The following is a 57,671-nucleotide window of genomic DNA, read 5'->3' on the forward strand; positions in this document are numbered from 1 at the left end:
ATCAGCTATAAAAAGGCGACATTTCGTTTAATATTGGAAAGAAGCGATAAAATAAAGAATACCTAAACTTCTCCCGCTACGCATTACGCAATTCTAAATACTAAGTACTACAATCTATTTTCACTACGCACTACGCAATACTCAATACTGAAGATTGCCGCGTCGTCGTTCCTCCTCCTCGCAATGACCCTGGCTCCTCTGTTAGACTTACTATCTCATTACCCACTACGCACTACGCACTACTCAATACTGAAGATTGCCACACCATCTTTCCTCTGCCCCGCAATGACAACAACTTTTATTCATCTTAATATCTCAATTCCCAATACTCACTACGCACTACTCAATAAAATAATTGTCAATATCTTTATACTGTTTAAAACGATCAAATCATGGAAAAAGGTAGAATGGAAAAAGAAGTATGGATGCGCGGCACAGTTGCAGGTGTTCCTGACCTGTTGCAACCTGTGGCACATGCGCTATTGCAAGTGCAGGAAGATGCGCAACAATATGTGGGTAATTTGCAAGAAGACGAATTATGGATCAAACCTGCAGGTGCAGCTTCGGTAGCATTCCATCTTCAACATATAGCGGGTGTTATCGATCGTATGTTTACCTATGCCCATAATAAATCATTAACGGAAACACAGCTGGCTTATTTAGGAGCCGAGGGTCGACAAGAGAACGGTATTACAAAATTGTCCTTAGTCCTTAGTTTGCATGCGTCTATCGACAATGCTGTCAACCAGCTAAAACATATATCGGTTGACGACCTTACTGCGGTGCGTTATCTAGGACGGCAACGTATCCCGACAACTCTAATCGGTCTACTTTTCCATGCTGCAGAGCATAGCCAACGCCATATCGGCCAAATGCTCGTTACTATTAAATGGATCACGAACAGTGACGATGTTAAAACTTGTTAAACTCAAGTATAGTTTATACCATTGCGGCAAGCCGAGCGTTTTAAATACAAAGAGTAAGAGAAATACTTCATAGGTTAGTTTATAATTAGTTAGTTTGAAGATCCTGCGATTCCCCGATCGCAGGATCTTTTTTTTCATATAAGCTAAGAGTAATTGCATGTCGGAGGTTGGGAAATAATGCATATATAAACTCCATTTTTTACTTTTCGACTACTTTCATATAGGAAAGATTTAAGCTCGGAATCATTATCTTTGCACTTCAAATTTAAGGCATTTTAAAAACGAGGATTGGTAATGAGAAATGTAAAAGTCGGTGTTGTACAGATGAGTTGTACAGCAAACAAACAAGAGAATCTGGATAAAGCAATTGTAAAAGTGCGCGATGCGGCCGCGAAAGGCGCTCAAATCGTGTGTTTACAGGAGCTATTCACGTCTTTGTATTTCTGTGATGTGGAAGATTATGATAATTTTGAATTGGCCGAAACTATACCTGGGCCTTCTACAGATGCACTATCGGAGGTTGCAAAAGAGCTGGGTGTAGTGATCATTGCTTCCTTGTTTGAAAAGCGCACGGAAGGACTATACCACAATACTACCGCTGTGCTTGATGCTGATGGAGCGTACCTTGGAAAATACCGTAAGATGCATATTCCGGATGATCCTGCGTTCTACGAAAAATTCTATTTCACACCGGGTGATTTGGGTTACAAAATATTTAAAACAAAATTTGGTAAAATTGGCGTGTTGATCTGTTGGGATCAGTGGTATCCAGAAGCATCACGTATTACCGCCCTGATGGGCGCAGAAATATTGTTCTATCCTACAGCAATAGGTTGGGCTACCGATCAGGATGAAGAGACGAATAGCGATCAATACAATGCGTGGCAGACCATTCAGCGCTCACACGCCGTAGCGAATGGCGTGCCTGTCGTATCCGTAAACCGTGTAGGTTTTGAACAAGATGGTGCGATGAAATTTTGGGGAGGTAGTTTTGTAACGAATGGGCAAGGTAAAATTTTATACCTCGCCTCACACGATAAGGAAGAGACGGAAGTCGTGGAACTGGACTTAAGCCAGGCCGATTACTTTCGCAAGCATTGGCCTTTCTTGCGAGATCGCCGCATTGAAACCTATGCCCCCATTACGAAAAGATTTATAGACGAAGATTAATCCTATTTATAATATTGACCGTTTTCATGTTTTAGTAATACAACATGAAAATGGTCTAACCTTTATTTATGTCACAACTTCCAGACTCTTCACACGACTTGTTTACAAATTCTCCAAAAAAACAAGGTTTTTATTTTCCTGCAGAATGGGCGACCCAAGAAGCTATGTGGCTTAGTTGGCCACATAAGGAAGCTTCATGGCCAGGCAAGCTCGATAGCATCTTTGGCCCCTACAGTGAATTTATAAAAGCAGTTGCTGATGGGCAGAAAGTGCGCGTCAATGTCGTTGACGAGGAAATGAAGCAATTTGCTTTAACACACCTGCAAAAGGTAGGTGCGAAACTTCAACATATAGAGTTTTATTTTAACCCGACCAACGATGCCTGGTGCCGTGACCATGGCCCTGCTTTTTTGCTAAAAACTGATGGCAACGAGAAGGCTATTGTCGATTGGGGATATAATGCCTGGGGTGGAAAGTACCCACCCTATGATCTTGATGATGTTGTCCCGACGCGCATCGCAAAAACCTTCGGATTACCTCTTTTTACGCCAGATATTGTTATGGAAGGCGGCTCAGTAGAATTTAATGGCGCCGGCACAGTATTGACCACAACCGCTTGCTTATTAAACGAAAATAGAAATCCGCACTTAACGAAGGAACAAATCGAAACTTACCTGAAAGAGTTTTACGGGCAAGAGCAGGTTCTTTGGTTGGGCGATGGTATCATCGGCGATGATACAGACGGGCACATCGACGACATCACCCGTTTTGTAAGCAAGGACACCGTAATCACCGCCGTAGAAGAAAATCCGGAGGATGAAAACTATGCTATCCTTCAGGAGAATTTGCAGCAGCTAAAGCGAATGAGACTTCTTGATGGCTCAGCGCTAAATATTGTCGAAATTCCTATGCCGGCAGCTGTTATCTATGATGAGACCCGTCTACCTGCTTCTTATGCTAATTTTTATATAGCCAATGAAGTAGTCGTTGTCCCTACATTTAATGATCCAAATGATCAACGCGCGCTAGATGTTATCCAATCGTGTTTTCCTACACGTAAAGTAATAGGTATAAATTCGGTTGATATTATATGGGGGCTAGGCAGTTTCCACTGTTTGAGTCAGCAAGAACCTGCATAAGGTAGGCTTTTATAGATTTTTTTTGCCGGGAGGGAATCGTAAAGATCCCTCCCGGCTTGTTTAAGCGGTATTTGTTTAGCTCCAGTATGGACAGCAGTCTTATATACAATAGAATCGAAATTGAACTTTTACTGCATAACGGGGTTTTATAGATATAAAAACTTTTTCATTATGCAGTTACAAGAAATACAGATAAACGACACAACCGTATCACAGGAAGACAGCACGCCCCGCGTTTCTTTTAATGTAGATATAACCCTTTTATGTTCGGGTGACCTGGAACAGTATAAGGTGAACGGGAACTTGGATACCACCTCGCTGAAAGATGCAGCGCTGAAATTACTCCAAAACAAGCTGAACGATATAGATGATGTAGCGAGATAGCCACAGTTTAGCGTTTGATTTTCGGGATTGGAATACAATTTGACAGGTTTAAACCATGAAGAAATTTTTAATTGTCCTCTTAATTATCGGACTTATAGGCGTTATCGGATGGATGGTGTTTACAAAATATAGCCAATCGCCGGCTAGGGAAACTACGCATCAAATTCTTGTAGAGCGCATTGAAGCCATGGGTAAGCTGGAGCTCGTGAAATATAGACTTAGTGATGTTATTGAGCACAAAGCCATAAGCACTTTCCTTCCAGATGCCAGTGTATTACTTATTGTTAAAGCCGATGCAGTAGGATGTGTTGATTTGACCAAGCTTGATCCAAACAAGATTGCCGTGCATGGAGACTCGGTTTCAATACAACTTCCAAAACCAGAAGTTTGCTATGTCAAGATCGACCATAAAGCGTCTCGTGTATACGACACAAAGATGGCTTTTTTCCGGGAAGCGACATTAGTAGACGAAGCTTTTAAAAGTGCTGAAAGCCAAGTCGCAAAGGAGGTCGCCAAATCGGATATCATTCAGCAAACAAAAACAAACGCAACGCACGTTTTCAAGCCTTTTTTAGAAGCTTTGGGGTTTAAAAAGATCTACTTGACATTTGATTAACGCCTGGTTTTAGCCCCTTTTATTATAAATTTTGAAGTGGTATCTTGCGCCCAAAATATTTTAAAATATACGGTGGGCTAAATATTCATGCAAAAACAACATTTCTTGGTACTGGATGGGCTGCGTGGCGTGGCAGCGATTCTTATTGTGGTATTTCATTTTATGGAATGGATTATCACCGACTTTGAAAAAAACTTTATTGGTCATGGCTTTTTAGCAGTAGATTTCTTCTTTTGCCTGTCGGGTTTTGTGCTGGGGTATGCATATGATCAGAAACTCAAAATCATTGGGCTGAAAAAATTTTTTGTAGCCCGACTTATCCGACTGCAACCCTTGGTGGTTATTGGATCTCTCCTTGGATTGATTGGCTTGCTATGGGCTCCATTTAGCAGCATAGATATTCCGCCAACAAGAGATATCATTTCCATTTTTCTATGTTCCATATTTCTTATTCCTTATCCGGTTTTGGCAGACAAAGCCTATAACCTCTTTAGCTTAAATGCTCCCTCCTGGTCCCTTTTCTGGGAATATGTCGCTAATATTTTTTATGCTACTATGTTAGCTAAGCTGAATAAGAAGTGGTTGATATTACTACTACTGGTTGCAGCGGCAGCACTTGCATATACCAGTTATTCTTACGGAAATCTTTCGGGGGGTTGGAGCAAAGACAACGTTGAGGTTGGCGGTATTCGATTGGCTTATTCCTTTTGCGCTGGCTTATGGGTTTTTAGAAACCGATATATCGTAAAAAACAACTTAGGGTTTGGTAGTATAGCAATATTGTTGGCGGCTGTACTTCTTATGCCCTTTACATCTTTAAACTGGCTAGTCGAAACACTTGTTGTGTTGTTTTACTTTCCTTTCATTATTTCGCTTGGAGCGGGAACCTCACTTAAACCTCCCCTTCAGACAACCTGCAAATTTCTAGGCGACATATCCTATCCGTTGTATATGACGCATTATGCCGCTATTTGGATTTTCGGAGACTATTTGCGAAGTACATTCTTTGTGGATAAGCATTTACCGTATATTGTGATTATTGGTACATTAGTATTGCTCCTTTTCGCATGGCTAATTATGAAATATATTGAGGTTCCTATCAGAAAATACCTCACGAACGCCTATTTAAAGATTTAACGTTGAAACTTAGAAAGAGCGCTTTTACAGCTATTTCATGCCTACCAACAGGGAAAAAACATCATCAATTATTCGCGTAGCTGATAAACGGCATTTTTCTTATAGCCCGATCCATACTAAATCTTTGGAGTACACGTTTTAATAGTATAAGATGAAATTTCATAATGAGTTAATATTTAGTTTGATAAATCCTGTAGTCCCAGCTACAGGATTTTTTTAGCTTTAAACAGAACTTTTCAAATCGCAAGACGTTAGTAGCATATGTAGATTACAAATTTATTGTAGCTCAAGATATAGGGCATAGTTTGTGATCAAATAAAAGCCCGACGCATATGTGCCGGGCTTTTGCATGTTTTAATGCACGTCTTGCAACAGGTCGGGAATAATCTAAATAGTGGCTAAATATGTTAAAAAATGTAAAGATAATAATAGGGATATACTATATAAATCGTATTCGCGTTATTGTAGTATAATTTCATAATTTAGGTTAATAATTGGTTTGGTAAAATCCTGAAGTTCCCCACTTCAGGATTTTTTATTTTGTTTTTTTGTGCATTTGTGTGTAAAAATCGTATGCCATATGGGCAATACGAGCGATAATCTCTTCATTCGTAGCCAAATCTTCTCTGGATTTACTTACCAAAACGGAGATAAAAATAGGATCGTTGTTCGGGAGATAGATGACGCCTATATCGTGTACAGCTTCAGTAATTCCATCTTTCGTTCCGGAATAACCTGTTTTGTGTGCTACAGCTGTATTTGCCGGCAAATTTCCTTTCAAGCGTTTCAAACCGGTCTCTGTTCCTTTCATCACAGTCCATAAAAATTGATGGCTTTCAGCGGATAGTTCTTTTTTATCATTATAAAAGTATGTCTTTAGCAGATCGGTACATTCCTCAGCTGTTGTCCAGTTTTTGAATTGTGCCTCCCAATTGCGCTGCATTGTTTTTTCATTAATTTTGATCGAAAGGTCTTTTACCCCTTTTTCTTTATAAAATTGATCAACGACCTCAGGGCCACCCAATAGCTTTAAAACGATGTCACACGCGACGTTATCGCTTTGGGAAACCATATAGGTTATGACGGTTGATAATGGCATTGTTGTACCTTGTGGATAGGCGTCGCGTAATGGGCTCCAAATATCTGGTGTCAAATCTTCTTTTTTTATAACGATAGGCTGCTGTAATTTAAAATTTCCTTTATCAATTTCAGTAAGCATAGCTACGGCAATATGAAATTTAAAGACGCTTTGCATCGGTAACTTTTCATCTGCGTGAACGTGGACAATATCCCCTTCACGTCCATTTTTAATAGCTACAGCAACTATAGCCTTTTTATCGTGAATGAACGTCTTAATATCATTTTCCAAACTTTTGGATTGGGCATGGCCAAACGACAAGGAAAGACTGCTTAAAAAGCATAAAATCAAAATTTTACAAAAGTTCATACGCCGGTATTTTTTCTAGGCTAATATACCATTTAAGTACTTAAAATATCCTATCTGAAATTTCGTCCCTTATGAAATACGCCCATGGTTTGGGATTCATCAGCCTCTTGGAGTTCTTGCAACCAATCGTTGAGATTATAGCATTGTTTCACGACAACATGGATCACTTTACCTTCTATTTGCACAACGCCACTTACTAATATCAATTTAGATTGTAAAATTTCGCGTCTATAGCGTTCAAATACCTTTCCCCATACGACGAGGTTTGCAAAGCCAACCTCGTCCTCAATAGTCACAAATAAAACCCCTTTCGCGGTGCCAGGTCGTTGCCTTACGGTAATTAATCCGCAGACCTTAACGGGCATCCCGTTTTTCACTTTAGAAAGTTTATCGGTAGGCACAACATGCTTTTTATCTAATCTATCCCTCAAGAAACTAACAGGATGTGCTTTCACGGACAATCCCGTCGTTGCATAATCCTGCACTACGTGTTCACTTGCTGTCATTAAGGGCAGCTCCATTTGCATCTCTAATGTACTGGTCGAGGGCTGCTCTTTAAAGAGCTGTATAGGCCTATCACCAAGTGCAGCTACCTGCCATAAAGCCTGTCTTCGATCTAAACCCAGCGAACGGAATGCATCGGCATCAGCAAGCCTTTCCAAGAGTGTTAGTGAAGCAACTTCGGCGACATCCTCCATTCGCTTATATGCAGTTTTCCGGTGGCTAATCAGTTCCTGTATTTCATTTTCACTTACGCCTTTGATCTGACGAAACCCTAACCGAAGTTTGTGCAGCTTTTCATTAAAGTTTCCTTCAAGCGTATTGTCCCATTGGGAATAATTAATATCCGTAGCGCCAACTTGCACCCCGTGCTTCTGCGCATCAATAACAATTTGTGCCGGATGATAAAAACCCATCGGTTGGCTATTGAGCAAGGCTGCTGCAAATACATCGGGATAATAGCATTTAATATAGCTTGACACATAAACCAACAATGCAAATGAAGCCGCATGACTCTCTGGAAACCCGTAACTTCCGAAACCTTCCAACTGTCGAAATACGCGCTGTGCAAAATCTTCTTTGTAACCTTTTTCGAGCATGCCCTTCACCATCTTTTCACGAAATAGGCTCACTTCTCCTTTTGATTTAAAAGTCGCCATGCTGCGCCTTAATCCGTCCGCTTCGGCCGGCGTAAAGCCAGCCGCCACAATAGCGATTTCCATAGCTTGCTCCTGAAATAAAGGAACTCCTTTCGTACGACGTAAAATATCACGAATTTCTTCCGAAGGATAATCTTCGGGTTCTTCCCCATTACGCCGCCGCAAATAAGGATGAACCATATCGCCTTGTATAGGGCCTGGTCTTACAATAGCGACCTCGATAACCAAATCGTAAAACTCTCTGGGTTTCAAGCGGGGCAACATGGACATTTGCGCTCTACTCTCAATTTGGAAAACACCCAAGGTATCTGCTTCACAGATCATGTCATACACCTGCTTATCGTCTTGAGGAATATTCGCCAATGTCAATTCCTCGCCATAATGCTTTTTAACCAGATCAAACGCTTTACGAATACAGGTCAACATACCAAGCCCCAAAACATCGACCTTTAAAAAGCCTAAAGCCTCCAGATCATCTTTATTCCATTCTATATTGGTTCGGTTTTCCATGCGGGCATTGATAATCGGACAAAGCTCATGCATATTGCCTTGGGTTATGACAAAGCCCCCTGTATGCTGTCCTAGCTGCCTGGGAAATCCAAGTAATTGCTCGCTAAGTTCAATAATCTTTCGAAAGTGCACATCTTCTGTACTAAAGCCATGCTCCGCGAAGCGTTCAGGATCTATCTCACTATCCCAGTGAGAACTAATTGTTTGCGACAACCTACTTAAAGCGTCCATCGACAATCCCATAGCTTTTCCTACATCCCGGAGTGCACCCTTCGGTCTCTCTTGTGTTACCGTCGCCACAATAGCTGCACGATCATGGCCATATTTTTCGTAAATGTATTGAATCACCTCCTCTCGCCGTTCATGTTCAAAATCGACATCAATATCAGGCGGTTCATCCCGTGCATCAGACATAAACCGCGCAAAAAGCAATTTGATCTTCGTTGGATCAACCGACGTGATACCTAAGCAATAGCAAACAATAGAATTGGCGGCGGAACCTCGCCCTTGACATAGTATGCCGCGGTCACGCGCAAATTTGACATAGTCATACACTGTTAAAAAATAAGAGGGATAGTTTTTGCGCTGAATAAAATCCAGCTCCATTTGAATCTGTTCCCGATATTTTACTAAATTTCCTGCATCAAATTTGTTTTCCGCACCTGCCCATACCAGCATTTCCAATTCTTCTTGGGGTGTACGTCCACCGCTTGTTAATTCCTCTGGGTACTGATAGGTGAGTTCGTCTAAAGAAAAACGACATTCATCCGCTAGCTTACTGCTATTTTCAAGAGCTTCAGGATAATTACGAAATAGGCGCTCCATTTCATCCGCAGGCTTGAGGTAACGCTCTGCATTGGCGTGCAATCTATAACCTGCGGTATGTATTGTACATTTCTCTCGGATGCATGTAAGCACATCACACAGTTCCCGTCTATCTGCATCGTGGTAATGCACATCGCCAAGTGCGATAAGCGGCAGGCTTAGTCTTATCGCTTGCTGATGCAAGCGATACAAACGCTTTTGATCGTCACCTGCATAAAGCTTTGAAACACCTATATAAACCTGATTTTCAATATTCTTAGAAAACCAATCTAAATCATCAATATAACCCGACTCTAGATCAAAACATCCTGTTAGCTGAGCTGGTGGAACGATAACAAATAACAAATCCTGTTTAAAGGCTTGGACATCTGCCTTGTAAAGGTGGCATTTTCCTTTTTCGGCACGCTGGTTTCCTAGAGACAGTAATGCACACAGTTGCGCATAGCCATTTTTATTTTTAGGGTAAGCCAGCAAACTTATACCGTCCACTAAATCCAAACGGCACCCCACAATCAATCGTATTGCATGCTTTTTTGCAGCAACATGAGCGCGTACAATCCCGGCGAGCGTATTTCTATCCGTTACTCCCACAGCCTTGTAATGCAATTCTTGCGCTTTCTTCATCAGCTCATCCGGATGTGAAGCACCGCGTAAGAAGCTAAAATTAGTTGTTACATTCAGTTCAACATATCCCATATTATGCTAAGCAAAAAAACCATGCAAATACCATTCTGATGTACGATCACCGCGGTAGTGGCCGAGTCTGAACAACCAATACCTGTTTCCACTTTCATCTTCTACATAATAATAATCGCGGTGTTCTCCATTTTCCAACCACCATTCGCGTTCTATACGTTCAGGTCCATCCGCCTTTTTAATGTGGTGCACCTCATTGGCATATCGAAAAAGCATCGGAGGATAATCGGGTATAGGCGCTGTTACCTCTATTCGCTGCGGAGGATGCAACAGACGTGTGGGGCGCGGTCTATCTAAAGGCCATTCCATACTAGGTTTTTCCGCGAATGATGTTGCACTCTTTATAGAGCGTTCGGGCCAATGGTGCTGATCGGGCACATAGCGGTTAATAAGACAACTACGATCGCGGCCTTTAATTCGATCCAACAATTCGATAATAGCTGTATTGGAGACCCCAAGGCCTTCTCTCCATAGTGTTTCCTGCGATGAAGCTGCTTCATCCACGACAAGAGCTTCAAGCAAAAATAATTCTATACCTAAAGCTGGTTCTATCTGGGCAATTTTCTGGCTAAATAATCCACTTAAATGCGGAACGTGAGCAGATGCTCGATTGGTACCTATTTCTACAAACACTTTTTTCCCGTCAACACGGTAACAGCTCAGTCTAGCTTTACGCAAACCTTTACCTTCATTAGTCAACCGTTTACATAACATTTCCAATAACTTAAGAATAGCCACTTCTATGCCTTTATCTGTACGGATCGGCTCCAGGCAGGGTAACCGTTCGGCATATGGAGCTATGCCTTCAAGCGGCTCTATGTGCTCTTCTCTCTTTCCTAAAAATTGTTCTAGACGATGTAAAAGCCCAGCGGAAAATCTTCTTTTTAATAGTGCTGATGACACCGTAGCAACGCTGCCAACTGTCCGGAAACCCAATTTATACAATCTTAGGATATCGTCTTCATCTAAACGAAGTGCTTCCACAGGAAGGGAAGCAAGCATGGCCAGCTGATTCTGATCCGGCACTATTATTTTATCCGGACCATAGCGTGAGGCTGCCCATGCAGCGCCAATAGTATCAGCACAGCTTAAACGTGTTTGGTATCCTTTCTGGTGTAATTGTACTGATATAGTTTCTATATAGTTTATTTCTCCTCCCCATAGATGAGAGCATCCACTCATATCCAATAATAGTCCACCTCGTGCATCCATAGCTACAGTAGGAGTAAATTTAAGGCACCATATCCCAATAGCTTTCAATAATTTATAACTTCGTAAAACCTTATCATTAACTACATGTAATTCTGGCAAAGCAGCCTTAGCATCAGCCAAAACCATAGGTGGAGCTATACCCATTTTTTCTGCTATTGAATTCACCGCCGTAATAACCATTCTTCCTTTCTCCGGGAGAACAAATGCAATAGGTTGATTGGCCACGTTTTTATTTTTCCTGATATACCAATCTGCCAGCAGATAAGGAAGCCAAATTGCAGCATAACGCTTATGCATAGTTACCCTACTTTTAAATCAATTATCCTTTGTTTCTCATTTGGTACCTGCTTAGAGATTATTGTAAATCGGTTACTTTGCCAAGCTACCTCCCAATATCCTGGATTACCATTGCGTACCTTCAGTAAATGGATAGCCCACAAGGGAAAGCCTACCCCTGGCAGTCCATCTACGACCATGCTTGGTAATGGACGCACGTGCCAGCGTGCAGCACAGGCCGTGGTCATTTGCTGGCGAATAGCGGTACGCAAAATCAAACCTGTAACCTTGCTTTTTTCCACGGCCAATTGTAATCGCCGGGATTGGATAAAATCCAAATCTTTGATCTCTGCCACTACAACCTGAATCTCAACGCACTTTAGCGTTTCTTCAAGTGCCCACAATATATCCTTCTCACGCTTCATGCAAATAAAAATGACTTGGTCAGGATGGACTCCAAAAGCCTTTAGCGCCGGAGCAAATAATTGCTGCGTACTACCGATCCAAATACATACACCTCCCTTGTTTAATAGAGTAGCCAGGAGTCCTCCTATAAACCCACTTGTTGCCGCTTCATCTTCATACTTATCCGCTATAAACTCGTGAATGCAGCTTAGCGGAAAAGTTTGCCCCGGAAATGCATGCTCCAATGCACCAAGCCCAAGCGATTGGGATGATTCGTCTTTATCTTTATAACCTTGCCAAGCCAAAATTTGTCGCTGAAGATTGGCGACCTTAGCCTGTTTGATTGTATCGAGTTGCATAATAGTTCCTCCTTTCACATCACAAATGTAATACTAAATTTTTTAGTAAATAGTTTTAAAAATTTTTTATTACTTTTAAGTGTTTAAACCTCTCGCTATGCGCTATATACGCTTTTTTTACCTCACTGCTATTCTAGCCCTCGGGCTATCTTTGTGTGCTAAGGCACAGCATAAAAAATCTAAACCGAATATCGTGTACATCATGAGTGATGACCATGCTTATCAAGCTATTAGCGCATACGGCCATGGCTTAAACCATACTCCAAATATCGATCGGCTAGCTAAAGAGGGTGTAATGTTTACTCGCGCCAGCGCGACTAATTCACTTTGCGCGCCAAGCCGAGCTGTGTTGCTCACAGGCAAACATAGTTTTGTGAATGGAAAGATTGATAATATGGCAAAATTTGATTGGAGTCAGGATAATTTCGCCAAGATGCTTCAAAAGCATGGATATCAAACTGCATTAATAGGCAAAATTCATATGGATGGATTACCGGATGGGTTTAACCATTCTGCCGTGCTGATTGATCAAGGAGAGTATTACAATCCAAATTTTGTAATCAATGGCCATAAACAACAGCTTTCAGGCTACGTAACAGATTTAACAACAGACATGGTTATCGACTGGATCGATCATCGAGATGCCGACAAGCCATTCTGCGTTTTGTACCATCAGAAAGCTCCGCATAGGGAATGGCTTCCTGCACTTAGGCATATCGAATCGTATACCGCAATTACCTATCCGGAACCTAAAACATTATTTGACAATTTTGAAGGTCGCGGCACGGCAGCAAAGACTGCTGAAATGAATATTTTGAAACATATGAACTGGGCAGGAGACAATAAGGTCCCTCCTGCCCTTATGGATGAATTGGGACTGAAAGAATACATGAATTGGGACAAGGCTGCTTATACAAATAATCTAGGGAGAATGACGGCGCAGGAACGTAGGGAGTGGGATGCTGTTTATGATCCCATTATGCAAACATTCAAAGCTCAATACCCTAACATGTCTAGTAGGGAGCTTCTGCAATGGCGCTATCAACGCTATATGCAAGATTACATGGGTACGGTCGCTGCTGTAGACGATGGCGTAGGTAAACTACTGGATTACTTAAAGGCTAATGGACTGGAAGAAAACACTATAGTTATCTATACATCCGATCAAGGCTTTTATCTAGGCGAACATGGATGGTTTGATAAGCGATTTATGTATGAAGAGTCTCTACGCACTCCGCTGTTAATTCGTTATCCAAAAGAGATCCCGCCAGGAAAAATAGCAGACGATCTCGTGCAGAATCTTGATTTTGCCCCCACACTGTTAGACTATGCTGGCATCGAGATTCCCAAGGATATACAAGGCGAATCTTTTCGGGCACTTGTTGCTGGTAAAGATACGACCTGGAGAGATGCTGTTTATTACACGTACTACGAATACCCGAGCATTCATATGGTAAAAAGACATTATGGCATCCGGACAGATCGCTATAAGCTTATCCATTTCTATTATGATGTTGATGAATGGGAACTATATGATCTTGAAAAGGATCCGAACGAACTTAAAAACGTCTATAATGACCCTACATATGCATCCATAAAACAACAAATGACAGTTAAACTGAAAGATGTACGAAAAAAATACAATGATTCTCCGGAAAATGATGCGCGTTATCTCCCTTCAAAGTAGCTTGTACGATTCACACTCCACTTATACCGCGATCTTCCTCTCAAAGATCTGCTCTTATGCAAATTCGATTTCGCCAAAAAACTCAGGAAGATGAAAATTAGGTTTCGGCCATGCAACGGGTTTCCACGAAATGAAGTGAGGCTCAGGCAAGGCATCGCCGCATTTATAGAAATTAGCATGTGCTGAAAGACCGGCCAACGACGTAATATCGCTTTTTGAGAATATTCCAATTGGAATATAAAGGATGATATTCCAATTTTTCTCACCCTGCTTGCTCACTATGGATGTGGCAGTAGATACTTTTGTAATGGTTTCGGCATCAAGCCGGGCTCTTTCTGTTTTAATTTTCGGACCATAGCCAATAAGGCCTGTACCAACCACATTGAATTCTAGATTGTAATAATGATTCTTTTGATCAAAAGAGATAAAAAATTCCACACAACTATCTTCCCACACAGATTCGTTTGGTCGCACGTACTGCCCTTTAATGAATTTCTCTTCAACGGCAAAATGCAAAAGAATTGCGGAGCCTGTATGTCCGATTTGAAAATTCACTATCGGTTTATAGGGGTACTCCTCTTTCCAATTGTGCTGATCTAAAATATGCCATGTCAATACCTCCATACTGCGTGCCAACTGCGCGTAATTAAAATTTCCGGCATCTATAGCCAACTGCTCTACAATCAATTTACCCATTACATTTTGGTTTTATACGTTTAAGCTCGCATATAAAATAGAACGCAACTGTTGTTTTTCTATTTCGAGCTCCTCCACTAATTTAAGCTGTGCTTTCGTTCTAACCAAATTATGGCTTGGGTATTGTATTTTATAATATATATCCCCATTAAGATAATCCGTTAAAAAGCGAACCGCTTGCATAAATGGGAGCAAAAAGACACCTTCAAGCAAAGATTCAATTTCAGCTGCTGTAAGAAAATGTTTAGCAGCCTGCATATAACCGTTTGTGTATGCGCTAAAAAGCGCTATATCGAGTTTGACTTTAGTTATATCAGGTTCGTCCTCTGCAGCAGAGTTGATGACTGTACGTATGGCATCACCAAAATCATAAGCGACATAGCCCGGCATCACCGTATCCAAATCGATAACACACTGCACATTATCATCCTTATCCAGCAAAACGTTATTGAATTTGGTATCATTATGTGTAATTCGTAATGGGAGTTCGCCTTTCTCGGCACGCATCAATATACTTCGCATTATTGTTTCGCGGTCCGCAATAAACCGCAGCAAGTCGGACACCTCAGACACACGCTTTGCGCTATCTTTTGCAACTGCTTCCCGCAAATTTCCCATTCTAAAATCGATATTATGAAAATTGGGCAATACTTCCACCAAAGCGTTGGCATCCAGGTCGGCCAATTGCATTTGAAACTCGCCAAAGGCCTGTCCTCCAGAATAGGCTTGCGCCTCTGTTTCTACAATATCATAGCTTTTTGTGTCCTCTAGCAAAATAAACATCCGCCAATATCCATCTTCGGCATCTTTATGGTAAAGATTTCCAGAGAGCGTGGGCACCAATGTTAGTGTACTTTTCTCGACTACCTCTGGGCCCCGATGGGCTAACTTCAGTTTTAGATGATCCAACACAATTTTCGTGTTTTGCATCAAAGCCGGAATATCTGTAAAAATATGATGGTTGATCCTTTGCAGGAGATAGCTTTCCCCTTTCGGATTATTGGTCTTTACACAGAACGTATCGTTTATATGTCCGGAGCCAAATCGCTCGACACTTAATATTTCGCCATGAATATCAAAATGATTTACGGAATCTACAATCGTACTATCTTTACAATCAAACATACATAACAAATTAAAAACAGCTTTCAGGCTTAATTATTTGCAATATCCCAAATAAATAATAAAAACAAAAGCTCGAAAAGCAAGCAATCGTTTGTTCTTTTTTACATTTCCCCTTTGAATACAACGGATCCCTTTTTTCTGAGAGCCGAAACTTACGAGTTACACTATTTTGTTTTATCTACTACTTGCCTACTTTATTTTAGGAATCAGACAAATTCTATTGAAAAGAATGTGTATTTTGGGTTATTCAAAATAAAGTAATATGCTCACAGAGATCATTATAATTTTAACCTTGATTGTTTTAAATGGCATTTTTTCAGCTTCGGAGATATCTATCGTTTCCAGTAGAAAAGCAAGGTTGCAGGCCATGGCAGACAAAAGAAACAATTCGGCTAGAATAGCCTTAAAGTTGAAAGATAATCCAAATCAGTTTTTATCCACTGTACAGATTGGCATCACGCTGATAGGTATATTAACAGGTTTTTTTAGTGGTGGGACAATATCATTGCACCTTGCAGAGGTTCTTAACAATGTATCGTTTTTAGCGCCTTACAGCCAGCAAATATCGGTGGTCTTAGTGGTCCTCGTTATTACATATTTGACCCTTGTTATTGGGGAGCTTGTACCAAAGCGCATTGGTATGGCCATTCCTGAGGGGTATGCTTCGTTAATTGCTGCTCCGATGCAGTTTCTGAGTAAGCTCGTTCGCCCGTTTGTGTGGTTACTTAGCGTTTCGACTGATGCTATTGTGAAACTGCTGAACATTAAGGTTTCTGAGAACACAGTAACAGAAGAGGAAATTAAGGCATTGGTGGATGAAGGTGTTAGCAGCGGCGTCATTGAAAATTTTGAACATGACTTTGTAGACCGTCTTTTGGTGTTGGGCGATAAACGGGCTATCAACCTGATGGTCCACCGTTCGGAGATTGATTGCTTGGATTTGCAAAACTCATTTGAAGCGAACAAAGTTATTATTAGACAATCTGAACATACGGAGTTTCCCGTTGTTGACGGTAGTTTTGATAATGTAAAAGGAATTATCCATGTCAAAACATTCCTTAAAAAATACATTGACGAGCATCCGATAGATTTAGAAGGTCTTATAGAACCTATTCCATTTGTCAATGAAAACACGTCTGCCTATAACATTCTTAATGTATTTAAGAATGCAAAGGCTCAACTTGCCATCGTCATTGATGAATACGGTATCCCGCAGGGGATCGTTTCTATAAAAGATATTGTTCGTACGTTATTTGGCGACATGGAATCTTCAGATGACGAAGATGGAGATGGAAATATCCGCAAGCGGGATGATGGCACTTTCATCGCTGATGGCCGTATACAACTCGATGACTTTTTCAAATACTTCAACATTTATTTATCTGATGAAGAAGACGAAGAGCTCGGGAATGTGACCACGCTGGGCGGTCTAATATTCCTGACGCTCGATCATGTGCCGGAAGAAGGCGAACACATCCATTTTAAACGATACAAGCTGGAAGTAATCGATATGGATGGACACCGCATCGATAAAGTGCTAATCACCAAACTGCCTGAATTACTGAACGACATTGCAGAGAATGAAGATTAGGCGTTAAGCGCTGTGCTTATCAACAACCCCTATAAGATCGGGCAGTGTAAGTACACCACTTTGTCGCCACACTTGTTTGCCATCCTGAAATAATAGCATGGTAGGCACACCCTGCACTCGGTAATTACTTGCAAGCTGACTGTTTTTATCTACGTCGATTTTTAGGATAGAAAGCTTTTCCCCATAATGTGTCTTCAAGTCTTTCAAGATCGGTGCTAACATTTGGCATGGACCACACCAAGTTGCCGAGAAATCCACCAATACCAGCGGATGTTGTTTTATAAGATCGTTAAATGTTGCCATATGGAATATACAATTATAGTTAATAAAAGTTTAGAGGTTAGTAAGGAATTGCTAAACTTTCAATATCCTCCATCGTCCCTTTGAACATGTTAAGATCTACATTACCTTTTATACCGCGCACGCGTCCGCGCTCTGAAAACTGCCAAAAATTCCAATGCTTTTTCGGTTTTTCAACCCAAAAATTATAGTTAGCAATCCATAATGTGTAGTCGGAGAACTCCTTTTCTAAGAAATCGGTAAAGTAGCTGTCGCCGGAATACAAAATAGGTCTGATTCCGTAATGCATCTCTACCTCGTCAAGCCAGCGCTTCAGTCCTACCTTCAACGAATCCATAGGTTGTTTTCTTGGCCGTTCTTCAATATCCAACACGGGAGGAAGATCACCGGGTTTCAGCTTGACGGTACGTATAAAGTTGCGTGCCTGACGCTTAGAATTTTCATTTGGCCTAAAATAGTGATACGCACCCCGCAACTTAGTACGGCTGGCGGCTGCATTCCAGTTCTCTTTGAAACGTTTGTCTTGCTTCTTCTCCCCCATTGTGGATCGAATAAAAACAAAATCGAGCGGTATTTCATCATGGATCGTATTCACCTCGATCCAATTTATCTGTCCTTGATACTCCGAAATATCTATCCCATAAAGATATGTATCGTGCTTATTCATCAGGCTTATGTTTCGCCTTAAATGCTCATCATCATCATACTTTTTACCAAAATCATCTGCATAAAAGTAGTTTTTGATAGTATACATCAAATCAGTTTTATAGAATAACAAGGCGCCCAAGCTCACCACGACGATTGGTATTATGATGCTCCATAGCAGAAATTTCCGCCGATCAGGTTCTTCAACCTTTTGTTTTCTCTTGACCGTTCTCTTGGATTTTGGCATATTGCAGTGAAAATAGGCATTTATTTTTTTTTGACAACTGTAATTTCTCAACTTCAATATGCGTGTTTATAATTCCAAAGAATGGTTTACGGCCACCGTGCTCTTTCATCGAAGTGATACCTTTCGTAAACTTCTTCCTTTTCTTGTGTTAATGGCCGTTTATTCTTGGGGAATAGCCTATTGGGAATTGGAATACTTAAAACTTTCCGAAAAAAGCTGGATCAAGAACATCACGATGGTGCATAATTTACTGGGCTTTGTTTTATCCTTGCTGCTGGTATTTCGGACAAATACAGCTTATGATCGATGGTGGGAAGCGCGAAAGCAATGGGGAACACTAACGAATGTCAGCCGGACGCTCGCAATTAAACTGAATGCATTTATCAAAGAAGATGATGAGGTCTCGAGAAGCTTTTTTAGAAAGACTATCCCTTTATTTGCAGAAGCTGTTTTTCACTTCCTCCGGTCCGATTATGTCAAGTTTATGTTAGATGAACAAGAGCATCCTGAATTAACTACATTAGATGAGCAAAAGCATGGGCCGAACCAGGTTGCCTCATTAATATTCACTAAAGTAAATGCGCTATATCAAGACAAGGCTATCTCTGGTGAACAGTTTATCATATTAAACGATGAACTTCAGAGTTTAACGAATGTTTGCGGCGCGTGTGAGCGTATTAAAAACACGCCTATACCACTAAGTTACAGTTCGTTTATTAAAAAGTTTGTCATGGCATATGCTGTCACACTCCCTGTGGGGTTTGTGTTTTCCATGGGTTATTTTGTGGTGGCCGCTGTACCGTTTATCTTTTATGTTTTAGCGTCGCTGGAACTGATCGGCGAATCGATTGAAGAACCTTTTGGTACGGATACAGACGATTTACCGATAGATAAAATCGCTCAAAATATAAAAAAACATGTCTCAGAAGTACTTAAACCATGATTTTCAACTTCCCGTATTCAATGAAAACAAAATAATCTCGCTCATTTTCAATGCATAGAAGAAGACAGTGGAAATATTTTTTGCAGAATAAGCCAGAATTTCTACTTTTGTCGCGGAGAGTTGGCAGAGTGGTCGAATGCGGCAGTCTTGAAAACTGTTGACTGTCACAGGTCCGGGGGTTCGAATCCCTCACTCTCCGCCAAACAAAAGCAGCTTTTTTAGCTGCTTTTGTTGTTTATGGTCTACTTGGATTCGAACCGAAGCAAGGGCCGGGGTTCGATCCAAGGGAGGTTCAGGGATGAGGATGGGGCTTGCGGGGCTGAAACAATCCTGAACGCTCCGCCAAACAAAAGCAGCTTTTTTAGCTGCTTTTGTTGTTTATGGTCTACTTGGATTCAAACCGAAGCAAGGGCCGGGGTTCGATCCATTGGAGGTTCAGGTCTCCTTGGGGGCAGATACTAACTCCCAATTGATTTTTATGGCTGCTAAGATATTTATAGGCGTCTCAAATTTAGCATGTTAATATAATAAACATACAAATAATATTACCATATTGGTAATATTATTTGTATGTTTGCTTATGAGAATTATAGCGGTTAAAACTTTAAAAATCTATATTAAAGATTTCCCAAAGTCGGAACAGCCATTATTGTCATGGTATGATGAATGCGAGAGTGCAGAATGGAATAATCCTAATGAATTGAAAGCCCAATTTGGAACTGCTTCAATCATTACCGACAAGAGAGTGGTCTTTAATATTCATGGTAATACTTATCGCTTGATTGTAGATATTGAGTATAGACTAAAAATTGTTTTTATTGTTTGGTTTGGAACTCATAAGGAATATGATAAAATAAACGCTAAAAAAATTGATTATGTTAAAGCCGATTAAATCTGAACAACAGTACGAAAGTTATTTAGAAAGAATTTATGTCTTAATGAAGACTGATTTAAAGGAAGATTCTAATGAATCTGATGAAGTAGAAATTCTCTCTATTCTTATTAAAAATTATGAGGATACACATTATGTGGTTGACAAACCCAATCCATTAGACGCTATTAGATTTCGTTTGGACCAAATGGGTAAAACTGAATCTTTTTTAAGTAAAATTCTAGGGGCGTCTAGAAAATCTGAAATATTCTCAGGTAAGAGAAAGCTAAATCTTCCTCAGATTAGAAAGTTAAGCAATGAGCTAAATATTTCTGCTGATGTTTTAGTTCAAGAATATTAAATAGTGTTGAAATGAGGATAGAATAAAAACTGTAAATTCTTGTATATACCAGAAAAGTGATCAAATTTTAAATTGCCTAATTGCATTTCAAGTCAAGAGGTATCAAGATATTTTGATAGTAGGGGTGTGGTCTCTGAAACCATTCACCATTTGATAAACCTGGATATGCCCTTTCCCATCTGGTATTTATCGTATTCGTCGGCAGAATTAGAAAATAAACTTCCCAGTTTCGACGCCATGAAAGATTACGCTACAAGAAACAGTAAAAATAGAACCAGTGGTTTTAGTTCATCCTCTATCACGTTTTCGGACTATGCAGAAATTCAACGATGGATACCGAATAATGTTGATACAAAAAGATTTTTAGAGCTCGCGACCTCTCAGGACTCAACAGTAGTGCGAAAACCTTTTACAACCTTAATGCAATCAGAAGCCATATTATTTGATTTCTATACAGATCTAACAGACTTTCAACCTTATTTTACAGTCAAATACATAAACGAGCTTATCACACTCGGGCGGTCCCCTTACTTCGTCCATTCAGTTTCTTACGGCAAACACTATATTATTATGGCGGAAAGTGACTCGTCAAGAGCTCACTTAAATAGAACGATTGAAAAGTTAGTTGCGGAGAATCCATTGACCATGCAAGAAGAAAACGTTCTTGCGGCTAGTAAAGTACTTATCTATCTCCGCACGGGTAAAAAAGAAAGCTTTATTGAAAAAGGTGAGGGAGCTCAAGAAATAAAAAACATGGTCAGTAGATTTAACACGGAATGGAAAGATGTATCGCATCAGTATGATTATCCATTGAGTTGTACATTAACCAGTCTAAAAGATTATCGTCCTTTACGGTACAATCAATCATTTGATTTCAATGTTAAGGAAAAAAAGAATCCTGCGCCGCAACAATAAGAGATCAGCATACCTATTATTTCTTGCCGTCTTCCCTATCTGCACGTTCATTTACCCTTGGTTCTTGGCTGATATGAATTTCCTGTTGGCTGATTGATAATCGTATGCCGTGTTCTTGAAAAGCTGCGCTTACCGAAACCAAAATATCGCTTTTGATCTGACTTGCATCTTTCAATGTTTTCACCCAAAAATAAATATCTATCCCAACGGATTGCGCTGTCACATCTGCAAATTGAACTACAGTAGCCGGGTTTGCCAACACCTGATCTTGTTTTTCGAAAAGCACTAATAGTAATTCCCGAGTTTGGTCAAGGTTAGTTCCATATTGAACATCCAGTCTAATATGCAGTCGCTTTCGAAAACCGCCCAATGTCCAATTGACCACATGGGAATTTAGCAAGTCTCCATTCGGCATAATAAGGTCTGCCCCATCGGCGGTAGCAATTACACTACTTCGAAACCCTATTGATTTTACCTTGCCAGACTGGCCGCCTACTTCGATCAGATCATCCACGTTTACAGGCTTCTCGAAAGCGATGATAAGACCGCTAACTAAATTATTAACCAAGGTTTGAAGACCAAATCCAATACCCACGCCTAGCGCGCTAATGACCAGTGTAATTTGCTGCAAAGGAATCCCCACTGCTGAAAAGGCGAAAAAGAACCCTAACATGAGGATGCTTATTCTCACCAAAAGGATCCAGCTTCCCAAGTGGAATTTTTTATCATCCTTTTCCTCGCGCGTATTCCATTGCGGATCTGCTGCGAAAAAAGAAACCACTTTGGACAATACGGTAGCGCCAAGCATGATTAGAAAGAACACCACAATACTTATAACAGAAAAACTGTAGGAGCCCAACTGATGTTGATCATACAGAAAATCGTGTAGTGGCTCAGAAAGAAAGCGAAACTCATAAAAGTTTCGTCCGAAAAGCACAAACCAGCCCACAACGAGAAGCGCGTAGAAAAAAGCAGGCGCGCGCTGCCCTACTCTATTGTAATTGATGTAAAACAGACGGCGTTCTTGTTTTGTGTACAATTGTGACGCATAACTAAGCCCCTCATTGACCAACCTGACCACCCACAAAAAGATGATCGCAATCAATACGTTGAGTAAACCTGCAATCATCAACGCCTTAGCTATATTAAACAAACCAAATATATTTAACAGCACAGCGCTCATTTCCAGCACACTCATCAGCGCAATCGGAAATAAAATCCATTTTTCCTGAAGTTCTTCGTGCTTCTTTCTATTTAATAATGCAATACCCCCCGTGAGCGCCGCAAGTAGGCCAATTGCCATCATCACATAGCGCTCAGGCCGTGAAGCTTGAAGCACCATATTATCCAATGATGCAAGAAGAAACAATACGAAAATGCTCAGCCAAACAGCCATCCAGTATTTCGAAATAAAGCGACGAAAGCTTAGCGTTAAAGCTATTGATGTGGCAAATAGGATGATTGTCGAAAATATAAACGGCGGGTTAGGAAAAATAAACTGTCCTGCCGAAAGCGCTATAACTACCCCCGATAAGACTGGGGAAAATAACAGCATGCTTAGCTGTTTCGGCTTTCGACTGTTACTTAAAACTCCACGCTTAAGCATGTAGATATACCATATAACTACGGTCAAGAGCAATAGTAAGATTGCGATCTTACCCAAATGAGCCTTTACATAATATGTTAGTACTAATTGTGCTTTGAGGCGTGAGAAATATTGGATCTCCTGTAAGGATCTATCGTATTCACTTTTCTTCCACAACGGCGCAAACTCCCTTACAAAAGTTTTATTTGCGATTTCACGCTGATAATATAAAATTTCCTCTACACTATTTTCCAATGTCAATAGCGCTAAATTTACCTCATCCTGAATAGCCTGAACATCGTTTATATTTGCTGTGAGCTGTTTGTTAATAGGGCTAATAGCCTTTGATAGCAGTTTTATTTTCTTAATATACTCACTGAGCTCAGATGAATCTCGCGAGAAAACAAAAAGCGACTTATCATTAGATAATGAATCGATCTGTAATCGATAGCTCACTAACTGCTCCTGATAGTCGTCAACTTGCTTTTTGTAACTCAGCACTTGGATTTGCAACGCATTCAGTATATTGTACGTTGCCGTAAGGTTTCGGGAAGTGTGTGCTGTGCCTCTATTTTCAAAGACACCGTCTCCAGCTAACCGATGCCAATTCATGACTTCCTTCAGTTGCGTCCGAAGGGTTACACTGTCGAAACCTTTTTTCAAAAACGAACGTGCTTGCCGTGACACCACCTTTATCTCTTCGAAAACACGTCCCTGCCGAATCAATGCCCTATCCAGCGCTAGATCATTATCACTCTGTAACGATGCGTGTCGGAAAAACTCCTCTATACTGGCCACGTAGTCTTTGCGAGCTGTGTCAACACGCGTCACAGTGCTATCTTGCGTGTCAAATGAATGGGCTGCAGCAAGCGATATCCAAGGCCATAAAACGGCACAAAAGAGAATAATACTCCGTAAGTTTTTCATAAAGTTAGTTCATATGTTCACAAGTTCCTTCCGCTAAAGCTGTTAGGTGATTGATCATTTAAATATACTACTATTAACTCAATTAGTTAAGAGCAAAAGCTGCGATAATCAAGGCAGCGTTGGAATAGAACTGGCGCAATTCACAGCATTTCAGATATACTGCACGATGAACTGGGCCGATTGGCTGTCGTTGCTGGTACATCAGCATCATCTTTTTTCAACGCCGTGGAAAAGCATTAACTTTATACGTTGTCAAACATCAGCATGTTGAACCCAGAGCTATGAAAAGTAAGATCGAGACAGAATTCGGAAAGGTCGCAGACCATTACAGCGCCTATCGTCCCTTTTATCCGCAGGAATTGTTTACGGAGATCTTTCGTTCAATACCCTCGCAATCTTTCGATATTGCTATCGATGTAGGAGCCGGTACAGGGCTGTCAACAATTCCTCTTTGTGAAAAATTTAAGACCGTCTATGCGGTGGAGCCTGACGCCCACATGGCCAACGTGTTGCGAAAAAATTTAACGCAATGCTGTCCTAACACCAAAGTATACAACGACCTATTGGAAAGCATTACTGATTTTAAAAGCCAGCGTATTGACTTGGTCAGCTTTGGAACATCATTTTACTGGGCAGATGGCAATAGTATCATCAAGAAAGTAAAAGAAATTTTGGATAGTGACGGGCTTTTAGCGGTATATCGCTATGATTTCCCAATAGTCCCAGTAAAAATACGAGACTTTATTAACACAGAGCTATCGGATAAATGGGATAGCTTTAGGCACGAAAGACTTCGGGATACGTCATATTCTTATCGGACTATAACAGAATCTGATGCATTTTCGAACGTACGCCTATCTAGAATAGAAAATAATGTAGTATTATCTGTTGACGAGTTAGTTGGCTTTTTCACATCGACATCATTTGTCTCCAATTACTTGAAAAGCCTGAATGACCCAAAAGCTTATGTGCAAAACTTTAAAGAAGAACTGTATAGGAGAATAGGCATGACGGATATGGATATAGATTTCGGTATCGAACTGATACGCGCTCATAACGGACCGAAAAATACCAGGTGAAGGAAGACTTTCAGCAAATGCATCGACGACATATGGACAATCACCCTTTCGAAATGGAATTAATCGAGATGGCCGACAAAGATCTAATTAACCGGGAGAAACTATTGTCGACCGGAAAATTATCCGGAGGTTATCATCCGGAAATGGAAAGTATTCACAGATCCAACGCAAAGCGATTGCGGGAAATTATAGCTGACATTGGCTATCCAACTATTTCCAAAGTGGGCGAAAAAGCAAGTAACGCAGCGTGGCTGATTATTCAACACGCAATAAGCGAACCTGAATTTATTAAAGCGTGCTACGTCATGATGAAAGAAAATAAGGATGATATTAACCCCTTACACATAGCTTACCTGCATGATCGGATTCTGGTGTTTCAAAGTAAACCTCAAAAGTATGGAACACAGCTTACCTCCGGTGGAGCGATATACCCTGTAAGAAATAAGGCAAATTTAAACATAGAGCGTAAAAAGGTAAATCTTCCTGCATTGTCTAACGCGGAAATCGACAAAATTCTGAAACCTGAAGATATTACGGAAATAGATGATAAAGTCTCGGGATATACACATTGGAGGAAAAAGGTGGGATGGATTTAAATGTTTACCCAAACAGCAACAGATCGGGTTTTAACAAGCTTTAACGAAAATAAAAACAAAATGCTCAATTATAAGGCGTAGATTTACAGCAGCTAAGCATAGCGTCTTAGCTTAAGCATAATTAAATACCCGGCAGAAGCATAGAGATGAGTCAAGTTATAAAATTCAACAATGTAAACACATTGTTTTCTAAATCCCTGAAACAGAAAACCAACGAATATTTCCAGGTCACGGCACAGAAGAAAACGGGCAACCGTCGCATATTTCTGAAAGCCGTAATATTGCTTGCCAGCTTTGTTACACTATACTACGTACTTGTTTTTGCGCAACCCCATTGGGCTATCAGCATCATCTTATGTTTGTTATTTGGTATTAACCTTGCCGCTATTGGGTTTAATATTATGCATGATGCGGGACATAATTCTTTCTCAGACAATAAAAAGCTGAATACATTGCTCTCTTACTCACTCAATCTTTTGGGAGGCAACATCTACTTTTGGAAGATCAAACATAATGTAGCTCATCATACTTACACCAATATCGATGGAGAAGATCATGATATTGAGATAAAGTTTATGCGTATACACCACGATCAGAAACTCAAAAAGCACCATTACTATCAACGGTTTTACTTCCCTATTTTATACGGAGTATCCTATTTGGCTTGGATCTTTTATCAGGATTACGAGAAATATTTCAGGCAAAAGATGGGTCCTGCTTCTGAAAAGTTTCAATTTCCAATGAAGGAAAGATGGATATTTTGGACGAGCAAGGTTTTACACTTTACGCTATTTATCGTTGTACCCGTGCTTGTCGTTGGCTGGTTACCTACGCTGATTGGTCTGCTGATAGCAGGAGCAGTTTGTGGCATGAGCTTGGCAACCGTCTTTCAATTGGCGCACGTGGTTGGAGGTACGGAATTTAAAACTATCGACGCGTCTAAGGTCGAAGAAGAATGGATGATTCATCAGATACAATCTACGGCTAACTTTGCGACCAAAAGTAAAATACTGACATGGATGCTCGGAGGACTGAATTTTCAGGTGGAACACCATTTATTTCCTAAAATCAGTCACGTACATTACCCGGCTATAAACCGTATCGTGCGTCAAACCTGTCAAGAATTCAATATCCAATATAATGAATTCAACACCTTTTGGTGTGCATTTAGATCACATGTGGGCGTTATTCATGCGATGTCTCGATAGTGAAGCGACCAATTCTTAATCGGTCAATAAAAAAAGCTAATTGATTGATTTTCCGTGCAGACTACGCGACGACTGTGTTAATTACGCTATTTCGTTAGATTAAACACCTGTTTAAGTGTAAATAGCCATGCATCACCGTATTTTTCCCCTATCTTGTTACAGATAGAAAGATAAGTGATTTAGAGATGAAAAATACGATGATGAAGGAAAGCATATTGACATTGGTTACAGCGATTGAGAAGCGAATGGTTGTTTATAAAAAAGCACTCGTTTCTTCCCAAAAGTATGCTGATAATGCGCTTTCGAAAGTATTTCAGCAATACTACAATGAGAGCTACGCATTTTCCAAACAGTTAATCGACGATTTTAAGTTAACGATTAATCTGTCTGCCGAAGGCAAAATCGTAAAGATGCAGCAAGATAACATCGATCATGATAGAGACTTATATTCAACAATCGTAGCTTGCCGGAAAATTGAAGATTTGTGCAAAGATTCGTATTTGGATGCTATTAGAGACTTAGACGAGACCTTTATATCACAATCGTTTCGTTTGCGAGAACAGGCCGAAAACCAGTATATGGCGTCAAATCATATCAATACACTGTTAGATTGTTACAGGTTGGATAGTCAGGCGGTATAGGTGAAAATCTGTCGCATTTGATAGCTTTCATCAACCTTTTATCGAAAAATTTTAGTAAACAAAAGGAATACAAGATTCATAATAAATTACTTATGATACCCTGGGGAGGCAAAATGGCGGGTTATACTTGTAAAAGTGTGCCCGCTGTTAGGGTGTGCATAGGACACCCAACGCTACACTAATGTATTAAGGGTATTTTAAATCTCCGTTAACTTTTATCCCACAGGTAAATCCCAACATATCAATGCTTACTTTTAGGTTTCTTAACGTATTCCGGCATACATAATCTTGCCGCTAAACGGTAATTATCAAATTTTATATGCAAGATTTACAGGGTAAATATTTTGAACTTTTTTCCGCTGCGGGCTTTATAACCGCCAGAATAGAAATAAGGCATATCAAGCAGGAATACGTACCATCCAAGATGTATGACGATGGATCTGTTTCTGAGGCAAAGACCTACACAATGATCTCGGACAACGGCTATCTGTGGTATCGTTACGATAGACCTTTTACAAGGATAGTCTAGCATCGGATTCATTCAATTTAATCGGTCAGTGGTACAATTCTATCCGAAACCGGAAATACCCGGAATCTTTCCTTAGCGCTATATCGCCATTAGAGGAAAATAGAGCGACGAAAAAGGGAGAAATGAAACATCTCTCCCCCTTTTTATCGTTTGGGCGATAGTTTACGGATGTCCCATACCACCCGCCGCTCCGAAGACTTGCCCCGTGGAATAACTACCCTCATTTGAAGCAAGTAGAACGAATATTCCAGCGAGCTCTGCGGGTTGTCCTGCGCGCTCAAGCTCAGCCATCTTTCCAAATTCAGGTATTGCTTCTGCCGGCTGTCCGCCACAAACCTGCAAAGGCGTCCAAATAGGACCTGGCGAAACACCGTTCACGCGAATACCCTTAGCACCCAATTGTTTTGATAGCGATTTTACGTAGGCTACATTAGCCGCTTTGGTTTGTGCATAATCAAATAATATTCCGGCCGGATCGTATGCCTGCACAGAAGTTGTGGCGATAATTACAGATCCCGGCTCCAAATGTGGCAGTGCCGCCTTGGTGATCCAAAATGGCGCATAAATATTTGTTTTCATCGTGGCGTCAAAGCTTTCGTTAGTAATATCCAAAATCGACTCACTCGCTTGTTGTCTACCAGCATTATTCACTAAGATATCAAGCCCTCCAAGGCTTGCGGTTGCTTCTTCAACCAATTTCTCACAAAAAGCATAATCTGTTATATCACCAGGGATGGCATATCCTTTTTGTCCCGCCGCTTCAATTAGTGCGATCACCTCCTGTGCATCACTTTCCTCAGCAGGCAGATAGTTAATAGCCACATCAGCACCTTCACGAGCATAGGCGATAGCGGCAGCTCTACCAATACCTGAATCGCCACCAGTAATTAACGCTTTACGTCCCTTTAATCTACCCGAACCAATGTAACTTTTTTCGCCATGATCAGGCAGGGGATCCATTTTCGATGCGAGGCCTGGAAAAGGTTGCTGCTGACCCGGATAAGGAGGTTTTGGATATTTTTCTATTGGATTTTCTAGACCTGAATTTCTCTGATTTTCCATACTATTATTTCTCGTTTTAAAATGATAAAATATTGAAGTTGCTTAACAAACATGTTTAAACGATCTTCTTAAATGGAACGCTGTGCACGATAAATCGTTCTCTATATAACCCATATTTCTATCCAAAATAAGCCTGTTTTCTCCTCCTAAAAATAGAAAGAACTAAGCAGCGGCAGAACCGTTCTATTGGTAAAGGTTACAACAAAAAACATAGAGCTATGAATACAGAAAATGAAAACCAGCAAGGGAAGAAGCAGCTGATCGTTGCTTTTGCGGTTGTAGAGCCATTTTTCGATGTGCCAGAAACAAATGGCGCTGAAGAAAATAGAGAAGACGATTTGACGGGCACAGAGCCTATTGACAATCCCTTAGAACGCGAACGTGAAAATTTGGGTATAGATGATGTGGAAGATTCAGAACCTGTAAAGGAATCAGATTTAGCTGATCTGGAGCCTATAGACCCTAATCTCGAGGAAGTAGATGATGATGACTATGCAGATCTCGAGGAAGACGAAGAAGATTAATAGTGGAGAATAAGGGGAGCTAATACTCCCCTCCCATTTCGCGATGATAGCTTAATGCCTGCATGCACAAATTAGGTAGGCCATGAAATAAGCTGCCTTAAATTTGTCAACGAACCCAAAAATAGTATGCCATTTTGTGAAGACGTTATCTGCTGAAACAAACGCGCTGCAAACCGAAAAGAGGCTTCATTTTTACCAATATAACCGATACGTTTCGAACGTTCAGACCGACAATATCCGCGCTGTCAAGATAATACAATAAGTAGAGAATTTTATATATCCGCTATATTGTTTACGCTACTATCTTTGATTCATAAACCTTATAAACAAACATCTTATGAAAAAAACACAGCAATTTTTGGTGTTGACATGTGTATTGGTCGCACTCTTGACGTCGCTTACTGCAAAGGCACAGTATTTCGCACCAGTATGGCTAAATTATGGGACAAGTAGTTCGACTACCTTCAATACCACAGGCTTCAACCTTACGCTTTACAATATTGAAACCGCGGAATACTATTATTTTGAAACATACGCCCGCCCTAAAATCGATGCTACGACCTACAATATGGGTAATGTGCCCGTAGGAAATTATAAGATATCAATCTCGATGCAATCCTATTTCCGGACCAGTGACTATTTTGATTGGTCAGCCAATGGACAATATGGTTCCAATATTTCCATTGGAATCTTCGGAGAAACCGTGCTTACAGAAGACATCGTAATTAACGCGACGACACCTGGCATAGAACTGTATCTATGGTCCTATTAAGCATCCTTTTTTTCCAGCGAACAAAATCAGGATAAAAAGACCTATTTTACTAAATAAAAAACGATCCAGCAGCTTCTGCGTTATATCGTAACAAAACATTGTTTTTATACATTTTAGGTTAATAACTAAAATCCCCCTGTCGTGAGACACGGGGATTTTATATTGTAATCCATTAAATATAATTAATGGCTAGTGTTTTACAGCGTCAAAAGTTATTTTTGGGACAGCTTTACGGTTAAGACACTAATGGCTGATCGCCCGCACCGGAAATAGGTTGATTGGGCACCGGCATATTGCTACGCATGTCTTCCACTCTCCGCCTCACTTCATCAAATTGCTGATCAATTAACAACTGTACATCTTCGCCTAACCGGTTACTCTCCATAATGAATGCACTTGCACGATCGAAAACCTTTTGCAAGTCAATTTCGTCAACATTGTCTTCGGCCAACCCGACAAAGACTGCAATATGTTCCTTCCCTAGCTCTATTTCAGTGGTGCTGGTTTGTCTCAACATTTCGAATACCGCAGCAGAGTTATGTTGCAAGGTTATCGGATAGGAAACCATTGCAAAACGATGCACAATACCGCCTTCTCCGGACTTATCTTCGTTAAAAATTTCTACCCTTCCATGGACATCATCCAATTTAAGATCAAAGCGGTACAATTCTTTAACTTGGTTTATGATATGAGCGGCTACGACGTCTCGATCCAGGCTATTGAAAAGATCGCCTTGCGAACTAATGTTTTCAAACTCAATGTCTATCCTCGTTTTTATATCTTCCCTGATTTTATCTATCGTTTCCATATTCCGTCGTTTAAAGCTATTAAGATTATTCCTCGTTCATTTTGGGCTGGCCAATGGTATCGTTGCGCTCTGTCCTATCGATATTGGTCATAGGTACTCCAGTCGTTTCTGTTTTATCTGTCGTTAACGTATCGGCTGTAGTTTCCCGATGTATATTGTCTAAGGGGACACCATTATTACTTATCGATGTCGTATCTGATGCTTCACCATCTCTGCTTCCTGCATTACGGCTCTCACCAGAACCACTGCAGGCAACTATTGCGAACAGCACAAATGCCATGCCCGTGGGCTGATATATTTTCTTTATGTTCATCGTTTCTTACTTTTATTACCAGTTATCCACCTGTGAGCTAATTCAGCAGCTAAGGGATAAGAATAGGTCTGCGTAAAAATAGAACATTGAAATCTGACGAAAGTTCTAGATTATTTTACCTCATAGTCGACATAGTAATAAAGCTTCGCAGAAATTGAGTCCACTTCGGGAACCTCTTGCAGAAGCTCTCGCTGCTCAAAATCAGATAAAACCTCGAACCCTTCGAAAGTCGCATTAACACCGTTTGTCACTTCATTCTCTTTCACCTGATCTTCCATTTCTATCCCTTTTTCATAGAAAAACACACCTTCATGCTGCATAACGATCCTCTTTGGTACGGTTATCAGCACATAAATTCTATCTGTTTTGATACGCATGGTATTTATGATGTTGTTTGTAATTCTTGTTTATACATTGTTTTCCTTGCCATGAGGGCATCTCTAGATAAAATTACCCGACCTGTTTGACATTTTGGATGCACGTTTATTAATCCTTAGGCATCACTTTGTAAGTCGGGTCTTCTAGCACATTGATTATAACAACACCCTCTGCATCAGCGAGCAAATCCCGACAATCTGGGCTTAAATGTCGCAAATAGATTTTTTTACCCGCTTTCGCATACCTATCTGTGATTTTATTTAGCGCATCAATAGCAGACATATCAACAACCCGACTTTGTTGAAAATCTATAATTACCTTTTCCGGATCATCTACAATATCAAACTTTTCGAGAAAATTCGTGGTTGAGCCGAAGAATAAGGGGCCATATATCTCATAATATTTAACGCCATGTTCATCGGTATACTTGCGTGCGCGTATCCGCTTTGCGTTGTCCCAGGCAAACACCAATGCTGCTATAACAACACCCACCAGTACAGCGAGGGCGAGATTGTGCAAGACAACGGTAATAAGTGCAACCAGCATTCCTACGAAGATATCCGATCTAGGAAACTTGCGAACGATACGTAAACTTACCCATTGAAATGTCTCTATTGCCACCATAATCATCACACCTACCAATGCCGCCATCGGAATGCCCTCGATCAATGGTCCACCGACCAGTATAACAACCAAAATGGTTACCGCTCCTATCAGTGCTGAAAAACGTGTTTTTCCACCAGCGTTAATATTAACCAATGTTTGAGCAACCATAGCACAGCCACCCATGCCTCCAAAAAGGCCATTGACGAAATTTGCAGTACCTTGTGCCATAGCCTCTCGGTTTGACTTCCCTTTCGTTCCCGTTATCTCGTCAACCATATTTAAGGTAAGCAAAGATTCGACAAGGCCTACACCCGCCATCACTAACGAATATGGGAAAATTAATGAGAGCGTATGCATGGTGAGGGGCACCTGTGGAAGATGAAAGGAAGGAAAAGAACCACTAACAGAAGCAATATCAACAACTTTTTTGGTATCAATTCCAAACAGGTAAACGATTAAAAAGACAGCTATAATTGCAACCAGTGATGCTGGTACAGATTTCGTGAGCCTGGGGAAACCTAATACAATGAAGATCGTCAGTAATGTGAGGCCAATCATGGTATACAAAGCTACCCCACTCATCCACTGCGTATTATCTCCTACAACCTTAAATTGATTAATTTGAGCCATAAAAATGATAATAGCCAAACCATTTAGGAACCCGTACATCACAGGCTGCGGAATAAGACGCACAAACTTACCCAATTTGAACAGGCCCACAGCAAATTGAATAACCCCGGCCAATAACACGGCTGCAAAAAGATATTCCACACCGTGCACAGAGGCTAGTGCTATAAGCGTAACGACTGTAGCACCGGCACCGCCGGAAACCATACCGGGCCGACCGCCGAATATAGCCGTGACAAGCCCCATTAAAAAGGCAGCATATAGCCCTGTCAGCGGCGTGAGACCCGCTAAAATCGCGAAGGAAAGCGATTCAGGTATCATCGTCATAGCGACGGTCAGGCCTGCGAGAATCTCGCTTTTAAAATTTAGTTTAGGCATCGCCAATGACCGTGTTGCATTTATCATACGAAAAAGATATTTAAAGATTTGCTATATCACTTGAATCAGCTATACATGCCACACCGGCTTACCTTCCACCCGTGGCCATAGATACTGCACTCATCCAGCGGCACAAGATCGCAGGTACGCCTTAAGAGCTCGAAATCAATTTTTAAACGAACAGCTCAATTCTCCGCAAAAATAGATCAAATTATTAGATTCTTGCTACATATTAGCATAAACAGAAAAAAGGCTGCTCACTAATGTTTAGAAACAGCCTTTGTATGTATTGACGATTTTTACTTTGGTCGTTAACTTATCGTATCAACGTTATTACCTAGATTTCGATAATTTACTTTTTCTGTCGGATTAGTTCCGTTGAGATATTCTTCGATGTTGGTGTAACCATCGCCATCGCTATCCAGCGCGCCATCTTTGGGATCGTTTGGATTGAGCTGATATTTAATCTCCCACTCATCAGGCATTCCATCACCGTCACTATCAACAAGCAGCTTTTTAGGGTCGTAGGTCAAATTCGGATAACCGCCGACCTCGTTTACATCTTTGATAATCCCCGTTTCTGTAGACGGTTTGCCCGTGCGCACCATTTCCACTACCCGCGTGTCGACGGCATCTCTTTTTGGTAGGGTAGCTCCTGCTTTTGACAAAACCGACTCCATCGCCAGATCAGCCGTTTGGTGTGGCGAAACCGGCCAACCTTCAAACGGTGTGTTTACGCGCGCAAGGTGTTCTGAATCTTGTTCACCAGTAACCAAACTATTTTTTGTTTCCTTCATTCGCATACCCCGCCAGTTATTATTAGTCACATCCTGATCCCCGTGCATAATATTGCCAGCGACATACCACTTTCCTGGGCGGTTTGGCTCTTTCGGGTACCAATCTCCCTCCGCCCAAGCGCTCCCAGGAGAATACATACTCCGCTGCTCGATTCGAGCAAAAACGGAACGCATATTAGCGTTGGTGCCCGGGCCTGGCTTGAAGTAATTGTTGATTAAATTGATTGTTGATGTTTCATCACCACCGTCGATAGAGCGGTGACGCCAGTTAAAAATTACGTTGTAACGAAAATCAAAAGGACCTGACATACCTATAGATGGGTTCCTTGCTGTGTTACTCGCGAAGAGGTTGTGGTGAAATGTAGATGGATTTCCTCCCCATGTTCCACCAAAGGCATGTCCCTTGCCATCCAGCGCCTCACTAGATATTGTCCATTGTACGGTGATATGCTCCGCGGGATCCTTGATCTGTGTCTTCCCATCTAGCGAAGGACGCATATGCCGGTATAAAGAGATGTTTTCATCCATTCCCCAGCTGGTAGAGCAATGGTCAATGATAATGTGGTGATAAGGATTGCCGCCGATGTTATCATCCCCTTGTCCACCAGTCGGAACACCTCGCCGTACGCGCAAATGTCTGACAATAACATTATGTGTATTGATGTTCAGCGTTCCGGCGATACAGATACCATCACCAGGAGCAGATTGGCCAGCAATCGTTATATCCGGATGGTTAATGTTTAAATCGCCATCAATCTTAATGGTTCCAGCAACCCGGAAAACGACTATCCGCGGACCTTCCGCTTCCAGTGCTGCGCGAAGGCTACCTTCGCCTTTATCGTTAAGATTGGTAACCGTCATGACTTTGCCACCACGGCCGCCAGTCGTAAACATACCTGCTCCCCACGCTCCTGGAAAAGCCGGAATAGCGCCCTCAGGCAATCGGGGTGGATGCGGCGGAATTTGACCACGCTCATTAACTGCTAAATTGTTTCCCATCTGTTGCGCTGACGTTTCCATTATTCCTGACATACATGCAAAAAAAAGGAGACCCGTCGAGGCAATTCTATACGATCTTTTCATAATTAATAAAATCTTAATGATATATTTTCTTTCGTTTATAACCTTGCTCTAAATATAGAATAATCACTGGAAATTAAATGTAACATTTACGTTTAATTACATTTTGTTGGTTTCCCATCTCACCTACGGCGCGTTTATAATTCGCATTAACAGTGTTAAAACATGACAAACTCTATATTCCACAACAATACGTAAAACTTTTAAAAGATGATTGAAAGCAAAAGTTTCCGCGACTTAAGCAAACACACTCTCGACGTTCGAATTGGTTACGCAACGTTGCCATCTTTGCAACGCAGGATGTTAAAATGTTACAATATCATGTTAAGATGTGTGAAACAGTTACCTATCGGCGCGGTGGAGCGCTAACAGGTATTTATCAATATAGGTCTGTTTGTCTTTTAGTTTATACTGCTGAATAAATCGGGGATGATCGAGAACGATCATGCGACCGAACAGTTGCTTTTCTTCATTCAGCTTGTCTAGAAATTTTGCATTTTTTTTGCCGAGCACAAAAACCTCTTCTGTATTTAAGCCGATGGATATATGTTTCCTAAGGCAAGAAACCATAAAGGGTGCAACCGCTTTAAAGAGTCCAGCATCATCGTAGTAATTAGCGTTGACCCATTTCGCACCTTTACGTCGCAAAATGGCTAGTGGAAAAGGCGAATTGATATAAAAGCTCGCATAAAATTGACTTGCTCCACCGAAAGCTTCTATCATATCATACATAAAAACTGAAGAAATCTCGTGCGTTTTTGCGGAGGACATCGAAATATTGCACACTGCCTCGAGACGTTTCGTGTCTGTAAACGGAACGCCCGTTACCCCGGCTCCATGCCGACTAGGGTTTATACCGATAATAAAATGGCGTGTATTGGTATCACCGTAGTAATGCTGATAGAACCTTGTCATCACACTAAGAGTTTCGGGGTTATCACGATATGGATTAAGAACATCGAAGTCTTGGGGAAGATCTCCCGCATAATGCAACTGCTTATTAAAATTAACCACTTTACCGCCAAACGTGTGCTCAAACTTCATTGTTTCTATATCAGAATTATGAAAAAATACTTCCAACCCTATCGCATCTTATCGACACTTCTTGATAAAAGTCCAACAAAGAACTGCCTGGTTTTGTTTACGCCAGGTATTTCCCGCAATCTCACGCAGTAAAACGAAATAGCTAGGTATTCTTTCTTTAAACAACCAAAGCTGTATGCTGAAATAAAGAAATCATCTAGCGTTAATATAGTATTCAATAAACTTACTTGCAAATACTTAAAAAAAGGTGATTACGAATTGCTTAACGCATGGAGCTAAAAGCTAATCTTGCTATATATACTCGAAAGGATTATAAGCCGCGTAACATTTAGGATGACGTAGAACTTTTGCTATCAGCACTCGTTCTCCTTACGTTCTAAAAGATAGGCGATTTATGAAAATAGGAATAATAGCACACCTCAAACACCCCATTCGGAAACCGTTTATGGGTGGTCTAGAAGCATTTACGTACGATGTTACAAAGCTTCTTATTGAGAGAGGCCACGAGGTGACGCTTTTTGCAAGCGAACTATCCGATCCATCGTTGAATGTATATTCGATCATGAGCGACACAGACTACGATCGGGAAACGTTTAGCCGTTTTCGATCACACGAGATGAGCGAAGATTTTATCTCTACCCACCACGCGTATCTCGAGCTTATGCAAGATATTGATACTAAGGGATTCGATATTATTTTCAACAATAGTTTAAACTATGTGCCAATAACCATGGCATCAATTTGCGCAACGCCTATGGTTACCGTACTTCATACGCCACCTATTTTCGAAATGAAAAGAGCTACGGCACGTGAAAAAGCTCTTGGAAAGATCACTTATGTTTCTGTGTCGAGACCGAACGCCGATGCCTGGAAACCCTACGTGCACGATTGTGCCGTGATTAATAACGGCATAGACCTTCAGCAATGGAAATTTGTAGCAGAGAATGAAAAAGGATATGTTGTTTGGTTCGGCAGGATTCACCCAGACAAAGGCCCTCACCTCGCTATACAGGCCGCAAAATTAGCCGGGAAACACATCAAAATTGCAGGCTCCGTTGCGGATAGACATTATTTTGAAACCTTTGTGCAACCTTTGCTAGATCAAGATGCAGAATGGGTAGAACATTGCACACATGAACAACTAAATGTGTTAATCGGCGGCGCGGAAGCAAGCATTATCACGCCATGTTGGGATGAGCCATTTGGGTTGGTCGTGGCAGAAAGTTTAGCGTGTGGCACACCCGTCGCCGGAATTGCGCGCGGAGCGCTTCCAAGCATCTTGAATGATAAGACCGGTGTGCTTACCAAGTCTTGCGACCCGGATGAGTTAGCGAAGTGCATCCATCTTGCCGTTCAGTTAAAACGAGTAGATTGCCGGGAACATGCTGAGCAGCACCTTTGTAGAAATGTGATGGTAGCACAATATGAACAGCTATTCAACGATGTTATCCAAAAACGATTTCTGCGGCATGCTATATAATTTTAGCTTTTATATACATCACCATGGATCTGGACACGTGACCCGGGCCACAGCGATAGCGAAATTTTTAAAAACATATGTGGACTGCAAAATCACTTTTTTAGGCAGCGATTTGCTGGCCTACCAGCATTTGATACCTGATGATATCGATCAGCTGTTTTTGCCGCTCGATGTTCCTACAGTGGATGACTTATATCATCAACCGCAGAATCTGAAACATTTGCACTACGCACCGCTTAATGTAGCTGGCTTGCTAGCACGTAACCAAATGATCATTGAGCATTTTTGCAAAAATCCGGAAACTGTCTGCGTCGTTGATGTATCTTGCGAAGTTTTGCAGTTAGCAAGGCTTTGCGGAATTCCGACAGTAGCCGTTCGGCAGCATGGCAAACGAACAGACCTTGCACATGCATTGGCCTATGACTCCGCACAGCAGATCATCGCACCGTATTGTAGGCAAATGAGTGATGCGGACGAAGAGGGGATTTATGCAGATAAAACACTCTTCACAGGTGGATTTTCCAGGTATGACACTCTTAAGACGCCTTCTTCAGTACAGCAAAAAAAAAATATCGCCATTTTTATAGGAAAAGGTGGAAGCAGCATCGACCAGCATTTAATATCCCGACTTCAGGCGTCGTTAGACGCTTCCTACACGGTACATGTCATCGGTGATGCGCCATCTGCATCAGGCTCGGAAAATATTATTATACATGGCCATTTGGACGATCCTACGCCCATATTAAATTTATGTGCGGTAATTGTGTGCAATGCTGGACACAATACTATTATGGAAATGGGTTCGCTACGTAAACGCATTATTTGTATACCTGCTGATCGGCCATTCCGTGAACAAGAAATAAAAGCAGCACATCTGCAACGCCTCAATCTCGCGGTAGTTATTCCAGAAGATCAAGTTAAACATACCAATTGGAAAAACGCTATAGAGCAAGCGCAGCAGCTTGATACCAATCGATGGTCGGATGTAATGGACGATAAAGCACTTACGAAAATAGCCGACTGTCTGATCGCTACCTATCGTAAATTCTACACAACTCAACGAAAGAAAACTGGCATTCATGCATAAGTCTATATCACTTTTAACAATTGTACACGGGCGCCAAAACGCCCTTCGCAACCTTTTAAACGGCGTGGCCGAGGGAAGTTTATTCCCCATGGAAGTAGTTATTGTGCATATGAACGAGCAGCCCTTGCAGCTGGATAACTACCCTTTCGCGATCCGCCAAGTATTGCATAAAAGCCAACACGGGCTGAATTTAGCAGCTGCTCGCAATTTTGCTATGTTGCATTCACAATCGCCGAAGAACGTGTTTTTGGATGTTGACTGTATCCCAGAGCGTACACTTATAGCACAATATGCGGAGGCGCTTGATGACAGTGCCGATCTAATAAGTGGTAGAGTACGGTACCTTTCTCAAAAAGCATCAGAAGAATTGCACGCTAGCAACGATCTCTTTAAGGAAAGTACGCCTGATCCCGTGCGACCTGAGAACAAACCATTCGTACATGAACTTTTCTGGACCTTGAATTTCGGATGTAATAAAGAAACTTTTCGCGCTGTAGGTGGGTTTGATGAAAACTATTCCGGATATGGTGGTGAAGACACGGACTTTGCCTTTACGGCCCGAGCGAAAGGTATTGGCTTGAAAACTATAGATGCTACAGCTTTTCACCAATATCACCCAAGCTATTCCCCACCTCTTAACCACCTCCAAGATATTATACACAATGCAACAGTCTTTTATAACAAGTGGGACAAATGGCCCATGGAGGGCTGGCTGAAAGCGTTTCTAGAAAAAGGCTTTATAGAGGAAACTGTCGAAGGCTTACGGATAAAGCGATTACCCACGGCGTCGGAAATTCAGATGGTAAAAAAGCTCTAGATGCGATCTATAGCGATATGATCAGGATAACGCACGCGTAGCAATGTGTAATCGTCGGCAATGCCATGAAGTAGCTCGCCTATTCGACGAGCTGAAACTCCAATATGCAACCTCGCAAATTTACTTCTTTCGGATTTTCTTTCGTCGGCCCCGATGTTACTGCAGAGCGATCAGTGATCAAGTATACCTTTTTACCATCTTGCGAAAAACAAATGTCCCGATAACGAACTTTATTAGGAAACAGTTCCTCAGGATCTCCGAGAACATGACGTCCATCGGCAGATAGCTTTAAACGATAAACTAGCCCGGTTTTGAGCGCTGTTACGAATAAGCTATTCTTCCAATTGGGAATAGCATCGAAATGATAGAAGGCTAAGCTGCTGGGCGCTATAGACGCCCATTCTGCATCTTTAGAAGCGCGTACACGCTTAAATCTAGTTTTAAGGTAAGTCGCTTTTGAAGCCGCAAAGCTATATAACGGATTACGGTAGGTATCACCAAGAGAATCTGCAGAGCTGCTTTCATTACGTATTAATGGTAGCGTAGTACCCCAAATCCCCGGAAGCGCTTGATCATCTGAAACGGCGGCTGATAAACCGTTGTAGTTCCCGTCTGCATACCCCACAATAAGCGGATGTCCATAATTTTTTCCTTTTTCAATGATGTTGACCTCATCGTCAGACATTGGGCCATGCTCGCACGAAAAGAGCAATGTGTAGGTTTCAGAACGTGCCGCGACCAAACCTTGCGGATTGCGATGTCCAATGCTGTAAATTGCCGTTGCTACATCTGCATAAAATGGATTATCTTGCGGAATCCATCTTTCGGCACTTACGACTGAGGTATCCGGATCTACGAGAAATCGTAATATTTTCCCTTCTTTACTTGAGGTGTTTTGCGCATTATTTCGACGACCGCCGTTGCTATATTGTCCGGCTCCCATATCGCCGACAGCGTAATAGAGATAGTGAAATCCATTTTCAGAAACTGTCGCCAATCTTCCGCCGTTATGGTCATTACTTCCCGGGATATTATTATCTAAAACAGTTTCCCTATCTAATGTTCTTTTTTCTTTATCAAAATGAAACCTCGACAAACGCGTTAAGAACCTATTGCCTTCTAAGTGCTTATACACGTATGCAACAAATAGATAAGGATCAGTCGTATCAAAATTAGGGTGAAGCGCCAATCCCATTAGCCCCCCTTGCGGCCAAGGTTTGTCTTTCATCTTTAATGTGTCATACCGTGGAAATTCCCTTGACCCTGATAGATCTGCGGAAAGTTCAGTCGTACCGTTTTCAGGATTTATCCGTAGGATTTTGTATGTTTTACTCTCAGTAACCCAAAGACAGCCTTCCCCATCGATGGCAATCGACCAAGGGTCTTGCAAATTTGACGCAATTACGGTTTGTTTAAACGAAGGTTGCTGTGCACTACAAAGCTTGCTAAACATAGAGAACGCAATTAGCGTGTAAAATAATTTACGCATGCTTGAGTATCGCTATTCTTTTGGTTTTTGCATTTTGTTAATTTGTTTAGCTACCGCCGCATCAGGAAGTATGTTGCTTGCAGAAACGAAGATCTTATTTTTAAGTCCGGAAACCACCTTATCTTTTCCTTCCATCAGGGCTTTAAAGCCGTCTGCAGCCACTTTAGCTGGATCGCTTAATTTCGAGTCCATAATTTTGGAAGTGGTCATCCCTGCTTTATTGAAGAAGTCGGTATCTGTAGCACCCGGTTCTAAGACGGTGATGGAAACTTGGGTATCAGCAATTTCTTCCCGAATAGCTTCAGAAAGCGATAGGACAAATGCCTTTGTAGCGTGATAAACTGCCTGCCATGGGCCTGGCATTTCTGAAGCGATCGAGCCGAGCTGCAATATCTTACCTTTATCGTGGGCCAGCATATCCTTTAAGAAAAGCTGCGTTAGTTCTGTCAGTGCGGCAACGTTTAATTGGATGATTTCGAGCAAGCGTCCCAAATCTGCTTGGGCAAACAAGCCATACTCGCCCTGTCCAGCACTATTTACCAGTATGTCGACAAAGATATGCTGCTCCTTCACAAACTCATAAACAGCTTGTGCTGAGCCTGGCTTGCTTAAATCTTGTGCAAAAGTAAGCACCTCTACCGCGTATTGATCAGTGAGCATAGTTTTCGTTTGTGCAAGAGCGTCTAGACTTCGCGCAACGAGGATGAGGTGATAATTATTTTCTGCAAAAAGCTTTGCTAGTTCTAAGCCGATGCCGGATGTTCCACCGGTTATTAAAGCGTATTTTTTCAAGTTTTCGTTTTTCATGATGTAGAGCGAAACAGTTCTCTTTCAGAACGAGATCACTCCCAATTGGTTCAAACAAACTATCGCAAAATGCCCGGTCAAAACTTCTCGGTCGGGCGAACAAAATAAAAATTAAGAAAAAACAAATACGAGTAAACTATTTATGCGCAATTGTTGTTCACCATCAAATTATAAAATATGCAGCGATACAAACACGATATTATTTTGATAGCCAGCGCGCTGATGATCTGTGCAACAGTACTGGTCGTTGTTCTTGGATTAACCAATACCAGCAAAGCACATTCGACCCCCATATCTCCTGTCGAGCGGCAATTCAGTCACAACAAAAATTAAGCGCTCTCAACCATAGTTAACCGTACCTCGGTGAGCAAATTCGCAGCTCATCAGCTGCTACTGTATTACCATAGAGAATACCCAAAAGAGAGCATGACATTCCGTGGTGTTCCTACGAATCCTCGGGTGTAGTCGAAGCCGCCTACGTAATAGTAACGATCGAATATATTATTGACATTTAAGGCGATTTTCATGCCGTTCTTATGATAATAGAGCGCGGTATTCACTGTGCTATATGCGGGCCACATGTCCCACACATTCATGCCATTTTCGCCAATCCGCGCCGCATTATCCATTCTTCGCTGGTCTACATAATAAATACCGGCTCCAAAACCCAACCCCTTCAGCACATTTTTTGAAAACACATATTTAAGCCATATCCCGCCCATATTTTTTGGGGCATTTCCTAACGGCTGTCCTTCCTCGCCGGTCAACGAAGATGATACTACGCGAGTTTGGTTAAATGTATAGTTTGCCATCACTTGAAATTCTGGCGTAACTTGCCCGCGAAAATCCAACTCTACCCCTCGTGATAATACTTCGCCGGATTGGCGGTAAACAGGGAAACCTGTATCCGTTAATTCCCCAGTGGGAACTAACATATTCTGACGACCAATATGAAAAAGGGAAAGTTCTGTCTGTAATTGATTGCGAAAAAAACCTGTTTTAAAGCCAGTCTCCACTTGGAAGCTTCGCTCTGCTTGGAAAGGTTCGTTTGCGCCGTAATTTTGATAATTGTGGATGAAGTCAGCGCCAACAGGTACGTAGCCTTGCGAATAACTTGCAAAGTAGTTCACCTGTTCGTTAAGTTTATAGGTAAGTCCGAGACGCGGCAGCCAAACACGTTGCGACGTTTCGAATGTGTTTTGAAGATCTGCGCTGCTAGAACGATAGTACTCATGACGTAGCCCAAGGATAAGCTTTAACCGATCTGCAATTGTTATTTGATCCTGAACATAAAGACCTAAACTGTTGTAGGGATTGAGGAATGGAAACTCCGCTTGTGGGCGCCATACATAGGTTGACACATCAATGATGTTTCTATTTGGATTTTCGAGATCTATCGTTAATGGCACTTCCTGTCCGTTGACTATGCTGCTTCGAGCTTCCCGCAGCAGGTTGTCAGCATCACCAGCATATCTCGCATAATCCACTCCCACAGCGATCTCATGCTGTATATGTCGACCCTGAAGGGAATAACGTACATAACTCACAACATTATCAGTATAGTCCCTAGCCTGCTTGGATTGAAATCGCATATTCATAATCGTATTCGCCGGTGCATCAGCAAACGTGTTCAGTGTTCTAAACTCATTTAAATTTTCGGAATAGATAGATTTCATATAACGTACATGTAAAGACATATGCGAACTTAATCGCTGCGATAACCGGGCGGCCATAGTAAGAAAGCTTGTCTTTAAGAAATCTGTAGGTTGATTAACATTGAAGGAACGTGGTTGCCCATAAAAATCGTTACCGCGAATACCTAACCCACGATCAAGGTAGCCGTCGAAATTATCATAGGTCAAATCAACATCCAGTTGTGTGCCATCAACTGGACGAAAGCTGAAAGAAGGTGCTAACAGCATGCTTTTCCGCTGATTTACATCGCGAAAAGTTCGTGCATTTTCATAGCCTACGTTCAATCGGTATAATACTTTACCCGCTGTATCGACCGCACCGCCTACATCCAACGTGGTCCGGTAGGTTTCAAAACTTCCCACTGAGAAATTGATGCTGGCATGTTTTGCAGCTTTAGGCTTTTTGGTAACGAGGTTAATTGTACCGCCAGGCGTGATATCACCAAACAAGGAGGCGCCGGGTCCCTTCAAAATTTCTATACTCTCTAAATTGACCGTAAGCGGTGTTCGCCAAAAGCTGGTTCCGTAACCATATCCCGAGCGCATACCATTTACCAACCGTAGTCCACTCATATATCCGCTGTTAAATCCTCTAATCGTTACATCATCATAAGACGAGGCTTGATTCACACCGGCCAAATCCTGAACCATATCTGTAATAACAAAGGCTTGTTTATCTTCCATAAACTCTTTGCTAACGATAGAGACGGATTGTGGCAAATCCTTTAATGAACCAGAAAATTTACCGCCCAATTCCGTATTATTAATCAGGTAAGAATTGTTTCTTCGTCCTGTCACTAAAACCTCGTCCACCTGTTGTACACGTTGCGAAAGTACAACGACAATAGCACGAGGGCTCTGCAATTGATGATCATCGATTGAACGTACCAGCGTTTCAAATCCTACGCCTTTAAATGTAGCTTTAACAGGTAGTTTTAAGGTTTTCGGCACAATAAACCTACCGTGGCTATCGGTTTGAAGGTCAGCATAGCCGGCTATCGAAATTGTGATACCAGGCAGCGCATTTCCATGCACATCCCGGACTATTACCTGTCTATTAGACTTTAGTCCATCTTGTCCTTTTAATGTCGCTGCTAAGAAAAAAGTGAGTATAAAAAGAAATACAGCATGCCCTATGCTGGATGTTGGAAGGAAAACTTTACACATCCTGAGCTGAGTTAGGCTTTAACATATGGATAGTTTCGTAACTGCCGTGCTTTTTGATTGTGAGCACCTCAAATCCGCATTTTTTCCAAAATTCCAATGCTCCCGAAAGAAAAGGGTGCGTGTGCAGATAAAGGGTTTCAACACCTTTATCAGTCGCGATCTCGTTCAACGATTGGAACATTTTATACGCCAAGCCTTTCCGTCGATAATTTTTATCGACATACAAACGAACGATTTCTACGGCAGCATCTTGTTTAAACTTCAGGAATGGAAAACGTCCATCATACCGCAGCATACCTATTGCAGCAACAATCGTTCTGGAAGCATCCCGTGCAACCAAAAAAGCGCCCTGTTCATCATCAATGTAGGTCGCTCGAAACGCGAATAAATCGACCGGAAAAAGATGACTATCCAGCTCCGGAAAAAGTTCTTTTCGCGCCCGAATTACATAATTTATCACCTCTTCCTGCTGCGATAAATCTACTATCTCAATCGTTACATGCTCCATTAAACCCATAACTTCGATTTTGGTATAAGTACCATTTTATCATCTATAACTGCGCTGCTTAAATCTACATGATAGGCTTCCTCCAAAACTTGATGTATAGCAGCTTTTGACATGCCGTCCAAACTCTTCAATTTACCACCGCCCATGACGAAAAAGCGATCACCGTACTGAAATGCTAAATTTGGATCATGCATGATGCAGATCACTGTTTTATCCTTATGAACCAGCTTTTTTAAATTATCCAATACCGCTATCTGATAATGGAGATCCAGGTGATTTGTAGGTTCATCGAGTAGGATAATATCTGGATCCTGCACCAATACCCGGCACAATAGAACCAATTGTCGCTCCCCTCCAGACAATTCTGTGTAGGGCTTATCTTTATACCGAAGTAAATCAAAGCTTTCCAAGACAGCTTCCACGCGCTCCCGGTCGCCCTTGCTAGGACCGAATTTTGAAAAAGATGCGCGTCCCGTTAAAACAACATCAAAAACGCTAAAGGGAAAAGTAGTTTGGTGGAATTGGTTCATGAATCCTATGCGCAGCATATCCTTTGAGCCTTTTCTCAGCCGCTTAATGTCATGGCCATTTATATGGAGAACGCCACTATAATCGCGCTGAATTCCGGTGAGAATGTTAAACAGCGTGGACTTTCCGCTACCATTTCGACCCAGTACAACAGCCATCTCACCCCTACGAAAGCTTGCAGATAAATCTTTTAATATAAGCTCTTTGCCGTATGAAAACGCAATATTTTTTAGTTCTATAGCTTCCATTATCCGTTCCAATTTATGGCGTTCTTACGCATTAAGTAGATAAATAACGGTGTCCCCAGCATCATGGTAAAAACGCCTATAGGAATTTCAAAAGGCAGCAATGTTCTTGAAAAATCGTCAATAATCAATAAGAACGATCCGCCTATGCTGATATTGGCCAACACACCTATGCTATTGCTTGGTCCAAACAACATACGGCTTATGTGCGGGACGATGAGACCAAACAAGCTGATCATGCCCACCGCGGCTACGGATGATGCCGTGATCATGGTAGCGGCTCCTACCATAATCAGCTTTATAATCTTGGGGTTAACGCCCACCGCTAACGCCTCTTGCTCACCCAAGGAAAGAAGATTCAATTTCCAGCGAAAGGCGATGATAATAATTAATCCCAACGTGATCGGCACAACGGCCTGTTGCACTTTGTGCCAAGACGCTGTATGTAAATTTCCCATCGTCCATTGCACAATAGCTTGCAGCTTATAGGGGTCGCTTAAGTATTGCAGCACCGTCAAAAATGCGGTAAAAACACCTGATATAATCATGCCAGCCAGTACCATGGTCACCAAAGAACCACGCATGCCACTACGGGACACAAAGTAAGTGATTAACACGGCAATGACGCCAAATACGAAAGCAGAAAGGTTAAGCGGGATAAGAGAAATTAACATAGACAGCGCTGCGCCAAAAGCTGCTCCGGAAGAAATCCCCAAAGAAAATGGATCAACTATAGGATTACGAAACACGGCTTGCAAAACGCCGCCTGCCACCGCAAGTGCCGCTCCCACCATAAACGTTAAAAGCACGCGAGGAAGCCTCACCTGCCACAATATTGTTTCCATATTGGCGTCTTGAAGGATAACCTCTTGGCCAAGATAGGGCGCTAAGCTTGCATAGGTGTAGCGAAATAAGTCGGATAGGCTTAAAAAGCCAGTACTTCCTAACGCTAGTGATAGAAATACAACGCAGATAGGTGCAAGACATAGCATAGAAATTTTCACATACATTATCTATTCCTCCTTCCAAGCTCGTTGCCATACAAAAAATGTAGCACTTCTGTACACTCGTTATCGAAATCGGTTTTTTTGTACGAAGGGTAACACCAGCTCTTCAACTGTTTCGCCAGCAGTAAAAACTTAACGGTATGCGGGTCATAATAAAAAGTGGGTGCGGCTTCGAAAACCTGTTTTTGCGTCACGGCATTCAAGGATGAAAGTTCTGTCAGGTTATACACATCTTCCAAGCGTGAGTTCCACAGCACGATAATATCCGGATTCCACTTATACAATGATTCGGCGTTTACATTTGGTGCATCCATGACTAACGGACAAGCATTCTCCGCACCGGCAATCTCCATGGCTAGATCGATCAACGTTCCCTTGCCCGACGTGGAAAAGATGCGTCCCTTCGACCAGGCGTAATAAATCTTTTTACGCTCGTCGCCATGTTGCGCTATCATCATGTCGATTTGTTGTTCTATATAATCTACGATTTCCCGTGCACGATCTTCTTTTCCTAACAAAGTGGCTACACCAATAAGCTCTTGATAGATCTGTTTCTTACCTGCACTAGATACCGCGTAAACAGGAATGCCCAGCTCTTCCAGCTGCTCAATAGTCTCCGTATCGTGTTCATAAACAATTGCAAGATCTGCCTGTAGACTTACAATATGCTCAACATTGCTGGACCTTCCGCCGAAAGTCGGCGTTGCAATCGTTTTCTCTTCGATACGCTTATCCAGCAAAGAAAGATATTGATAGGTGGACTCATTCTGATAGATTTGTTGCGGAATACCAATAAGCATGTCTTTTGCCCCCAACATGTACATTTGATCGACAAATGGTTCGAATAGCACGACAACACGCTCCGCAGTTTTTTTTAAAGCGATCGTCTTTCCTCGCTTATCTACAGCCGAAATTTCGAAAACATTCCCTGCTTTCTTAGACTCGCTTCCGCAAGAAGCTATCATCCCGACAAGCAGGATGACACTAATAATAAAAACTAAGCAAAATAGGATCTTAAATAACTCTCCAAACTTCATACTTTCCACTTTATGCCCCATTCGTAATCAACCGTGATTCCGGCAAGAGCTTAACAGACATCAACCTTATTTTATCGCCATACTTGTTCGCCAAAGCATCATAAAGCCTACCGTCGTACGCTACTGCTATTTCGCTCTCACTCAATACGAATACCGGTAAATGTCGATTTCCTACATCAAAGCAAAACTTGCCCATAAGCATAGCATCGTCGCTTTTTAGCACGATACTATTGCACGGTTGCAAGTCTATAGCGATATAAGATTTTTCATCTTGATAGATGACTTGCTTATCGCGGAGATACTTATTATTGACGCGTTTTAGTTTGATCGGCCTATCGCCGTCAGTGTGCCGCTCAAACTGACTTTTACTAACTTCAAACCACTCGACAGCAAGTTTTTCTTCCTGCAGGTTTTGAGGTAGGTTTTGGTAATCATTATCGACAACAACTAGCATATGAATACGATCAAGTTCTAGTTTTTAGCCATTTTTTTGGCTTCAACTTTATTCAAAAGCCAATTACACCACGCATCCATTCCTTCCCCCTTGAGGCTGCTTAACGAAATAACCTCAAGGTTCGGGTTTACTTCGCGCGCATCTTTGGTTACTGCATCAACCGAAAACGGTACATAGGGTAATAAATCTGCTTTGGATACAAGCATAAGCTCACTTGTTAAAAACATGCGCGGATACTTTTTAGGTTTGTCGTCTCCTTCGGTTGCAGCAAGCAATGTGACCCGAAAATCTTCTCCTAAGTCAAACGCGGCAGGACAAACAAGATTTCCTACATTTTCGATAAAGAGTAAATCTACATTGTCTAAATTGATATGGTCTAATGCCTGTAAAATCATTTGTGCCTCGATATGACACATGCCGCCGGTCACGATTTGGAGCGCGTTGATACCCACCTCACGCATGCGAACAGCGTCACGCTCTGTCTCAGGATCGCCGACGAGAACAGCCATATTAAGTTTTTTCCCCAATAGCTTACCCGTTTCTTGCATCAAGGTGGTTTTTCCGCTTCCTGGAGATGAGCAGATATTGATAACGCAAATATCTTTTAATCTTTCCCGAATTGCCTTCGCTACAAAATCATTTGCTTTTAACAAGTTTAAACTTGTATTCTCGCATTGAACAGACCCAACCGGCATCTGATTGCTTTTAGGTGTTGTCGTATTATTCATTTTCTTTACTTTTAAATATTATCTGTGTTACTCGTAACTCCTCGCCTTGTACAACCTTGTCTGATGGCTTCCCACAGCTGCAAACAAATCGGTGGAAGACAACTTCGAAGGATAGTTTACAGGCATCGCAAAATGCGAGTATCGGCAAAACTTTTACTTCAAGTTCCACCCCTTGAAATCGTTGATGATCCAGCACATAAGCCTCAAATGCATTTTGTATCAAAATAGGCTGGATATTGCTCAAAAGCCCCGCCTCCAATTGAACCTTAACGATATCTTGAAATCGGGTTGGATATTCCTCTTGAAGAAGATCAAACATTTCCTGTATTATTCCTGTTTCGTGCATCCTATTTCTTGTTTCTTTAAGCTGCGGGCTGCTTTTTTATTCTTCCTTTTTTCACTTTCACTGGCGCTTCCGTTGGCGAATCAGCAAGTACCTGACGCTCTGCTTTATCGACTTCGCTCGTATGTGCTAAAAGCTCCTTTAACTTCGCTTGTTCGTGTAATGTGAACTCCCAACACATCTGCCCCAACATCGATAGGAAGTTATAAAGTAGCTCCCCGTCATTTCCCAAAGCGCGTAGAAGAAGCGTATTTTCAGCAGCATAGGTAAAGCCAAACGCGATGTCTTCGTACTCACCTGAAAGAATTTCGTCAAACTCAGCCTTCATTGCTTTTGCCCAAGGTCCGCTGTACATAAAGGTGGCTTGGTGCGTGTACGATTCGAAAAACAGTAGCTTTTGAATCGGTTGCACTTTGGGCATTAAGCACTGGTTATCTGTAAGAATAAGCTTGCCCTCTCGAAAAATCTCTGTCCTACTGTGTAGCTTTTCGAATTGAAATGCTTCATCCATGTAAATACGTCCGGCGGCAATAATATCCCCCCATATGAGCGTTGCATCAGTAGCCATATCAATTCGACTGTTCGCATAGAAAATGGCATCCTTAAACGGCGTAACCGGATGGGGTACATAATGCAACATACTTCTAGGAGACAATTTCATGTGTGTATTTTGATAGGCTCCATTTTTCATCGGATGGAGCTTATTGAAAGACTGCGTGAACAGTTTAAAATGCACATCTTCCTTGACGTTCACATCAATGGTCAAGATATCGCCATCCATAATGCCTGGCGAAGCACTCATAATGATCATCTCAAGATGCTTCTGCGCGCGAGGCGATCCATAGTGGGTCAATTTATAGGGTGCATTGTGAAAGCTCTCTTTAAGCACACTGTAATTTCCCTCTCTTTCGGCATTGATCTTGATCGTACTTTCCATGATTGTTTAATTTTCCAATAGCGCATACTTCTTTATCCAACTCTTCACCTCTTCCAAACCTTCTAAAGTCATGAGGTTTGTAAACAGAAATGGCCGCTCGCCGCGCATGCGCCTAGCGTCGCTTTCCATCACAGAAAGATCAGCATGCACATAAGGAGCCAGATCGATCTTGTTGATCAAGAGTAAATCTGATCGGGTGATACCGGGTCCACCTTTGCGTGGTATTTTTTCGCCTTCAGCAACGTCTATCACAAAGATGGTTACATCCGCTAAATCCGGGCTAAATGTAGCAGTTAGGTTGTCGCCTCCACTTTCTACAAATACAATCTCCGTGTCGGGAAACCGCTCCACCAATTCTTCAACCGCTTCAATATTCATCGAAGCATCTTCTCGAATAGCGGTGTGTGGGCATCCTCCAGTTTCAACACCCGCTATGCGCTCAGCCGGTAATGTGGAGTTCTTTTGAAGAAATTGCGCATCTTCCCGCGTATAAATATCGTTTGTCACCACGCAGATGCTGTAATCATCTGCCATCTGTCTTGTCAACCGCTCTATCAAGGCCGTTTTGCCTGACCCTACAGGGCCAGCAACGCCAATCTTAACATACTTTCTGTCCATAAGTAATAGTTATGAAATATAAATCCTTGTGTATAATTTTTCATGTTGCATGCAGCGTAAGTCTTGTGCTATGCAACAATTTCCCAGCATAGACTCTTCCATGTCTTTTTGAGTTGAAACGAGATCCTTAATTAAATCTTGCATGCTAAATAATATCTTTTGGCCCTCGGTCTGGCTTATCGGAACTAACTTGGCACAATTCGTCACTATTCCGTTCAGGGTATTGTAGTAAAATGCGCTGAGCGCGTCCTCGAAACTGATCTGCTGGTACTGTGCATACATGGCAAAGGCGATAGCATAATGCCCTCCCGCTTCTCCTGTTTGAATAGCTTCCAAATATGCCTTACCGCGTCTTATCGATTTAAAGCTTTCGACAACTTTCAGAAATCGTATTGCAAGTTTTCGACTCGCCTCTCTTATCTCGTAGGGTGATTTCAATGAGGATACCAACGTATCTAACTCAATCAATTTACGCATCGAAAATTTACCTGAGCAGATCTCCCATGCTCTTAAAAAGAATGCCGCGTCGTTGTAGTACACATTGTGTTTCAACATCGTCTCTGCGTAGCTTCGTGTCGATTCCACATCGTGCACGATTCTTTTATGGATATAGGTTTCTAATCCGTAAGAATGTGTAAAACTTCCGATTGGAAACACAGAGTCATTAATCTGCAGCAGTGTCAACAAAGGATTCATGTATCGTTTTTGCTAATGTGATTTTAAATTTTGTTTTCCGCGTCCACGCATGGATCTTCAGCGTTTGCGTTTGTTCCAACGTACGTTCTTCGATACGTGTTGCGATAGCCCGCTTTTCGAATAGCACACGTAGCGGTTCTTCAAAGGCAATAAGTACTTCATCTGCTGAAGGTATCGCAATGGGCAAATGCCTGTTCCCTATCTCGAAACAAACACTTGCCATTTCGATCTTATTTTTTGGCTGTATAACAAGGCACATACAGGGTAATATCTTCACCACGATGCAGGATTGTGCGTCCCTAAAAAGGACATCACCATCCTGCAGGGCTACCCCTGTTAGGTTTCTGAAACCAATCTCCTGTCCGTTCCGTGTAAACTTCCGAAGCACACCTCTATCGAGCTCATGCCATGCTAAGTCCAAAAAATCCAGATTAAGATCGGCGAACCCATCAGCGCCGTGTAGGATATTGCCTGCTATGCCTTGTGACAGAATCATTAAAATAAGAAATAACGCTGTGCCATAGGAAGTTCAGCCAGCGGTTCGCAGCGTGCTAACACACCATCCACTGTTACATCATACGTTTCGGGATCTACAACAATATTTGGTGTGGCATCATTATGCACCATATCCTTTTTCATTACCGTACGACAGCCCATTACAGGTAAGCTTTTCCGAGCAAGTTTCAGCGAATCAATCGTTCCATTCTCGATGGATACTTTTGAAACGAAGTTGAAACATATGCTACTTAAAGCTTTACCAAAATTTCCGAACATCTGCCGATAGACAATCGGCTGTGGTGTTGGTATAGACGCATTTGCGTCGCCCATTTTCGAACCTAAGATCATCCCGCCTTTGATAATCATTTCTGGCTTGACACCAAATAGCTCTGGCTTCCACAAAACGAGATCCGCATATTTTCCTGCCTCGATAGATCCTACGTAACTATCAATACCGTGCGCTTTAGCCGGGTTGATCGTAAACTTGGAAACGTACCGCTTTACTCTAAAATTATCATGACCTGTCCCTTTGTCACTCTCCAAAGCACCACGTTGAACTTTCATTTTATGCGCGGTCTGGAATGTTCTGGAGATAACCTCACCAACGCGGCCCATCGCCTGGCTATCCGAGCTCATAATAGAAAACACACCCATATCCTGAAGAATATCCTCAGCGGCGATTGTTTGCGGACGAATGCGAGAATCGGCGAAAGCCACATCTTCCTTGACATTTTTATCTAAATGGTGACAAACCATCAACATGTCTAAATGCTCTTCAGCCGTGTTTACTGTGAATGGCTTAGTCGGGTTGGTGGATGCCGGCAAGATGTTCGGGTACATCGATATTTTGATAATGTCTGGGGCGTGGCCACCACCTGCACCTTCGGTGTGGAACGTGTGAATTACACGTCCATTGATTGCAGCTACGGTGTCTTCTAAAAATCCAGCTTCGTTCAGTGTATCTGTGTGTATGGCCACCTGTACATCATATTTATCAGCAACTTTTAAAGCAGCGTCGATTGTTGATGGCGTAGCCCCCCAGTCTTCGTGAATCTTGACACCCAATGCACCTGCTTCGATTTGCTCTTCAATAGGTCTTGTTGTCGAAACATTTCCTTTTCCAAAGAAACCTACATTTATAGGTAAGTTTTCAAACGCTTCCAACATTTTATGGATAAACCATTTACCCGATGTTACGGTCGTTGCATTCGTTCCATCGGCCGGTCCTGTACCACCACCAATAAAGGTGGTTACACCGCTATAAAGGGCAGTCTCGATCTGCGTCGGGCTTATAAAGTGGATGTGTGTGTCGATCCCCCCGGCAGTCATGATCATCCCAGCACCGCCATGCACTTCTGTTGAAGGCCCAATAATCATTCCTTCTGTTACGCCATCCTGTACATCCGGATTTCCAGCTTTACCAACGCCAACTATCTTTCCATCTTTAATACCCACATCAGCTTTTACAATGCCCCAATGGTCGATGATAATAACGTTGTTTATACAAAAATCGAGCACGTCTTCATCGCGCAAAGCACGCGCCGACTGGCCCATACCATCACGAATTGTCTTTCCGCCGCCAAATTTATTTTCTTCACCATACACGGCGAAATCCTTTTCAATTTCGATCAACAGCTCCGTGTCTGCCAAACGAACTCTATCACCAGTTGTCGGACCAAAAAGCGAGGCATATTTATCCCGAGGTATATAAAGTTCACCATCCACATAGCGGATCGATGATTTATCAAGTCCTAGCTTTTGGAGACCTAAAGCATTTAATTTCGTCGTAGCGACACTCGCCGAAGCTAGCCCCACGATCTTTATCCAGTCTCTTCTATTCCATTCACCCATTGCGATTCTGTTTTAAGTTATTGAGAAGATTTATAGTTTTGTTTTTTCATTTTGGCAATTGCCTCGTTCTTCACCTTATCCTTAGTGTAGTTTCCGTTGGTCAAACCGTTGAATCCGTGTATTTCCTTGGCGCCGCCAATTTCCACGAGGATGACGTCTTTTTTCTCACCCGGCTCAAATCGCACGGCTGTACTCGCCGGTATATTGAGACGCATGCCGAAGGTTTTTTCACGGTCGAATGCCAATGCTTTATTGACCTCAAAAAAATGATAGTGTGAACCTACTTGTATAGGTCGATCGCCAGTATTGGCTACAGAAACCGTCACCGTGCGGTAACCCGCATTCGCTTTGATGTCGTCTGCTTTTAAAAAGTATTCTCCAGGTACCATAAGTATCTCTATTTATTTGTTAACGTATAGGGTTATGAACAGTAACCAGTTTGGTTCCATCCGGGAAAGTAACTTCAATCTGTACATCGTGGATCATTTCGGCAACGCCCTCCATCACCTGTCGGCGCTTCAGCAGCGTGGTTCCCCATTCCATAAGTTCGGCTACACTTTTTCCATCTCTTGCTTTTTCCATTAATTCGGCACTGATGTAGGCTATACTTTCAGGGTAATTCAGTTTTAAACCCCTTTTCAATCGCTTTGCCGCTAGTTCTCCTGCTAGATGCAACATCAACTTTTCAGTTTCTCTTGGTGTTAAATGCATGCTGTTTGACTATAAAATAAAACCATCATATTCTTTATATTTTAATAAACCGGAATGGTAAAATACCCGCCCAATGCCAATCTGTTAAATTGTGTCTTGGCAAGCGCCGTCCGTTCCGCATAGGAAATACTGTTCCCTATGTATCCTAAGTAAAATCGGAAATCCTGCTTTTTAAAGGGTTTATGTTGCAAGGCCGCGAAGTAGGTGTAGTTTGTTCGGAAATCATTCCCTAACGCATCATCATCTCTACTGCCTACCGTTTCCACAGCGCCTTTGACCGCTATCTCCCACTTATCCGTAAGAAACTGGTCGTATCGCACTACTGCGGATTTGTAGGTTACGTTTTGAGCCAGCTGTCGCGCTTCGCCCGTAAGTGCATAAAAGTCATTAATAGCCCGTGAAGCTATCAGCGCATGGTCAGTTCCCATATGCGTATACTGGAGATCAAGATAAACCATCTGCCGCTCTGTTTTAAACTTATTAGCTAGGGATATAGCTTGTGTTGGTCTACCTTCAGCAAATTGAGCTAAATTATATGACCATTTTGTCTGGAAACGACGATCTGCAAACGCCCCCGTCCAAGTCAAATAGCCCCCTAAAGGAGCTTTTGCGCGTTGGATACTTCCTAAAGCAAAACCGTTACTCGTTAGGTGGTTGTCGAATGTATTGTTTACAGTGTTGTATAGCTGTAGATGCAGGCCGTGGTTGCTATTCACTTGATAAGAAAGCTTACCACCTACTACGAAAAGATTCAGTATACGATCAACATAATCTGTAAACATAAATTCATAGATAGGGTTGTTTTCAAATTCATAGGAGCCTACCATCGCACTTTGCTTACCAAGGCTAACCATCCATTTATTTTGCTTACCAAACTTATAATCCACCTGTGCGAAATCTAGTGCTTGCGATGAATTATCCAAGCCGGACTGTGCAAACGATCGGTTCAGCCTAAACCGGATTTTGTATGATAATCGATCGTTATACTCTCCATGAAACAGTATGCGTGCCTCGTCTAGGTTGAAGCGTGTTAGCGCTTCCTCTTTTCCCAGGTTATCCGCATCTAATGCTGCACGCAGCAAAAAATCAAATTTAAACAGCTGTGCACGGTCTGGTTCCTTCGAAGCTAACGAGTCAGTTTGGGAATCATCATTCCTATTTAGGAGTGAAGAGCGAGCTTCCTGAGCAGACAAAGCAGACAGGGAAAATAGTGCGGCAAAAATGAGTGAGAATTGTTTCATAAAGTAAAGTGAAATACCTTTTCATCAAGTATATCACCTCCGCTTTAGAAAGCTATAAGAATAACATTAAAATAGTCTTAGAGAGTATTGGTAATTGGTAATAGGATACGAACATTTGTGCCCTCCCCCTCCTTCGAGCGAAGTAAAAGATCGCCATCGTGATGGTCAATAATATTTTTTGCTAGCAATAAACCGAGTCCAGTTCCGTGGATATCGTGCACATTAGAAGCACGATAGAAAGAATCGTAAACAAATTTTTGCTCTTGATCAGGGATACCGATCCCTGTGTCATCGATATCGATGGCTACGTTACTTTTTTGTATACTTAGTGATATAATCACATCGCCATCTTTTCCATATTTACAGGCATTGGAAACAATATTACTGAGTGCGATGAAGAGTAAATCAGCATTCCCATATACTTCTAACGCTCCGGCATCTTCAGGCAGCGCGTCAAAATCCAATTGAATGGATTGGTGATGAATAGCTTTTCGCTCGGAGTCGATCACTTTAAACAATACCTCATCAATACGTACCAAGTGATAGTCATTTTTCGTATCATCCAACCCAGAACGAGCTATCATAAGCAAGCTATTGATCATCGTAATGATACGATCAGTTTCTGTGACGATATTTTGTACCGAGGATACTGTATCCTCACTCAATTTATCTTCCTTGAGTATGAGTTCAGCTTCACCGCGAATAATGGTTAAGGGCGTACGAAAAGAATGGGATGCATTTGCTATAAAGCGTTTTTGTGATTTTACAGAGATTTCAAGTCTGCTAATCATATCGTTGAAACTGTCGATAAGCATCGTTACTTCATCCTTCACGTCATTGGTTTTTTGCAGTCGGAGGTCGAGTTTTGATATACTGATCTTATCTATTCCTTCATTAATAACGGCTATTGGCCGCATAATATGTTTAGCAAATAGATAGGAGATTAAGGCAACGATGACAGCGCAAAATAGACCTGCATGAACCAGTGTGCGATCCAACTTCACCTGCTCTCCCAAACCATAATCGTCTCTACCTGACGATACGATGATCAAATCCTTACTGTTGTGGTCATTTTCAAAATATAAAGCAAGGTAGGCCGTATCACCGTGCATATATTGCGCCTTGCCCGAA

57 protein-coding genes and 1 tRNA gene (1 of these 58 running past the window's edge) are annotated in these 57,671 nt (G+C 41.8%); 23 read left to right on the forward strand and 35 right to left on the reverse strand.

Features of this window, described 5'->3' with window-relative positions:
- The first annotated feature begins 392 nt into the window (after positions 1 to 392).
- From DI53_RS19135 to DI53_RS19160, 6 genes are all read left to right on the forward strand, one after another.
- Positions 393 to 926 (forward strand): DinB family protein, encoded by a 534-nt coding sequence (locus tag DI53_RS19135; protein ID WP_071790532.1) that lies wholly within the window; start codon positions 393 to 395, stop codon positions 924 to 926.
- A gap of 294 nt (positions 927 to 1,220) precedes the next feature.
- Positions 1,221 to 2,096, forward strand: a complete 876-nt coding sequence (locus tag DI53_RS19140; RefSeq protein ID WP_037503765.1) for a carbon-nitrogen hydrolase — start codon at positions 1,221 to 1,223, stop codon at positions 2,094 to 2,096.
- Between the two features lie 68 nt (positions 2,097 to 2,164).
- Positions 2,165 to 3,235, forward strand: a complete 1,071-nt coding sequence (locus DI53_RS19145) for an agmatine deiminase family protein (RefSeq protein WP_037503768.1) — start codon at positions 2,165 to 2,167, stop codon at positions 3,233 to 3,235.
- Between the two features lie 171 nt (positions 3,236 to 3,406).
- Positions 3,407 to 3,619: a hypothetical protein gene (locus tag DI53_RS19150; protein ID WP_037503771.1), complete on the forward strand. Its 213-nt coding sequence runs from the start codon at positions 3,407 to 3,409 to the stop codon at positions 3,617 to 3,619.
- A 55-nt stretch (positions 3,620 to 3,674) separates the two neighbouring features.
- Positions 3,675 to 4,235, forward strand: a complete 561-nt coding sequence (locus tag DI53_RS19155; protein ID WP_037503774.1) for a DUF4230 domain-containing protein — start codon at positions 3,675 to 3,677, stop codon at positions 4,233 to 4,235.
- Positions 4,236 to 4,322: 87 nt separating this feature from the next.
- Complete coding sequence (locus tag DI53_RS19160; protein WP_037503777.1) at positions 4,323 to 5,372, forward strand: acyltransferase family protein; 1,050 nt, start codon at positions 4,323 to 4,325, stop codon at positions 5,370 to 5,372.
- Positions 5,373 to 5,907: 535 nt separating this feature from the next.
- Here DI53_RS19160 and bla read toward each other — a convergent pair.
- The 4 genes from bla to DI53_RS19180 are packed head-to-tail and all read right to left on the reverse strand — an operon-like array spanning position 5,908 to position 12,280.
- Positions 5,908 to 6,819 (reverse strand): class A beta-lactamase, encoded by a 912-nt coding sequence (bla, locus tag DI53_RS19165; RefSeq protein WP_037503779.1) that lies wholly within the window; start codon positions 6,817 to 6,819, stop codon positions 5,908 to 5,910.
- 50 nt (positions 6,820 to 6,869) lie between these two features.
- Positions 6,870 to 10,010 carry an error-prone DNA polymerase gene (locus tag DI53_RS19170; protein WP_037503782.1) on the reverse strand — a complete coding sequence of 1,047 codons (3,141 nt, stop codon included), beginning with the start codon at positions 10,008 to 10,010 and terminating at the stop codon, positions 6,870 to 6,872.
- A gap of 6 nt (positions 10,011 to 10,016) precedes the next feature.
- Entirely contained in the window at positions 10,017 to 11,519 is a 1,503-nt protein-coding gene (locus DI53_RS19175) for a Y-family DNA polymerase (RefSeq protein ID WP_037503785.1), read from the reverse strand.
- Between the two features lie 2 nt (positions 11,520 to 11,521).
- Positions 11,522 to 12,280 carry an ImuA family protein gene (locus DI53_RS19180; RefSeq protein WP_206538062.1) on the reverse strand — a complete coding sequence of 253 codons (759 nt, stop codon included), beginning with the start codon at positions 12,278 to 12,280 and terminating at the stop codon, positions 11,522 to 11,524.
- A gap of 79 nt (positions 12,281 to 12,359) precedes the next feature.
- Between DI53_RS19180 and DI53_RS19185 the strand changes: the two genes are divergently transcribed.
- Positions 12,360 to 13,949, forward strand: a complete 1,590-nt coding sequence (locus DI53_RS19185; RefSeq protein WP_037503792.1) for a sulfatase family protein — start codon at positions 12,360 to 12,362, stop codon at positions 13,947 to 13,949.
- A 54-nt stretch (positions 13,950 to 14,003) separates the two neighbouring features.
- Here DI53_RS19185 and DI53_RS19190 read toward each other — a convergent pair whose 3' ends face one another.
- Together DI53_RS19190 and DI53_RS19195 are read right to left on the reverse strand one after the other, a co-directional pair.
- The gene (locus tag DI53_RS19190) at positions 14,004 to 14,645 is read right to left on the reverse strand and encodes a carbohydrate-binding family 9-like protein (RefSeq protein WP_052072587.1); all 642 of its coding nucleotides are present in this window, start codon (positions 14,643 to 14,645) and stop codon (positions 14,004 to 14,006) included.
- Positions 14,646 to 14,657: 12 nt separating this feature from the next.
- Positions 14,658 to 15,770, reverse strand: a complete 1,113-nt coding sequence (locus DI53_RS19195; RefSeq protein ID WP_037503794.1) for a phosphotransferase enzyme family protein — start codon at positions 15,768 to 15,770, stop codon at positions 14,658 to 14,660.
- A 262-nt stretch (positions 15,771 to 16,032) separates the two neighbouring features.
- Between DI53_RS19195 and DI53_RS19200 the strand changes: the two genes are divergently transcribed.
- Positions 16,033 to 17,361, forward strand: coding sequence for a hemolysin family protein (locus DI53_RS19200; protein WP_037503797.1), 1,329 nt, complete (start codon positions 16,033 to 16,035; stop codon positions 17,359 to 17,361).
- A gap of 3 nt (positions 17,362 to 17,364) precedes the next feature.
- Here the strand turns inward: DI53_RS19200 and trxA are convergent, their stop codons facing one another.
- Both trxA and DI53_RS19210 read right to left on the reverse strand, forming a co-directional pair.
- Positions 17,365 to 17,664: a thioredoxin gene (gene trxA, locus DI53_RS19205; RefSeq protein WP_037503800.1), complete on the reverse strand. Its 300-nt coding sequence runs from the start codon at positions 17,662 to 17,664 to the stop codon at positions 17,365 to 17,367.
- A gap of 37 nt (positions 17,665 to 17,701) precedes the next feature.
- A complete protein-coding gene (locus DI53_RS19210) occupies positions 17,702 to 18,553 on the reverse strand; it encodes a glycoside hydrolase family 25 protein (RefSeq protein ID WP_037503803.1) in 852 nt (283 codons plus the stop codon).
- 58 nt (positions 18,554 to 18,611) lie between these two features.
- On the opposite strand from DI53_RS19210, the gene DI53_RS19215 reads away from it, so the two are divergent.
- The 5 genes from DI53_RS19215 to DI53_RS19235 all read left to right on the forward strand — a co-directional run bounded on the left by DI53_RS19215 (position 18,612) and on the right by DI53_RS19235 (position 21,643).
- Positions 18,612 to 19,496 (forward strand): bestrophin family protein, encoded by an 885-nt coding sequence (locus tag DI53_RS19215; RefSeq protein ID WP_037503805.1) that lies wholly within the window; start codon positions 18,612 to 18,614, stop codon positions 19,494 to 19,496.
- Between the two features lie 114 nt (positions 19,497 to 19,610).
- Positions 19,611 to 19,698: transfer RNA gene (locus DI53_RS19220), tRNA-Ser, on the forward strand.
- Between the two features lie 378 nt (positions 19,699 to 20,076).
- Entirely contained in the window at positions 20,077 to 20,388 is a 312-nt protein-coding gene (locus tag DI53_RS19225) for a type II toxin-antitoxin system HigB family toxin (RefSeq protein ID WP_037503808.1), read from the forward strand.
- Positions 20,372 to 20,728: a helix-turn-helix domain-containing protein gene (locus DI53_RS19230; RefSeq protein WP_037503811.1), complete on the forward strand. Its 357-nt coding sequence runs from the start codon at positions 20,372 to 20,374 to the stop codon at positions 20,726 to 20,728. Before DI53_RS19225 ends, DI53_RS19230 begins: the two co-directional genes overlap by 17 nt.
- A gap of 150 nt (positions 20,729 to 20,878) precedes the next feature.
- Positions 20,879 to 21,643, forward strand: coding sequence for a hypothetical protein (locus DI53_RS19235; RefSeq protein WP_131555389.1), 765 nt, complete (start codon positions 20,879 to 20,881; stop codon positions 21,641 to 21,643).
- 16 nt (positions 21,644 to 21,659) lie between these two features.
- Here the strand turns inward: DI53_RS19235 and DI53_RS19240 are convergent, their stop codons facing one another.
- Complete coding sequence (locus tag DI53_RS19240) at positions 21,660 to 24,155, reverse strand: mechanosensitive ion channel domain-containing protein (protein ID WP_037503816.1); 2,496 nt, start codon at positions 24,153 to 24,155, stop codon at positions 21,660 to 21,662.
- Positions 24,156 to 24,436: 281 nt separating this feature from the next.
- On the opposite strand from DI53_RS19240, the gene DI53_RS19245 reads away from it, so the two are divergent.
- The 5 genes from DI53_RS19245 to DI53_RS19265 all read left to right on the forward strand — a co-directional run bounded on the left by DI53_RS19245 (position 24,437) and on the right by DI53_RS19265 (position 28,208).
- Complete coding sequence (locus DI53_RS19245; protein ID WP_037503818.1) at positions 24,437 to 25,234, forward strand: methyltransferase domain-containing protein; 798 nt, start codon at positions 24,437 to 24,439, stop codon at positions 25,232 to 25,234.
- 32 nt (positions 25,235 to 25,266) lie between these two features.
- Positions 25,267 to 25,830, forward strand: a complete 564-nt coding sequence (locus DI53_RS19250) for a DUF6624 domain-containing protein (protein ID WP_037503820.1) — start codon at positions 25,267 to 25,269, stop codon at positions 25,828 to 25,830.
- Between the two features lie 146 nt (positions 25,831 to 25,976).
- Positions 25,977 to 27,038 (forward strand): fatty acid desaturase family protein, encoded by a 1,062-nt coding sequence (locus DI53_RS19255; RefSeq protein WP_037503822.1) that lies wholly within the window; start codon positions 25,977 to 25,979, stop codon positions 27,036 to 27,038.
- 185 nt (positions 27,039 to 27,223) lie between these two features.
- A complete protein-coding gene (locus tag DI53_RS19260; protein ID WP_037503824.1) occupies positions 27,224 to 27,679 on the forward strand; it encodes a hypothetical protein in 456 nt (151 codons plus the stop codon).
- A gap of 319 nt (positions 27,680 to 27,998) precedes the next feature.
- Entirely contained in the window at positions 27,999 to 28,208 is a 210-nt protein-coding gene (locus tag DI53_RS19265) for a hypothetical protein (protein WP_037503826.1), read from the forward strand.
- A gap of 162 nt (positions 28,209 to 28,370) precedes the next feature.
- On the opposite strand, the gene DI53_RS19270 is transcribed toward DI53_RS19265, so the two are convergent.
- Positions 28,371 to 29,270: an SDR family oxidoreductase gene (locus tag DI53_RS19270; RefSeq protein ID WP_037503829.1), complete on the reverse strand. Its 900-nt coding sequence runs from the start codon at positions 29,268 to 29,270 to the stop codon at positions 28,371 to 28,373.
- A gap of 218 nt (positions 29,271 to 29,488) precedes the next feature.
- On the opposite strand from DI53_RS19270, the gene DI53_RS19275 reads away from it, so the two are divergent.
- Together DI53_RS19275 and DI53_RS19280 are read left to right on the forward strand one after the other, a co-directional pair.
- Positions 29,489 to 29,794, forward strand: a complete 306-nt coding sequence (locus DI53_RS19275) for a hypothetical protein (RefSeq protein ID WP_037503832.1) — start codon at positions 29,489 to 29,491, stop codon at positions 29,792 to 29,794.
- Between the two features lie 337 nt (positions 29,795 to 30,131).
- Positions 30,132 to 30,566 carry a hypothetical protein gene (locus DI53_RS19280; RefSeq protein WP_037503834.1) on the forward strand — a complete coding sequence of 145 codons (435 nt, stop codon included), beginning with the start codon at positions 30,132 to 30,134 and terminating at the stop codon, positions 30,564 to 30,566.
- Positions 30,567 to 30,801: 235 nt separating this feature from the next.
- On the opposite strand, the gene DI53_RS19285 is transcribed toward DI53_RS19280, so the two are convergent.
- The 6 genes from DI53_RS19285 to DI53_RS19310 all read right to left on the reverse strand — a co-directional run bounded on the left by DI53_RS19285 (position 30,802) and on the right by DI53_RS19310 (position 36,597).
- Positions 30,802 to 31,374 carry a hypothetical protein gene (locus DI53_RS19285; protein WP_037503836.1) on the reverse strand — a complete coding sequence of 191 codons (573 nt, stop codon included), beginning with the start codon at positions 31,372 to 31,374 and terminating at the stop codon, positions 30,802 to 30,804.
- Between the two features lie 25 nt (positions 31,375 to 31,399).
- Positions 31,400 to 31,687 carry a hypothetical protein gene (locus DI53_RS19290; protein WP_037503839.1) on the reverse strand — a complete coding sequence of 96 codons (288 nt, stop codon included), beginning with the start codon at positions 31,685 to 31,687 and terminating at the stop codon, positions 31,400 to 31,402.
- Positions 31,688 to 31,797: 110 nt separating this feature from the next.
- Positions 31,798 to 32,064: a hypothetical protein gene (locus tag DI53_RS19295; RefSeq protein WP_037503841.1), complete on the reverse strand. Its 267-nt coding sequence runs from the start codon at positions 32,062 to 32,064 to the stop codon at positions 31,798 to 31,800.
- A 109-nt stretch (positions 32,065 to 32,173) separates the two neighbouring features.
- Entirely contained in the window at positions 32,174 to 33,703 is a 1,530-nt protein-coding gene (locus DI53_RS19300; RefSeq protein WP_037503844.1) for a SulP family inorganic anion transporter, read from the reverse strand.
- A 284-nt stretch (positions 33,704 to 33,987) separates the two neighbouring features.
- Complete coding sequence (locus DI53_RS19305; RefSeq protein WP_206538063.1) at positions 33,988 to 35,505, reverse strand: pectate lyase family protein; 1,518 nt, start codon at positions 35,503 to 35,505, stop codon at positions 33,988 to 33,990.
- Between the two features lie 390 nt (positions 35,506 to 35,895).
- Complete coding sequence (locus DI53_RS19310) at positions 35,896 to 36,597, reverse strand: SMUG2 DNA glycosylase family protein (protein ID WP_037503846.1); 702 nt, start codon at positions 36,595 to 36,597, stop codon at positions 35,896 to 35,898.
- Positions 36,598 to 36,991: 394 nt separating this feature from the next.
- On the opposite strand from DI53_RS19310, the gene DI53_RS19315 reads away from it, so the two are divergent.
- Genes DI53_RS19315 through DI53_RS19325 form a run of 3 tightly spaced genes read left to right on the forward strand, consistent with a single transcriptional unit; the run spans position 36,992 to position 39,981 of the window.
- The gene (locus DI53_RS19315; RefSeq protein ID WP_037503849.1) at positions 36,992 to 38,077 is read left to right on the forward strand and encodes a glycosyltransferase family 4 protein; all 1,086 of its coding nucleotides are present in this window, start codon (positions 36,992 to 36,994) and stop codon (positions 38,075 to 38,077) included.
- Positions 38,067 to 39,164 carry a glycosyltransferase gene (locus DI53_RS19320; protein ID WP_071790533.1) on the forward strand — a complete coding sequence of 366 codons (1,098 nt, stop codon included), beginning with the start codon at positions 38,067 to 38,069 and terminating at the stop codon, positions 39,162 to 39,164. The genes DI53_RS19315 and DI53_RS19320 overlap by 11 nt, the downstream gene beginning before the upstream one ends.
- The gene (locus DI53_RS19325; RefSeq protein ID WP_052072590.1) at positions 39,157 to 39,981 is read left to right on the forward strand and encodes a glycosyltransferase family 2 protein; all 825 of its coding nucleotides are present in this window, start codon (positions 39,157 to 39,159) and stop codon (positions 39,979 to 39,981) included. The genes DI53_RS19320 and DI53_RS19325 overlap by 8 nt, the downstream gene beginning before the upstream one ends.
- Positions 39,982 to 40,060: 79 nt before the next feature.
- Here the strand turns inward: DI53_RS19325 and DI53_RS19330 are convergent, their stop codons facing one another.
- The 19 genes from DI53_RS19330 to DI53_RS19420 all read right to left on the reverse strand — a co-directional run.
- Positions 40,061 to 41,470 carry a PQQ-dependent sugar dehydrogenase gene (locus tag DI53_RS19330; protein ID WP_081939513.1) on the reverse strand — a complete coding sequence of 470 codons (1,410 nt, stop codon included), beginning with the start codon at positions 41,468 to 41,470 and terminating at the stop codon, positions 40,061 to 40,063.
- Between the two features lie 12 nt (positions 41,471 to 41,482).
- Positions 41,483 to 42,277, reverse strand: a complete 795-nt coding sequence (locus DI53_RS19335) for an SDR family NAD(P)-dependent oxidoreductase (protein WP_037503855.1) — start codon at positions 42,275 to 42,277, stop codon at positions 41,483 to 41,485.
- 398 nt (positions 42,278 to 42,675) lie between these two features.
- Entirely contained in the window at positions 42,676 to 45,138 is a 2,463-nt protein-coding gene (locus tag DI53_RS19340) for a TonB-dependent receptor (RefSeq protein WP_037503857.1), read from the reverse strand.
- A complete protein-coding gene (locus tag DI53_RS19345) occupies positions 45,131 to 45,655 on the reverse strand; it encodes a GNAT family N-acetyltransferase (RefSeq protein ID WP_081939514.1) in 525 nt (174 codons plus the stop codon). Before DI53_RS19345 ends, DI53_RS19340 begins: the two co-directional genes overlap by 8 nt.
- Positions 45,646 to 46,422, reverse strand: coding sequence for an ABC transporter ATP-binding protein (locus DI53_RS19350; protein ID WP_037503861.1), 777 nt, complete (start codon positions 46,420 to 46,422; stop codon positions 45,646 to 45,648). Before DI53_RS19350 ends, DI53_RS19345 begins: the two co-directional genes overlap by 10 nt.
- The gene (locus tag DI53_RS19355) at positions 46,422 to 47,429 is read right to left on the reverse strand and encodes a FecCD family ABC transporter permease (RefSeq protein WP_052072591.1); all 1,008 of its coding nucleotides are present in this window, start codon (positions 47,427 to 47,429) and stop codon (positions 46,422 to 46,424) included. The genes DI53_RS19350 and DI53_RS19355 overlap by 1 nt, the downstream gene beginning before the upstream one ends.
- Positions 47,429 to 48,463 carry an ABC transporter substrate-binding protein gene (locus tag DI53_RS19360; RefSeq protein WP_052072594.1) on the reverse strand — a complete coding sequence of 345 codons (1,035 nt, stop codon included), beginning with the start codon at positions 48,461 to 48,463 and terminating at the stop codon, positions 47,429 to 47,431. Before DI53_RS19360 ends, DI53_RS19355 begins: the two co-directional genes overlap by 1 nt.
- Before the next feature lie 10 nt (positions 48,464 to 48,473).
- Complete coding sequence (locus DI53_RS19365) at positions 48,474 to 48,917, reverse strand: urease accessory protein UreE (protein ID WP_037503865.1); 444 nt, start codon at positions 48,915 to 48,917, stop codon at positions 48,474 to 48,476.
- A gap of 17 nt (positions 48,918 to 48,934) precedes the next feature.
- Positions 48,935 to 49,645 (reverse strand): hydrogenase nickel incorporation protein HypB, encoded by a 711-nt coding sequence (gene hypB, locus DI53_RS19370; RefSeq protein WP_052072592.1) that lies wholly within the window; start codon positions 49,643 to 49,645, stop codon positions 48,935 to 48,937.
- Positions 49,638 to 49,991 carry a hydrogenase maturation nickel metallochaperone HypA/HybF gene (locus DI53_RS19375; protein WP_037503867.1) on the reverse strand — a complete coding sequence of 118 codons (354 nt, stop codon included), beginning with the start codon at positions 49,989 to 49,991 and terminating at the stop codon, positions 49,638 to 49,640. Before DI53_RS19375 ends, hypB begins: the two co-directional genes overlap by 8 nt.
- A 16-nt stretch (positions 49,992 to 50,007) precedes the next feature.
- The gene (locus tag DI53_RS19380; protein ID WP_037503869.1) at positions 50,008 to 50,925 is read right to left on the reverse strand and encodes an urease accessory protein UreD; all 918 of its coding nucleotides are present in this window, start codon (positions 50,923 to 50,925) and stop codon (positions 50,008 to 50,010) included.
- 6 nt (positions 50,926 to 50,931) lie between these two features.
- Entirely contained in the window at positions 50,932 to 51,543 is a 612-nt protein-coding gene (ureG, locus tag DI53_RS19385; protein ID WP_037503871.1) for an urease accessory protein UreG, read from the reverse strand.
- A 9-nt stretch (positions 51,544 to 51,552) separates the two neighbouring features.
- A complete protein-coding gene (locus DI53_RS19390) occupies positions 51,553 to 52,239 on the reverse strand; it encodes an urease accessory protein UreF (protein WP_037503873.1) in 687 nt (228 codons plus the stop codon).
- A complete protein-coding gene (locus tag DI53_RS19395) occupies positions 52,208 to 52,735 on the reverse strand; it encodes an urease accessory protein UreE (RefSeq protein ID WP_037503875.1) in 528 nt (175 codons plus the stop codon). Before DI53_RS19395 ends, DI53_RS19390 begins: the two co-directional genes overlap by 32 nt.
- Positions 52,735 to 54,588 (reverse strand): urease subunit alpha, encoded by a 1,854-nt coding sequence (ureC, locus tag DI53_RS19400; RefSeq protein WP_081939515.1) that lies wholly within the window; start codon positions 54,586 to 54,588, stop codon positions 52,735 to 52,737. The genes DI53_RS19395 and ureC overlap by 1 nt, the downstream gene beginning before the upstream one ends.
- A gap of 17 nt (positions 54,589 to 54,605) precedes the next feature.
- Complete coding sequence (gene ureB, locus DI53_RS19405) at positions 54,606 to 54,977, reverse strand: urease subunit beta (RefSeq protein ID WP_037503877.1); 372 nt, start codon at positions 54,975 to 54,977, stop codon at positions 54,606 to 54,608.
- 19 nt (positions 54,978 to 54,996) lie between these two features.
- Positions 54,997 to 55,299 (reverse strand): urease subunit gamma, encoded by a 303-nt coding sequence (gene ureA, locus DI53_RS19410; protein WP_037503878.1) that lies wholly within the window; start codon positions 55,297 to 55,299, stop codon positions 54,997 to 54,999.
- A 41-nt stretch (positions 55,300 to 55,340) separates the two neighbouring features.
- Positions 55,341 to 56,540: a porin gene (locus DI53_RS19415; RefSeq protein WP_052072593.1), complete on the reverse strand. Its 1,200-nt coding sequence runs from the start codon at positions 56,538 to 56,540 to the stop codon at positions 55,341 to 55,343.
- A gap of 77 nt (positions 56,541 to 56,617) precedes the next feature.
- Positions 56,618 to 57,671, reverse strand: partial view of a HAMP domain-containing sensor histidine kinase gene (locus tag DI53_RS19420; protein ID WP_037503880.1) — the 3' portion only. It continues 329 nt past the right edge of the window; 1,054 of the gene's 1,383 nt are visible here — the last part of the coding sequence; its start codon lies beyond the right edge, outside the window; its stop codon occupies positions 56,618 to 56,620.

The organism is Sphingobacterium deserti (assembly GCF_000757725.1).
GTDB classification, from domain to species: Bacteria; Bacteroidota; Bacteroidia; order Sphingobacteriales; family Sphingobacteriaceae; genus Sphingobacterium; species Sphingobacterium deserti.

Bases quoted from the DNA above. Each gene is read 5' to 3' on its own strand.
- DI53_RS19135 (WP_071790532.1), top strand. From the start codon at position 393: ATGGAAAAAGGTAGAATGGAAAAAGAAGTATGGATGCGCGGCACAGTT.
- DI53_RS19140 (WP_037503765.1), top strand. From the start codon at position 1,221: ATGAGAAATGTAAAAGTCGGTGTTGTACAGATGAGTTGTACAGCAAAC.
- DI53_RS19145 (WP_037503768.1), top strand. From the start codon at position 2,165: ATGTCACAACTTCCAGACTCTTCACACGACTTGTTTACAAATTCTCCA.
- DI53_RS19150 (WP_037503771.1), top strand. From the start codon at position 3,407: ATGCAGTTACAAGAAATACAGATAAACGACACAACCGTATCACAGGAA.
- DI53_RS19155 (WP_037503774.1), top strand. From the start codon at position 3,675: ATGAAGAAATTTTTAATTGTCCTCTTAATTATCGGACTTATAGGCGTT.
- DI53_RS19160 (WP_037503777.1), top strand. From the start codon at position 4,323: ATGCAAAAACAACATTTCTTGGTACTGGATGGGCTGCGTGGCGTGGCA.
- bla (WP_037503779.1), bottom strand. From the start codon at position 6,819: ATGAACTTTTGTAAAATTTTGATTTTATGCTTTTTAAGCAGTCTTTCC.
- DI53_RS19170 (WP_037503782.1), bottom strand. From the start codon at position 10,010: ATGGGATATGTTGAACTGAATGTAACAACTAATTTTAGCTTCTTACGC.
- DI53_RS19175 (WP_037503785.1), bottom strand. From the start codon at position 11,519: ATGCATAAGCGTTATGCTGCAATTTGGCTTCCTTATCTGCTGGCAGAT.
- DI53_RS19185 (WP_037503792.1), top strand. From the start codon at position 12,360: ATGCGCTATATACGCTTTTTTTACCTCACTGCTATTCTAGCCCTCGGG.
- DI53_RS19190 (WP_052072587.1), bottom strand. From the start codon at position 14,645: ATGGGTAAATTGATTGTAGAGCAGTTGGCTATAGATGCCGGAAATTTT.
- DI53_RS19195 (WP_037503794.1), bottom strand. From the start codon at position 15,770: ATGTTTGATTGTAAAGATAGTACGATTGTAGATTCCGTAAATCATTTT.
- DI53_RS19200 (WP_037503797.1), top strand. From the start codon at position 16,033: ATGCTCACAGAGATCATTATAATTTTAACCTTGATTGTTTTAAATGGC.
- trxA (WP_037503800.1), bottom strand. From the start codon at position 17,664: ATGGCAACATTTAACGATCTTATAAAACAACATCCGCTGGTATTGGTG.
- DI53_RS19210 (WP_037503803.1), bottom strand. From the start codon at position 18,553: ATGCCAAAATCCAAGAGAACGGTCAAGAGAAAACAAAAGGTTGAAGAA.
- DI53_RS19215 (WP_037503805.1), top strand. From the start codon at position 18,612: ATGCGTGTTTATAATTCCAAAGAATGGTTTACGGCCACCGTGCTCTTT.
- DI53_RS19225 (WP_037503808.1), top strand. From the start codon at position 20,077: ATGAGAATTATAGCGGTTAAAACTTTAAAAATCTATATTAAAGATTTC.
- DI53_RS19230 (WP_037503811.1), top strand. From the start codon at position 20,372: ATGTTAAAGCCGATTAAATCTGAACAACAGTACGAAAGTTATTTAGAA.
- DI53_RS19240 (WP_037503816.1), bottom strand. From the start codon at position 24,155: ATGAAAAACTTACGGAGTATTATTCTCTTTTGTGCCGTTTTATGGCCT.
- DI53_RS19245 (WP_037503818.1), top strand. From the start codon at position 24,437: ATGAAAAGTAAGATCGAGACAGAATTCGGAAAGGTCGCAGACCATTAC.
- DI53_RS19250 (WP_037503820.1), top strand. From the start codon at position 25,267: ATGGACAATCACCCTTTCGAAATGGAATTAATCGAGATGGCCGACAAA.
- DI53_RS19255 (WP_037503822.1), top strand. From the start codon at position 25,977: ATGAGTCAAGTTATAAAATTCAACAATGTAAACACATTGTTTTCTAAA.
- DI53_RS19260 (WP_037503824.1), top strand. From the start codon at position 27,224: ATGAAAAATACGATGATGAAGGAAAGCATATTGACATTGGTTACAGCG.
- DI53_RS19265 (WP_037503826.1), top strand. From the start codon at position 27,999: ATGCAAGATTTACAGGGTAAATATTTTGAACTTTTTTCCGCTGCGGGC.
- DI53_RS19270 (WP_037503829.1), bottom strand. From the start codon at position 29,270: ATGGAAAATCAGAGAAATTCAGGTCTAGAAAATCCAATAGAAAAATAT.
- DI53_RS19275 (WP_037503832.1), top strand. From the start codon at position 29,489: ATGAATACAGAAAATGAAAACCAGCAAGGGAAGAAGCAGCTGATCGTT.
- DI53_RS19280 (WP_037503834.1), top strand. From the start codon at position 30,132: ATGAAAAAAACACAGCAATTTTTGGTGTTGACATGTGTATTGGTCGCA.
- DI53_RS19285 (WP_037503836.1), bottom strand. From the start codon at position 31,374: ATGGAAACGATAGATAAAATCAGGGAAGATATAAAAACGAGGATAGAC.
- DI53_RS19290 (WP_037503839.1), bottom strand. From the start codon at position 31,687: ATGAACATAAAGAAAATATATCAGCCCACGGGCATGGCATTTGTGCTG.
- DI53_RS19295 (WP_037503841.1), bottom strand. From the start codon at position 32,064: ATGCGTATCAAAACAGATAGAATTTATGTGCTGATAACCGTACCAAAG.
- DI53_RS19300 (WP_037503844.1), bottom strand. From the start codon at position 33,703: ATGATAAATGCAACACGGTCATTGGCGATGCCTAAACTAAATTTTAAA.
- DI53_RS19305 (WP_206538063.1), bottom strand. From the start codon at position 35,505: ATGTCAGGAATAATGGAAACGTCAGCGCAACAGATGGGAAACAATTTA.
- DI53_RS19310 (WP_037503846.1), bottom strand. From the start codon at position 36,597: ATGAAGTTTGAGCACACGTTTGGCGGTAAAGTGGTTAATTTTAATAAG.
- DI53_RS19315 (WP_037503849.1), top strand. From the start codon at position 36,992: ATGAAAATAGGAATAATAGCACACCTCAAACACCCCATTCGGAAACCG.
- DI53_RS19320 (WP_071790533.1), top strand. From the start codon at position 38,067: ATGCTATATAATTTTAGCTTTTATATACATCACCATGGATCTGGACAC.
- DI53_RS19325 (WP_052072590.1), top strand. From the start codon at position 39,157: ATGCATAAGTCTATATCACTTTTAACAATTGTACACGGGCGCCAAAAC.
- DI53_RS19330 (WP_081939513.1), bottom strand. From the start codon at position 41,470: ATGCGTAAATTATTTTACACGCTAATTGCGTTCTCTATGTTTAGCAAG.
- DI53_RS19335 (WP_037503855.1), bottom strand. From the start codon at position 42,277: ATGAAAAACGAAAACTTGAAAAAATACGCTTTAATAACCGGTGGAACA.
- DI53_RS19340 (WP_037503857.1), bottom strand. From the start codon at position 45,138: ATGTGTAAAGTTTTCCTTCCAACATCCAGCATAGGGCATGCTGTATTT.
- DI53_RS19345 (WP_081939514.1), bottom strand. From the start codon at position 45,655: ATGGGTTTAATGGAGCATGTAACGATTGAGATAGTAGATTTATCGCAG.
- DI53_RS19350 (WP_037503861.1), bottom strand. From the start codon at position 46,422: ATGGAAGCTATAGAACTAAAAAATATTGCGTTTTCATACGGCAAAGAG.
- DI53_RS19355 (WP_052072591.1), bottom strand. From the start codon at position 47,429: ATGTATGTGAAAATTTCTATGCTATGTCTTGCACCTATCTGCGTTGTA.
- DI53_RS19360 (WP_052072594.1), bottom strand. From the start codon at position 48,463: ATGAAGTTTGGAGAGTTATTTAAGATCCTATTTTGCTTAGTTTTTATT.
- DI53_RS19365 (WP_037503865.1), bottom strand. From the start codon at position 48,917: ATGCTAGTTGTTGTCGATAATGATTACCAAAACCTACCTCAAAACCTG.
- hypB (WP_052072592.1), bottom strand. From the start codon at position 49,645: ATGAATAATACGACAACACCTAAAAGCAATCAGATGCCGGTTGGGTCT.
- DI53_RS19375 (WP_037503867.1), bottom strand. From the start codon at position 49,991: ATGCACGAAACAGGAATAATACAGGAAATGTTTGATCTTCTTCAAGAG.
- DI53_RS19380 (WP_037503869.1), bottom strand. From the start codon at position 50,925: ATGGAAAGTACGATCAAGATCAATGCCGAAAGAGAGGGAAATTACAGT.
- ureG (WP_037503871.1), bottom strand. From the start codon at position 51,543: ATGGACAGAAAGTATGTTAAGATTGGCGTTGCTGGCCCTGTAGGGTCA.
- DI53_RS19390 (WP_037503873.1), bottom strand. From the start codon at position 52,239: ATGAATCCTTTGTTGACACTGCTGCAGATTAATGACTCTGTGTTTCCA.
- DI53_RS19395 (WP_037503875.1), bottom strand. From the start codon at position 52,735: ATGATTCTGTCACAAGGCATAGCAGGCAATATCCTACACGGCGCTGAT.
- ureC (WP_081939515.1), bottom strand. From the start codon at position 54,588: ATGGGTGAATGGAATAGAAGAGACTGGATAAAGATCGTGGGGCTAGCT.
- ureB (WP_037503877.1), bottom strand. From the start codon at position 54,977: ATGGTACCTGGAGAATACTTTTTAAAAGCAGACGACATCAAAGCGAAT.
- ureA (WP_037503878.1), bottom strand. From the start codon at position 55,299: ATGCATTTAACACCAAGAGAAACTGAAAAGTTGATGTTGCATCTAGCA.
- DI53_RS19415 (WP_052072593.1), bottom strand. From the start codon at position 56,540: ATGAAACAATTCTCACTCATTTTTGCCGCACTATTTTCCCTGTCTGCT.